The organism is Caulobacter sp. X (assembly GCF_002742635.1).
Lineage (GTDB): Bacteria > Pseudomonadota > Alphaproteobacteria > Caulobacterales > Caulobacteraceae > Caulobacter.
Genome location: NZ_PEGF01000003.1, coordinates 57,672 through 113,485 on the forward strand (window position 1 = coordinate 57,672; position 55,814 = coordinate 113,485).

General features: G+C 65.0%; 50 protein-coding genes and 4 pseudogenes (1 of these 54 only partly in view). 21 read left to right on the forward strand and 33 right to left on the reverse strand.

The genetic code is table 11. From position 1 onward, the window contains the following. Window positions 1–117, reverse strand: partial view of an SMP-30/gluconolactonase/LRE family protein gene (locus tag CSW60_RS22120; RefSeq protein ID WP_099539252.1) — the 5' end (the start) only. The gene continues 936 nt to the left of window position 1, outside the view; the window shows 117 of its 1,053 coding nt (coding positions 1–117); the start codon lies at window positions 115–117; its stop codon lies beyond the left edge, outside the window. Window positions 118–247: 130 nt separating this feature from the next. On the opposite strand from CSW60_RS22120, the gene CSW60_RS22125 reads away from it, so the two are divergent. The 4 genes from CSW60_RS22125 to CSW60_RS22140 are packed head-to-tail and all read left to right on the forward strand — an operon-like array spanning window position 248 to window position 3,516. After that, a complete protein-coding gene (locus tag CSW60_RS22125) occupies window positions 248–1,327 on the forward strand; it encodes a mandelate racemase/muconate lactonizing enzyme family protein (protein ID WP_201723115.1) in 1,080 nt (359 codons plus the stop codon). A 13-nt stretch (window positions 1,328–1,340) separates the two neighbouring features. After that, entirely contained in the window at window positions 1,341–2,360 is a 1,020-nt protein-coding gene (locus CSW60_RS22130) for a zinc-binding dehydrogenase (RefSeq protein ID WP_099539253.1), read from the forward strand. Continuing rightward, on the forward strand, window positions 2,348–3,124 hold the full coding sequence (locus CSW60_RS22135; protein ID WP_369801047.1) for an SDR family NAD(P)-dependent oxidoreductase: 777 nt from the start codon (window positions 2,348–2,350) through the stop codon (window positions 3,122–3,124). The genes CSW60_RS22130 and CSW60_RS22135 overlap by 13 nt, the downstream gene beginning before the upstream one ends. Before the next feature lie 2 nt (window positions 3,125–3,126). After that, window positions 3,127–3,516: a cupin domain-containing protein gene (locus CSW60_RS22140; RefSeq protein WP_099539255.1), complete on the forward strand. Its 390-nt coding sequence runs from the start codon at window positions 3,127–3,129 to the stop codon at window positions 3,514–3,516. 10 nt (window positions 3,517–3,526) lie between these two features. Here CSW60_RS22140 and CSW60_RS22145 read toward each other — a convergent pair whose 3' ends face one another. From CSW60_RS22145 to CSW60_RS22160, 4 genes are read right to left on the reverse strand one after another with little or no spacing between them, the layout of a single operon-like run. Next, a complete protein-coding gene (locus CSW60_RS22145; RefSeq protein ID WP_099539256.1) occupies window positions 3,527–4,546 on the reverse strand; it encodes a zinc-binding dehydrogenase in 1,020 nt (339 codons plus the stop codon). An 11-nt stretch (window positions 4,547–4,557) separates the two neighbouring features. Further along, on the reverse strand, window positions 4,558–5,292 hold the full coding sequence (locus tag CSW60_RS22150; RefSeq protein ID WP_099539257.1) for an SDR family NAD(P)-dependent oxidoreductase: 735 nt from the start codon (window positions 5,290–5,292) through the stop codon (window positions 4,558–4,560). Beyond that, window positions 5,289–6,413: an extracellular solute-binding protein gene (locus CSW60_RS22155; protein ID WP_099539258.1), complete on the reverse strand. Its 1,125-nt coding sequence runs from the start codon at window positions 6,411–6,413 to the stop codon at window positions 5,289–5,291. The genes CSW60_RS22150 and CSW60_RS22155 overlap by 4 nt, the downstream gene beginning before the upstream one ends. Continuing rightward, window positions 6,410–7,579: a CaiB/BaiF CoA-transferase family protein gene (locus CSW60_RS22160; protein WP_099539259.1), complete on the reverse strand. Its 1,170-nt coding sequence runs from the start codon at window positions 7,577–7,579 to the stop codon at window positions 6,410–6,412. Before CSW60_RS22160 ends, CSW60_RS22155 begins: the two co-directional genes overlap by 4 nt. Before the next feature lie 277 nt (window positions 7,580–7,856). Here CSW60_RS22160 and CSW60_RS22165 point away from each other — a divergent pair, with 277 nt between their 5' ends. Together CSW60_RS22165 and CSW60_RS22170 are read left to right on the forward strand one after the other, a co-directional pair. After that, window positions 7,857–8,630, forward strand: a complete 774-nt coding sequence (locus CSW60_RS22165) for an enoyl-CoA hydratase/isomerase family protein (RefSeq protein ID WP_161495675.1) — start codon at window positions 7,857–7,859, stop codon at window positions 8,628–8,630. Beyond that, on the forward strand, window positions 8,608–9,450 hold the full coding sequence (locus tag CSW60_RS22170; RefSeq protein WP_099539261.1) for an IclR family transcriptional regulator: 843 nt from the start codon (window positions 8,608–8,610) through the stop codon (window positions 9,448–9,450). The genes CSW60_RS22165 and CSW60_RS22170 overlap by 23 nt, the downstream gene beginning before the upstream one ends. Here the strand turns inward: CSW60_RS22170 and CSW60_RS22175 are convergent. Both CSW60_RS22175 and CSW60_RS22180 read right to left on the reverse strand, forming a co-directional pair. Then, the gene (locus tag CSW60_RS22175) at window positions 9,434–11,755 is read right to left on the reverse strand and encodes an alkaline phosphatase D family protein (RefSeq protein WP_099539262.1); all 2,322 of its coding nucleotides are present in this window, start codon (window positions 11,753–11,755) and stop codon (window positions 9,434–9,436) included. The genes CSW60_RS22170 and CSW60_RS22175 overlap by 17 nt on opposite strands. After that, entirely contained in the window at window positions 11,752–13,689 is a 1,938-nt protein-coding gene (locus CSW60_RS22180) for a CRTAC1 family protein (protein WP_161495676.1), read from the reverse strand. Before CSW60_RS22180 ends, CSW60_RS22175 begins: the two co-directional genes overlap by 4 nt. Window positions 13,690–13,791: 102 nt before the next feature. On the opposite strand from CSW60_RS22180, the gene CSW60_RS22185 reads away from it, so the two are divergent. Both CSW60_RS22185 and CSW60_RS22190 read left to right on the forward strand, forming a co-directional pair. Then, complete coding sequence (locus CSW60_RS22185; protein WP_099539264.1) at window positions 13,792–14,634, forward strand: SMP-30/gluconolactonase/LRE family protein; 843 nt, start codon at window positions 13,792–13,794, stop codon at window positions 14,632–14,634. Window positions 14,635–14,745: 111 nt separating this feature from the next. Next, a pseudogene (locus tag CSW60_RS22190) lies at window positions 14,746–15,797 on the forward strand (IS3 family transposase); the annotation flags it as partial. A 276-nt stretch (window positions 15,798–16,073) separates the two neighbouring features. Here the strand turns inward: CSW60_RS22190 and CSW60_RS22195 are convergent. The 3 genes and pseudogenes from CSW60_RS22195 to CSW60_RS22205 form a co-directional block, all read right to left on the reverse strand. Further along, the gene (locus CSW60_RS22195; protein ID WP_099539265.1) at window positions 16,074–17,180 is read right to left on the reverse strand and encodes a sugar kinase; all 1,107 of its coding nucleotides are present in this window, start codon (window positions 17,178–17,180) and stop codon (window positions 16,074–16,076) included. Between the two features lie 6 nt (window positions 17,181–17,186). Beyond that, window positions 17,187–17,537, reverse strand: a pseudogene (locus CSW60_RS22200) (bifunctional 4-hydroxy-2-oxoglutarate aldolase/2-dehydro-3-deoxy-phosphogluconate aldolase); the annotation flags it as partial. Between the two features lie 289 nt (window positions 17,538–17,826). Beyond that, window positions 17,827–20,130, reverse strand: a complete 2,304-nt coding sequence (locus tag CSW60_RS22205; protein WP_201723116.1) for a beta-galactosidase — start codon at window positions 20,128–20,130, stop codon at window positions 17,827–17,829. Between the two features lie 129 nt (window positions 20,131–20,259). Between CSW60_RS22205 and CSW60_RS22210 the strand changes: the two genes are divergently transcribed. Continuing rightward, entirely contained in the window at window positions 20,260–20,823 is a 564-nt protein-coding gene (locus CSW60_RS22210) for a hypothetical protein (protein ID WP_143324246.1), read from the forward strand. A 69-nt stretch (window positions 20,824–20,892) separates the two neighbouring features. Continuing rightward, window positions 20,893–22,434 (forward strand): tryptophan halogenase family protein, encoded by a 1,542-nt coding sequence (locus tag CSW60_RS22215; protein WP_201723117.1) that lies wholly within the window; start codon window positions 20,893–20,895, stop codon window positions 22,432–22,434. Here CSW60_RS22215 and CSW60_RS22220 read toward each other — a convergent pair. Then, window positions 22,417–24,051 carry a tryptophan halogenase family protein gene (locus tag CSW60_RS22220; RefSeq protein WP_369801048.1) on the reverse strand — a complete coding sequence of 545 codons (1,635 nt, stop codon included), beginning with the start codon at window positions 24,049–24,051 and terminating at the stop codon, window positions 22,417–22,419. The genes CSW60_RS22215 and CSW60_RS22220 overlap by 18 nt on opposite strands. 96 nt (window positions 24,052–24,147) lie before the next feature. Next, entirely contained in the window at window positions 24,148–27,951 is a 3,804-nt protein-coding gene (locus CSW60_RS22225) for a TonB-dependent receptor (protein ID WP_161495677.1), read from the reverse strand. A gap of 371 nt (window positions 27,952–28,322) precedes the next feature. On the opposite strand from CSW60_RS22225, the pseudogene CSW60_RS22230 reads away from it, so the two are divergent. The 6 genes and pseudogenes from CSW60_RS22230 to CSW60_RS22260 all read left to right on the forward strand — a co-directional run. Continuing rightward, window positions 28,323–28,550 (forward strand): annotated as a pseudogene (locus CSW60_RS22230) (DDE-type integrase/transposase/recombinase); the annotation flags it as partial. Between the two features lie 194 nt (window positions 28,551–28,744). Beyond that, a complete protein-coding gene (locus tag CSW60_RS22235; RefSeq protein WP_143324247.1) occupies window positions 28,745–29,119 on the forward strand; it encodes an AAA family ATPase in 375 nt (124 codons plus the stop codon). Window positions 29,120–29,973: 854 nt separating this feature from the next. After that, the gene (locus CSW60_RS22245) at window positions 29,974–30,324 is read left to right on the forward strand and encodes a transposase (protein ID WP_099539270.1); all 351 of its coding nucleotides are present in this window, start codon (window positions 29,974–29,976) and stop codon (window positions 30,322–30,324) included. Then, entirely contained in the window at window positions 30,321–30,668 is a 348-nt protein-coding gene (gene tnpB, locus CSW60_RS22250) for an IS66 family insertion sequence element accessory protein TnpB (RefSeq protein WP_099539271.1), read from the forward strand. The genes CSW60_RS22245 and tnpB overlap by 4 nt, the downstream gene beginning before the upstream one ends. A 72-nt stretch (window positions 30,669–30,740) precedes the next feature. Continuing rightward, on the forward strand, window positions 30,741–32,384 hold the full coding sequence (locus tag CSW60_RS22255) for an IS66 family transposase (protein ID WP_099539272.1): 1,644 nt from the start codon (window positions 30,741–30,743) through the stop codon (window positions 32,382–32,384). Next, entirely contained in the window at window positions 32,365–33,027 is a 663-nt protein-coding gene (locus tag CSW60_RS22260; RefSeq protein WP_161495678.1) for a UPF0149 family protein, read from the forward strand. Before CSW60_RS22255 ends, CSW60_RS22260 begins: the two co-directional genes overlap by 20 nt. A gap of 394 nt (window positions 33,028–33,421) precedes the next feature. On the opposite strand, the gene CSW60_RS22265 is transcribed toward CSW60_RS22260, so the two are convergent. Both CSW60_RS22265 and CSW60_RS22270 read right to left on the reverse strand, forming a co-directional pair. Continuing rightward, window positions 33,422–33,718 (reverse strand): hypothetical protein, encoded by a 297-nt coding sequence (locus tag CSW60_RS22265; RefSeq protein ID WP_099539274.1) that lies wholly within the window; start codon window positions 33,716–33,718, stop codon window positions 33,422–33,424. Then, a complete protein-coding gene (locus CSW60_RS22270; RefSeq protein ID WP_099539275.1) occupies window positions 33,711–34,298 on the reverse strand; it encodes a hypothetical protein in 588 nt (195 codons plus the stop codon). Before CSW60_RS22270 ends, CSW60_RS22265 begins: the two co-directional genes overlap by 8 nt. A gap of 68 nt (window positions 34,299–34,366) precedes the next feature. On the opposite strand from CSW60_RS22270, the gene CSW60_RS22275 reads away from it, so the two are divergent. Genes CSW60_RS22275 through CSW60_RS22285 form a run of 3 tightly spaced genes read left to right on the forward strand, consistent with a single transcriptional unit; the run spans window position 34,367 to window position 36,884 of the window. Continuing rightward, window positions 34,367–35,635, forward strand: coding sequence for an FAD-binding oxidoreductase (locus CSW60_RS22275; RefSeq protein ID WP_099539276.1), 1,269 nt, complete (start codon window positions 34,367–34,369; stop codon window positions 35,633–35,635). After that, window positions 35,635–36,375 carry an SDR family NAD(P)-dependent oxidoreductase gene (locus CSW60_RS22280; RefSeq protein ID WP_099539277.1) on the forward strand — a complete coding sequence of 247 codons (741 nt, stop codon included), beginning with the start codon at window positions 35,635–35,637 and terminating at the stop codon, window positions 36,373–36,375. The genes CSW60_RS22275 and CSW60_RS22280 overlap by 1 nt, the downstream gene beginning before the upstream one ends. Then, window positions 36,375–36,884 (forward strand): DUF2726 domain-containing protein, encoded by a 510-nt coding sequence (locus tag CSW60_RS22285; protein WP_099539278.1) that lies wholly within the window; start codon window positions 36,375–36,377, stop codon window positions 36,882–36,884. Before CSW60_RS22280 ends, CSW60_RS22285 begins: the two co-directional genes overlap by 1 nt. Here the strand turns inward: CSW60_RS22285 and CSW60_RS22290 are convergent. Beyond that, on the reverse strand, window positions 36,881–37,678 hold the full coding sequence (locus CSW60_RS22290) for a hypothetical protein (protein ID WP_099539279.1): 798 nt from the start codon (window positions 37,676–37,678) through the stop codon (window positions 36,881–36,883). The genes CSW60_RS22285 and CSW60_RS22290 overlap by 4 nt on opposite strands. A gap of 56 nt (window positions 37,679–37,734) precedes the next feature. On the opposite strand from CSW60_RS22290, the gene CSW60_RS22295 reads away from it, so the two are divergent. Continuing rightward, on the forward strand, window positions 37,735–37,989 hold the full coding sequence (locus CSW60_RS22295; RefSeq protein WP_143324248.1) for a hypothetical protein: 255 nt from the start codon (window positions 37,735–37,737) through the stop codon (window positions 37,987–37,989). Between the two features lie 7 nt (window positions 37,990–37,996). Here CSW60_RS22295 and CSW60_RS22300 read toward each other — a convergent pair whose 3' ends face one another. The 18 genes and pseudogenes from CSW60_RS22300 to CSW60_RS23555 form a co-directional block, all read right to left on the reverse strand. Continuing rightward, on the reverse strand, window positions 37,997–38,893 hold the full coding sequence (locus tag CSW60_RS22300) for a UbiA family prenyltransferase (RefSeq protein WP_161495679.1): 897 nt from the start codon (window positions 38,891–38,893) through the stop codon (window positions 37,997–37,999). After that, the gene (locus tag CSW60_RS22305) at window positions 38,890–40,092 is read right to left on the reverse strand and encodes a glycosyltransferase family 87 protein (protein ID WP_099539282.1); all 1,203 of its coding nucleotides are present in this window, start codon (window positions 40,090–40,092) and stop codon (window positions 38,890–38,892) included. The genes CSW60_RS22300 and CSW60_RS22305 overlap by 4 nt, the downstream gene beginning before the upstream one ends. A 27-nt stretch (window positions 40,093–40,119) precedes the next feature. After that, a complete protein-coding gene (locus CSW60_RS22310; protein ID WP_099539283.1) occupies window positions 40,120–40,374 on the reverse strand; it encodes a hypothetical protein in 255 nt (84 codons plus the stop codon). Window positions 40,375–40,489: 115 nt separating this feature from the next. Further along, complete coding sequence (gene mobF / locus CSW60_RS22315; protein WP_099539284.1) at window positions 40,490–43,549, reverse strand: MobF family relaxase; 3,060 nt, start codon at window positions 43,547–43,549, stop codon at window positions 40,490–40,492. Then, window positions 43,546–45,967, reverse strand: a pseudogene (locus CSW60_RS24475) (type IV secretion system DNA-binding domain-containing protein). The gene mobF and the pseudogene CSW60_RS24475 overlap by 4 nt, the downstream one beginning before the upstream one ends. A 70-nt stretch (window positions 45,968–46,037) precedes the next feature. Beyond that, window positions 46,038–46,406 carry a hypothetical protein gene (locus CSW60_RS22330; RefSeq protein WP_099539286.1) on the reverse strand — a complete coding sequence of 123 codons (369 nt, stop codon included), beginning with the start codon at window positions 46,404–46,406 and terminating at the stop codon, window positions 46,038–46,040. Window positions 46,407–47,698: 1,292 nt separating this feature from the next. Further along, entirely contained in the window at window positions 47,699–47,968 is a 270-nt protein-coding gene (locus CSW60_RS22340; protein ID WP_099539288.1) for a hypothetical protein, read from the reverse strand. 387 nt (window positions 47,969–48,355) lie between these two features. After that, window positions 48,356–48,805 carry a hypothetical protein gene (locus tag CSW60_RS22345; RefSeq protein WP_143324250.1) on the reverse strand — a complete coding sequence of 150 codons (450 nt, stop codon included), beginning with the start codon at window positions 48,803–48,805 and terminating at the stop codon, window positions 48,356–48,358. A gap of 582 nt (window positions 48,806–49,387) precedes the next feature. Next, the gene (locus CSW60_RS22350; RefSeq protein WP_143324251.1) at window positions 49,388–49,810 is read right to left on the reverse strand and encodes a hypothetical protein; all 423 of its coding nucleotides are present in this window, start codon (window positions 49,808–49,810) and stop codon (window positions 49,388–49,390) included. A 644-nt stretch (window positions 49,811–50,454) separates the two neighbouring features. Continuing rightward, on the reverse strand, window positions 50,455–50,724 hold the full coding sequence (locus tag CSW60_RS22355) for a hypothetical protein (RefSeq protein WP_099539291.1): 270 nt from the start codon (window positions 50,722–50,724) through the stop codon (window positions 50,455–50,457). A gap of 179 nt (window positions 50,725–50,903) precedes the next feature. Continuing rightward, window positions 50,904–51,380 (reverse strand): hypothetical protein, encoded by a 477-nt coding sequence (locus tag CSW60_RS22360; protein WP_099539292.1) that lies wholly within the window; start codon window positions 51,378–51,380, stop codon window positions 50,904–50,906. 7 nt (window positions 51,381–51,387) lie between these two features. Next, window positions 51,388–51,591, reverse strand: coding sequence for a hypothetical protein (locus CSW60_RS22365; RefSeq protein ID WP_099539293.1), 204 nt, complete (start codon window positions 51,589–51,591; stop codon window positions 51,388–51,390). A gap of 235 nt (window positions 51,592–51,826) precedes the next feature. Beyond that, window positions 51,827–52,018 (reverse strand): hypothetical protein, encoded by a 192-nt coding sequence (locus CSW60_RS22370; protein WP_099539294.1) that lies wholly within the window; start codon window positions 52,016–52,018, stop codon window positions 51,827–51,829. 532 nt (window positions 52,019–52,550) lie between these two features. Then, window positions 52,551–52,751 (reverse strand): hypothetical protein, encoded by a 201-nt coding sequence (locus tag CSW60_RS22375; protein ID WP_143324252.1) that lies wholly within the window; start codon window positions 52,749–52,751, stop codon window positions 52,551–52,553. A gap of 118 nt (window positions 52,752–52,869) precedes the next feature. Beyond that, window positions 52,870–53,034, reverse strand: coding sequence for a hypothetical protein (locus tag CSW60_RS23550; RefSeq protein ID WP_161495682.1), 165 nt, complete (start codon window positions 53,032–53,034; stop codon window positions 52,870–52,872). A 63-nt stretch (window positions 53,035–53,097) separates the two neighbouring features. Then, complete coding sequence (locus tag CSW60_RS22380; protein WP_099539296.1) at window positions 53,098–53,490, reverse strand: single-stranded DNA-binding protein; 393 nt, start codon at window positions 53,488–53,490, stop codon at window positions 53,098–53,100. A gap of 540 nt (window positions 53,491–54,030) precedes the next feature. After that, a complete protein-coding gene (locus CSW60_RS22385; RefSeq protein WP_201723118.1) occupies window positions 54,031–55,062 on the reverse strand; it encodes a hypothetical protein in 1,032 nt (343 codons plus the stop codon). Window positions 55,063–55,122: 60 nt separating this feature from the next. After that, window positions 55,123–55,287: a hypothetical protein gene (locus CSW60_RS23555; RefSeq protein ID WP_161495683.1), complete on the reverse strand. Its 165-nt coding sequence runs from the start codon at window positions 55,285–55,287 to the stop codon at window positions 55,123–55,125. A 248-nt stretch (window positions 55,288–55,535) separates the two neighbouring features. Between CSW60_RS23555 and CSW60_RS22390 the strand changes: the two genes are divergently transcribed. Next, window positions 55,536–55,787, forward strand: a complete 252-nt coding sequence (locus CSW60_RS22390; protein ID WP_099539297.1) for a hypothetical protein — start codon at window positions 55,536–55,538, stop codon at window positions 55,785–55,787. Window positions 55,788–55,814: the final 27 nt, after the last annotated feature.

A 55,814-nucleotide genomic window follows, 5' to 3' on the forward strand; every position in this document is an offset into this window, starting at 1 on the left:
GCCTGCAGTCTGCTCGGCGTGAGGCCGCCCAGCCGCGCCGGCGGACGCCAACAGCGCACCGGCGGCCAACACGGCGCGACGCGAAACACACGCCTCCCAGCGATCTTCCGTCGCCATAAGCTGCCTCCCCACTCTAACGCGACAAGCCTTGACACGATTGTCAACATTCGACAATCAAAAAGGAGGCAGTGGTGAAAGTGTCATGGGGTCCAACGAAAAAATGGTGCAGTCGGGAAATCGCTCGATCATGCTCGTCGCCCCCGCGCTTTACCGCGTGCCGCTGAGCGAGGCGCTGACCGACGCCGGCCACGGGCTTCACACCCATTTCGAACTGGTCACGTGCCGCATCGCCAGCGCCGACGGCGTCGAGGGTGTCGGCTACACCTACACCGGCGGCCGCGGCGGAAGCGCCATCGTCGCGCTGATCCGCGATGCGATCGCGCCGCTGCTGATCGGGCGGGACGCCAACGACATCGAGGAACTGTGGCGCTGGCAGCTGCGCGCGCTCCACTATCTGGGCATGGGCGGCGTGGTCGGCTTCGCCGTCGGCGCGGTCGACATCGCGCTCTGGGACCTAAAGTGCAAGCGCGAGAACACCCCCCTGTGGCGCGCCGCGGGCGGTCAGACCGATCGTGTGGGCTGCTACCGCGGCCTGATCGATCTTGGCTATTCCGACGAACACCTGCTGGACGTCGTCGCCCGGGAGATGAGCAGCGGCCATACCGGCATCAAGCTCAAGGTGGGGCGAACCGAAATCGCCCGCGACGTGGCGCGGGTGAAGGCGGTCCGGGCGCTGATCGGGCCCGACAAGGCGCTGATGGCCGACGCCAACTATTCCTGGGACGCCCAGAGCGCTATCGAGTTCGGGCGCGGCGTCGCCGACTGCGATCTGACCTGGTTCGAAGAGCCGGTCGCGCATGACGATCTGGACGCCTATGCCGAAGTCTCAGAGGCGATCGATATTCCGCTCGCTTCCGGCGAGAACTGGCGCACGGTGCCCGAGTTCGAGAACGCCGTCGCACGGGCGAAGATCGGCTATCTGCAGCCCGACGCCTCGAACCTCGGCGGCATCACGCCTTGGCTGAAAGTAGCCGAACTGGCCCGCAAGGCGAAGCTGCCGGTGGCCTCGCACGGCATGCACGAGTTGCACGTGTCGCTGATGGCGGCCCAGCCGAACGCGGCGCTTCTCGAAGTCCATTCCTTCCCGATCGACGCCTACACCACAACCCCCCTGCAGGTCGTGGACGGCGTGGCTACAGCGCCTTCGACGCCGGGCATCGGGGTCACTTTCGACCACAGTTTGTTGGCGGCCCACCGCGTCGCCTGAAGCGAGAACAGCCATGAAAAGCGCAATCTATGTCGGACAGGGCCGGTTTGAGATCGGTCCTGGTGATCGTCTGCGGCCTGGTCCCGGTGAAGTCACGCTCGAGGTCGGCTATGTCGGCCTGTGCGGCACCGATCTGCACGTCTATCACGGGAACATGGACCATCGCGTCTGTCCGCCCGGCGTGATCGGCCATGAAATGTCCGGCGTGATCACCGATCTGGGCGACAACGTCGACGGCTTCGCCAAGGGCGACCAGGTCGTCGTTCGGCCGCTCGACTATTGCGGCGACTGCCCCGCCTGCCACGCCGGCCATTCGCATGTCTGCCACAAGCTCAAATTCATGGGCATCGACTCGTCGGGCGCGCTGCAGTCGTTCTGGACGGTGAAGGCCCGCACCCTGCACAAGCTGCCGGCGTCGATCGACCTGCGTCGCGGCGCCCTCGTCGAGCCGCTGGCGGTCGCTTGCCACGATGTGGCCCGGGCGCGAGTGCAGGCCGGCGAACGCGTCGTCGTGCTGGGCGGCGGCCCGATCGGTCAGTTGATCGCGTTGGTCGCCAAGGCGCGCGGCGCCGAGGTTCTGATCTCCGAACCGACCGCCGTGCGCCGTCAATACGCGGCCGACGCGGGCTTTGCCGCCTTCGATCCGACCACCGGCGACCTGGCCGCGCATGTGACCGAATGGACCGAGGGCAAGGGCGCGGACGTGGTGTTCGAGGTTGCGGGCGTTCAGGCCACGGTGACAGCCATGACCGACATCGCCGCGACGCGCGGCCGGATCTGCATGGTCGCGATCCACTCCAGCAAGCCGCAGGTCGACCTCTTCAGGTTCTTCTGGCGCGAATTGGAGCTGGTCGGCGCGCGCGTCTATGAAGCCGTCGACTTCGACGCAGCCATCGAGTTGATCGCCAGCGGCGCGGTCGACGTCGACGCCCTGATCACCTCGGTGCGCCCGATCGACGAAATCCAAAAGGCCTTCGAGGCCATGGACAGCGCCGACCCCGGCATGAAAACCCTGTTGGAGTGCAGCCATTGAGCGACAAGATGTTCGACCTGACCGGTAAGGTGGCGCTCGTCACGGGCTGTCGCCGTGGAATCGGCATGGCGATGGCCGTGGCGCTGGCCGAGGCCGGCGCCGACATCATCGGCGTCTCCGCCTCGCTGGATCCGGCCACCGACGAGGTCGCCAAGGCAATCAAGGCGGCCGGGCGCGCATTCGCCGGATACAAATGCGATTTCGCCGATCGCGCCGCGTTCGATGAGACGCTGGCGACCATCCTGCTGGACCATCCGCGGATCGACATCCTGGTCAACAACGCCGGCACGATCATGCGCGCCCCGGCGGCCGAGCATCCCGACGACCTCTGGGACACGGTCATCGAGGTGAACCTCAGCGCCCAGTTCCGGCTGACCCGCGAGGTCGGTAAGCGGATGATCGCTCAGGGCGGCGGCAAGGTGATCTTCACCGCCTCGCTGCTGTCCTACCAGGGCGGGATCAATGTTCCGGGCTATGCGGCCAGCAAGGGCGGCGTCCACCAGCTGACCATGGCCTTCGCCAACGAGTGGGCGGCCAAGGGCGTCAACGTCAACGCCATCGCGCCTGGCTATATCTCGACCGACAACACCGAGGCCCTGCGCGCCGACAAGGCGCGGGCGGACTCGATCCTGGCCCGTATCCCGGCCGGCCGCTGGGGCGAGCCCGACGACTTCAAGGGCCCGGTCGTGTTCCTGGCCTCGCCGGCGTCGAACTATATGCATGGCGCGACACTGTTGATCGACGGCGGCTGGATGGGGCGCTGATCATGGATCTCGCGCTCTACACGATCGAGGACGGCGCGGACCAAGCGCCGCGCGTCACGCAGTCCGCCTTGCCGCCCCTGGAGGTCATCGCCGATCTCCATGTATTCTACGCCCCCTTGCTCTCGATCGAGAGCAAGGGGGTCACCCTGGCGCGCGGACGCGTTGAACCCGGCGTCGAGGTTCCGCCTCATGCCGCCGGGTCGCGCTACATCGCCTTGGTGGTGTCGGGGACCGGCCTGCTGACGCTGATGCGCGCCACGGTCGATGTCCCCGAAACGTCTCTGGCCTACCAGCCGGGGACGTTGATCGACTTCCCGCCCAACGCCCGCCACGGATGGATCAATACCGGGCCCGAGCCGCTCGAGTGGATCGGCCTGGATCTCGGCGCCTGATCGGCAAGGTTCAGATCGAGAACTGAACCTTGCCACCGGCCTGGCCCGACGTGGCCAGGGCGAACGCTTCACGGGCCTCTTCCAGCGGGAAGGTCCGGCCGATCAGCAACGAAAAATCGAACTGACCCGAAGCGATGATCGCCATCGCTTCGCGGAATTCGCGATTGAACTGGAACGCGCCGATGATGCTGAGCTCCTTCAGCATGATCAGGTTCAGATCGACCCCATTGGCGCCCGGCTGCAGCGTCGAGACGACCGCGACCGCACCGCCCTTGCGCGCCGCCTTCATGGCCAGGTTGAACGCCGGGATGGCGCCCGTGGCCTCGACCACGCAGTCATAGCGCAGGGTCGGAACCGGCTCGGAATCGCCACCGATGAGATAGCCGGTCCGGGCGCCGAGCTTGACGGCCTTCTCGACCAGTTCGGGCTTCATGTCGGCGCAGTCGACTGTGGCGCCCTTGGCCAAGGCCCCGATCGCGGCCAGCAGGCCCATCGGCCCACAGCCCATGACCAGCACCTGGCTGCCCGGGCCGACCTCGGCCAGATTGACCGCGTGGAGCGAACAGGCCAGCGGCTCGGTGAAAGCCAGCTCGGCCGGCGTGACCCCCTCGGGGGCCGGGTGGCAGCAGGCGGCCGGGAAGGCGAAGACTTCCTGGAAGAAACCGTCGATATGCGGCACCGTCAAAGCCGAGCCCGGGAATTTCTTGTCGGTGCAGAGGTTCTCCTGACCCGACTGGCAGTATTCGCAGCGACCGCAGCCGATGATCGGATTGACCGCCACCAGCGCCCCCTCGGGTAGGTCGCTGCCGTTGGGATCCAGGACATAAGCGCAAGCCTCGTGACCCAGAGAGACGGGGTTTTGCAGCGGAAAGCCTGCGTTCCCGAAATGCTTGAAATAGTGCATGTCGGTTCCACAGATCCCGGCCCGCGCCAGGTGCAGACGCACCCACCCCTCGGGTAGCGGTCCGGCGGGGTTGGCCTCGCCAACCTCGATCTGGCCGGGGGCAACAAGCTTGGTCGCAACGGGCATGGCGGGCCTTCCTAAAAGCCGATGGAGAAGCCGGCGTCGACCGGAAGGGCCACGCCGTTGATGTAGGCCGAGCGCTCGCCGGCCAGGAACAGGCACGCCTGCGCCACGTCCTGGGCCGTGCCGAACTTTCCAGTCGGGATCCGGCCCTCGATCTTGCGGCGACGGTCGGGATCCTTGGCCAGCACGGCGCGGGTCATGTCGGTTTCGATGAAGCCGGGGCACACCGCGTTGCAGCGCATGCCGAACGCCGCGGCGTCGACTGCGACACTGCGCGTCAAGCCGACCACGGCGGTCTTGGTCGTGACATAGGCGGCGGCGCTGGGCAGGGCGATCAAGCCGGCCATCGACGAGATGTTGACGATGGCGCCCCCGCCGACGTCCTTGCGAAGGCGGATGAAGGCGGCGCTCAGACCGAACATCGCTTTCAGGTTCAGATTAACCACCGCGTCGAACTCATCGGGAGCGACCTCCCAGGCCGGCTTCTTCAGGTGGCGGCCGGCATTGTTGATCAGCACGTCCGGCGCGCCGAACACGCCAGTCGCGCGCGCCATTACCTCGTCGGCGTCGGCCGTGGCCAGATCCGCCTCGCAGAACCTGGCGGCGTCGCCGAACTGGCTCCCAAGCGTCTCAAAGTCGCCGAGCGTACGGCCCACCACCACGACGCGATAGCCGTCCTCGAGGAACAGTTGGGACTGCGCCAGCCCCAAGCCCTTGTTGCCGCCGGTGATCAAAGCAATCTTGGTCATGCGCGCCCTGCCTGGCGATGGTGTTGGTAAAGCGCGTCGAGCGTGTCTGCGAACGTCGACGTCGGGATGTCTTTCAGGAAGAAGTTCGGCATCAGTTCGCAGACATCGTCGACAAAGCCGAGGAACCACTCGTCTCTCGGACGGGTCCAGGCCGCGTCGATCGTCGCGCGCCCGCCTGCAAAAAAGCCCGTCGCCTCGCCCCTCGCCTGGGCGGCGTCCCACGCCCCCGTTGCGGCGGGCTGACCGTTATTGGCCAGGTAGGCTCCGGCCTGGACGCCGACCGAGGCCAGCCAGGCCGCATGGGTGATGGCGGCGTCGCGGTGGGCGCTCGACGCCGAGACCGCGATCCCCGCGCCGCCGAGGATACCGGCGCGCTGGCCGACGCCGGCAAACACCGGCAAGTCGGCGTATTCGAGCAGCCGGGTGCGAAAGCCTTCCCGGGCGTAGTTGACATAGCCAAACAGGCACGGCGACTGGTCGAATTCAGCCTGATCCGACGACAGGATTTCGAGCACGTGGATCGGATTCCAGTCGACCGCCTCCGCCGGCCCAAGCCTGAACATCGCCTTCAGGACCGCCAGTCCCCGCTCGGTGACGCCACGCTCGATAAAGGCCGCGCCGTCCGAAGGCACAGGCGCGCCCAGGCTGGCGGCGAAGGTCAGCAGGGCGTCAAAGGCGTCGACCGGCTTCAGGGGCGTGACGGCGCGAAACCGCTTTGCGTCCTCGCCCAGCAGGTCGTCCCAGGTGCGGATCAACGGCGTCGGCGAACCCGCGCGGCGGGCGTACATCTGGCACGCCGCGTCGATGGCGTAGGCGTAGCGCTGGCCTTCCCAGACATAGCTCTCGGCCGAAGCGCCGACCGTGGGCTCAAGCCGCGGCTCGGGGTCGGGCAAGGCGGTGACCGAGCCGTCACGGGCCAACTGGCCGACGTGTGGGTGGTCGATGACGATCAGGTCGAAGGTCTCGGCTAGGCGCGCGATGGGAACATCGGCGAAGGCCTGCAGCGAGCGCTTCTCCCAGGTGACCTTGACCCCGGTCTGCTCGGCCCAGAGCGCCGCGGTGGCCACCAGCGGATCATAGCCCCGCTCGTGATCCCAGGTAACGCCTCGCAAGGCGGTCACGAGACGGCCTCAAGCGCCAAGCCGAACTCTTGGCTGAGGGCGAGGTTGTTCGCCCCCAGATCTGGCGCCGGCCGGTCGGTCGACGGGCGCTGACCGTCGATCCGCATCGGCGGACGGGTCGTCTGAACGGCCAGCCCCGTGGTGCTCTCGAAGCTGCCGAACTGATCCAGGCGACGCACCGCCGGCTCCTGCAGCATGGCCTCCCAGTCGAGCACGGGCGCGCACCAGATCCCCTCCGGCTCCATGACGCTCAGCCAAGCGGCCGTAGTCCGGGTCGCGACCTGTTCGGCGATCAGCCGCTTGGCGTCGTCGCGCTCCGCCGTGGACAGGCGACGCGGCGGGAAGAACGGCTCCAGGCCCGGCAACTCCAGCACCTCGGCCAGCTTGCGCAACGGGTTCATGGCCAAGGCCAGCCACCCGTCGCGCGTCTGGTAGACCCCGTAAGGCGGCGGCGCATTGACGTTGGCGTTGGCGATGCTGGAGCGCTGCGGCGCCTGGCGGCCGCCATTGAGATACTCGGTGAGCATCTCGAACTGCATGTCGATCATCGATTCCAGCAGGCTGGTTTCGACCAGCGCGCCCATGCCCGTTTGCCCCTTGGCCACCAGCGCGGCCAGCACGGCCTGGGTGGCGTTGGCGCCGGTGTAGATGTCGGCCATCGCCAGACCCGTCGGGACGGGCGGCTGGTCGGCGTTACCGGTCAGCCACATGATGCCCGACCGGGCCTGCGCCAGCAGGTCCTGCCCAGGCAGATGCGCCCACTCGCCCTCCGGCCCGTAGCCGGAGATGCTGGCGTAGACGAGACCCGGATTGATCTTGCACAGGTCTTCGTAGCCCAGGCCAAGCCGTTCGGCGACGCCGGGGCGGAAATTCTGGATCACCACATCGGCCTTGGCGACCAGGGCCAGAAAGGCATCCCGCCCCGCCTTGGCCTTCAAGTCGATCGCCAGGCTTTCCTTGCCACGGTTGATGGCGTGGAACAGCGTCGAGACCGTCTGACCGTCGGTCTTATAGAGGTCGCGACAAGGGTCGCCGCCGTCCGGCCGCTCGATCTTGATGACCCTTGCGCCGAGGTCTTGCAGCCTTAACGCCGCGTAGGGCCCGGCCAGGAAGAGCGCCAAATCCAGGACGAGAAGTCCATCCAGTAGTTTTCGCGGCTTCTGCACAGCTCTCCCCGAGGCCTGGACGCTGGGACGACGTTAGCGTCCGTTTCCAACCTCATGTTCCCCAGATCACTCATTGTCAACAATTGACCGATAAAAGAGCCTGCCAGCTTCCGCAGAAGGATGCTCACTTTCACTGATGGAAGCTTAGGGTCCAAACCTCGCCTCAAATCGCCCCCTAAGCATGGACTTTCCGCCACATATGGAAATTACTCCCACTCAAGAGAACGCGGTGATTTAGCCGGCGGCCTACACGCAACTCGATTCTAGGGAGGAAATCTTGCAGGCTCGCGAAGTCAGCGCCTCGGGCACTGTTGATCTGCAGGTCGAGGCGGGGATCGCTCAGATCGTTCTGAACAGGCCCTCCAAGCACAACGCGTTGACGCTCAGCATGTATGACGACATCGCGCGGATCTGCGGACAGGTGAACCGCGACGACCGCATCCGCGCCGTTGTCATTCGCGGCGCCGGCGAAAAGGCGTTCTGCGCCGGTTCGGACACCGGAAACTTCGCCGACTTCGCGGACTTCATGGCGTGGACCGCGACCGACGACTACACCCATCATCTGCTGTCGATCCAGAAGCCCTGTATCGCCGCCATCAAAGGCTGGGCCTTGGGCGGCGGACTTGAAATCGCGCTCGCCTGCGACATTCGTGTCGCTTCGCAAACCGCGGTGTTCGGCGCGCCCGAAGTGACCCTGGGCTGGACGGGGGCCGGCGGGGCGGCTCAGCACCTGACGCGCCTGGTGGGCTACGGGCAGACCATGCGGATTCTGCTCACCGGCGATCGCGTCGACGCCGAGGAGGCCAAGTCGCTGGGCATCATTGAGTGCCTGGTCGAGGCTGGACGCGAAGTCGACGTCGCCCTGGAGTACGCCGAACGGATCACCGGGTTCGACGCCTTCGCCACCCAGTCTATCAAGTCGGCGGTACGGCACGCCATGAGCCATTCCGTGGCCGAGGGCTTGCGCATAGAGAAGCAACTCATGACGCTGTGCTTCACGCAGCGCGAGTTCGAAAGGCTTTTCGCCAATGCGCAAAACCCCGCCGCATGAGCGCGAGGCCCCGCTAGACACCGGCCTTCCTGAAAGCGCGAGCGCGCCGCCCCCCGAAGGCAAGGCCATGGTCGTGCCGGCCCTGGCCAAGGCCCTGGACATTTTCGAGATCCTGGCCGACGCGTCCCGGGGCCTGACCATCGCGCAGATCGCGCGGGAAGCGGGCCGGACGATCAGCGAAATCTACCGGATCGTCATCTATCTTTCCGAGCGCGGCTATCTGGAAAAAAACCCAGACACGGACCGCTATGTCCTGACGCTAAGGCTTTTCCAGTTGGCCAGCACGAACGCCCCGGCCGGGCAGCTCGTGCGGCGCGCCATGCCGATCCTCGAGTCGATCGCCTACCGCACCGAACAGTCGTGCCATCTGGCGATCCTCTCGGGCCAGAATGTGCTGGTGCTGGCCTCCGAGCCCTCCCCCCGACATGCCGGCTATGCGGTCCGCACCGGCGCGGCCATCCCCGTGCGCGAAACCAGCTCCGGCGTCGTCATTCTCGCCTTCGTCAGCGATGATCGGCGGGAGCGGCAGTTGGGCGGCTTCCTACCGACAGAGCGCAACGACTGGCTTGAACGGATCGAACGCGTTCGACGCCAAGGCCACGAGCTGCGCGACAGCACACTGGTCCAAGGGGTGCGCAACCTCAGCGCCCCGGTATTCGACCACCGCGGTGTCGTGGCGGCTCTGACCATGGGCTATATCGGCCAGAGCCCTCAGCGCGTCGGGATCGAGGAGGCGCTGCGCGAGTTGAAGTTCGGCGCCGAGATGCTGTCGCGCAAGCTCGGCGCGCGCGAGGGCGCGCCGATTACGCCAGGCGATTGACCAGGCCTTTGTTTTCATCCTGCTGAATGATCACCGGCCAACCTGGGAATTGCTGCCCGGCTGACGGTTCACGCAGGTCGGCCAGGAACCGGTAGGCGTGGACCGCATAGCGCTTGGCGGCGGCGTCGAATTCGACGAAGCCGAACCCGCTGCCCTTCTGATGGGCCTTGAGATAGCGGTTCGAGTCCGTGCCGATGTCGGGATTCCCCACGGCGTAGACGTAGATGGGGTTGCCGAAGCTGTCGCGATATTCGCCCGTGTCGGCCAGGTGATGGCTGGGGCGGTTGCCGACCGGCAGCCCGGCGCGATCCGGGTTCCACCACCGCGGCCAGCCAGCGGCGATCGCCGGCGTGCAGAACGCCCAGTTGGCGTCGCGTTGCCGATCGACGCCGTACTGCGACAGGCTGCCCAGGTGGGTGTCTCCGCAGATGTGCAGCGCGGCGGCCGAGCGCATCAGCCGCACGGCCCGGTCGCGTCCGCTGCGCGGCCAGCCGCTGCTGTCGAAATCGTATTTCAGATAGTTGTCGGGCGTCGGCTGGTGCGTGGCGATGCCGGCAAACACGGTCTGACTGAGCACCGCCTTCAGCGCATGGCCGCGCCAGTCCTCGGCCCATTGCGCCAGGAAGCGCTCCTGCCGGTCGCCGAGAAGCTGCAGATCAGCGCGATCGAGGGCCGGGTTGACGAAGGTCGGCGTCTCGTCCTTGCCGGTCTCCCCCACGACGATCCCCAGGCGTTCTGGACCGGACTTCCACATCCGGTCGGCCAGGATGGCGAAGCTCACGCCGCCGAACAGCAGCTCGGTGTGATAGGTGCTGATCCCCTGCAAAACCGGGACGGGGTCGACGGGATCGGGCAGGTGCGAGACGTTGGTTCGATGGATCGCGTTCACCACCCTGGCCGGCTCGATATAGCCGCCCGCCATGTCGCTGCGGCCAGTCGCGACCGCGGCGGCGGACATCTGCGCCCCGGCCTCACCCCAGATGTTGCCCTGCAGGACGTCGTGGTCGTCCGGCAGGCAGATCGTGGGCCGGTCGCGCATCGCATCCCGGAACGCCCAGCCGAACTGGTAGAACTTGCGCAGGTAGTTGTGGATCGCCCGATCGTCCGGGCTCCGCACCAGGCCAAAGCCGCCGTGGTTCTCGTAAATCTGATCGCCCGAGAACAGCACGAGGTCCGGGTCCAGCTTGACGACATTGTCGGCGACCGGCGCGTAGGGAAAGGCGTAGTCGTTCTGACAGGTAAGCGCGGCCATGCGCAGCGGCCGGCCGCGGGGCTCGGCACGCACTATGCCGGTGAACCGGTCCACGCGCTCACCGCCGGACCGCAGTCTCTCACGATAGGTCAGCCGGAACGGCGCCGCCGACCCGGCATCCCAGTCGGGCAGCCGGAATGTCGCCACCCAGGCCTCGCGGTCCAAGGTCGCCGCGCCCATCGGCAGCCAGCGGCCGTCGCGCAGGACCTCGAGTTCGACCTCGGGGCTATCGGCCTCGCCCATCGGACCGGTGATCACGCTGAGTTTGAGGACACTGCCCTCCTCGCCCCGAGTCTGACCCAGCGTGTACATGGCCCATAGAATGGGGCCGAACCGGCGCTTGGGATTGAGGTCGAGCCCCGCTATCGTCCAGTCGGAAAAAGCGTACAGCGAGTTCGCGTCGCCCCCTATGCCGTCGGACGTCACCGAGAAGTTGCTGACCAGCGCCACATTGCCGGCGATCCGTTCGAGCTCGACCACATCCTCCAACGCGCCGAGGATCTTGCCGCTGGCCGCGGACTTGACGACGAAGCTAATCGCCAGCCGGCCGGCCCGGGGCTTGGCGGTGAGCAGGAAGTCGCAAGGCGTCGCGGTCGCCGCCGGATCGACGGGCAGCGACAGTCCCCCCAGCACCATACAGTCGGCGAGCACCCCGGCGTCGTAGCCATGCTCGACAAAGCAGTTGCTGCGATAGTCGCCGATGTCGCTGCGCGCGCCGAGCCGGATCGCCGCGCCGCCGACTTTTGCGCCGCCTGTCCTCACTACGCGCGCTCGGATCTCGAACTCGCCGACCTGGCGGTCGATCTGGTGCACGAGCGAATGGACGCTGCGATTGCCTCCGGACGAGCCACAGCACGCCATGCCGTCCTCGATCCGCCAGTCCTCCATCGGATTGGCCCAGACGTCGCCGCCCAGCCAGACGCGATCAAACCGATCCGCCCAGGGGGCCCGCCACTGCCCCCGCACAGACGCCTGCGCGCGGCTGGCCGCACCGACCCCGAGGCCGGAAAGGGTCAACTTAAGGCCGTCTCGACGAGTCAGACCACGGCTCATGGCCGGCTCTTCGATCGAAAGTCATTTCCGGCGAGGTGGTCGGGGCGCGCCGCAACGCCCACCGTCAAGATGGAACCGGGCCTGACCGCCCGCAGCACCTGGGTCGAGCCGTCACGCCAGGTGACGGTGACGCGCTCGATCTTGGTGGCCGCGCCAAGTCCGAAATGCACCGGATTTAGGATCGACTGGGTATGGACCTCGCCCGACGACGCGACGCGCCGGCGCTGCTGACCCAGCGGGGTCTTCAGCACGACGAGCGCGCCCTGCGCATCGATCCCGCTGACCGGAGAGCGCAGAACTTTGATCTCGCTCCAGTTCCGCGCTGACGGGCCCGAGCCCAGATTGCGATAGAGCCGCCAGTGGCCGTTGTCGTCGTCGCCGGTGAGGACATCGAGCCAGCCGTCCCCGTTCTGATCGAAGGCTGCGCTCATGTCGCCGTGGCTGTCGCCCGTGTCGGTGGTGGCGGAAGGCACGGGAACGTTCTCGAAGCGCCCCCCACCCAGATTGCGGAAGAGCAGGTCGGGAATGCGTTGGCGTAGTTCGCCGAAGCGGTTGACGAAGAAATCGATACGGCCATCATTGTCGAAATCGCCACTGGCGACGCCCCAATTGTTGTCGGACGCCCCGGCCGGCAGCTGGGTCGAAATGTCGGTGAACTTGCCTCCGTCGTTGCGCAGCAGGATGTCGCGCACACCCAGCACATTGGGCGTCCAGCGCGGCTGGATCGCGCTCAGACCCGTCACCGAGGCGCGCAAGTCCCAGGCCAGATCCCCCGAAAGATTCCAGGCGAGGCGCCAGCGCCCCTCTCCTAGATAGCTGAGGAACCAACCGTCCTTGTCGAGCGCGGTGGGTAAACCCTCGGCCTGCCTTGGGGCGACGCTCAGCGGCTCAACCGGCGTGTCGACCCTGACCATGCCAGCGCCCAGATAGACGGGGAGCACGGTGTTGGGGGCTCTTGGGAAGTGCCAGAAATCCCGCAACACGACGTCGCCCGGCGCGGTGAATTCGATCCAGTCCTGGCTCTTGTTGCCCTCGTCGCGCAGATCCAGCCGCCCCGTTATCGGGGAGAAGGAAACGGCGTTGTTGGCGATCTCATAATAGACTTTGCCGCGCGCCAAATAGATGTCGAAGTCGCCATCGCCGTCGATGTCGGCTTCGCTCGCGGCGGTGACGAACGGCGCATGCTGCAAGCCGGCTGGCAGAACCTCGGCGGACACATCGCGAAACTGGAAATTCCCTAGGTTCTTCCAGACAGACAGGGGCGAGAACGTGATGAAGTCGGGGCGACCGTCGCCATCGATGTCGGTCTGCAGCGCCCTTTCGGCGTCATTGATTTCGAACGCGTCAGACGTCTTGTGGTAGGCGAACCGGCCATCGCCTAGATTTTCGAAGAAGAAGCTTCTGGGCCCGGTCTCTCCGGGCAATTGGATCGCGTTGATCGACAGGATATCCAGGTCGCCATCGCCATCCACGTCGACCCAACGGACCGAGCGCCCACGCGCGCCCACGCCCTTTAGGCCAGCTTCCGCCGTCACGTCGGTAAACCGCCGCCCTTCCTGCCGCAGCAGCACGGGCGGCCGGGGCGACTTGCCATTGCCGCCGCCCACGGCGACCAGCAGGTCGAGGTCGCCGTCGTTGTCGAAATCGGCGGCGGCCAGGCCATGGACGTCAGGATAGATGGCCGGGAACTCTCCCTTGACGAACTTGCCGTCCGTGGTTCCCCAAAACAGCATTGTCGGTTGCCGATCGTGATTGCCAAGCACCAGATCAAGGTTTCCGTCCTGATCCAGGTCGGCGACCAGCGGCCCGCCATACTTCCATGAGCTGGGACTGGAGAGCCCGACCTCGCCCGTGACGTCCTTGAAGCGCGGTGCTGTTTGAGCCTTGGCCTCCCCCGCCTCAGCCCCGGTCGCGGCGAGGCAAGCGGCGGACATAATCAGCGTCGTGAGCCTACGGTATCTCATGAGAAGCCCTTTGCGCTCCAACCCAGTCGATCATATTGTTGATTGTCGACATTGATAGCAGGCTAACTCTTGATGACAATCCGCGTTTTCGACGATCGCCGCTGCGCCCTTGGCGAGTCTCCGGTCTGGCATCCGGTTCTGAATACGCTGTTCTGGGTTGATATTCTGCAGAACACCCTGCTTTGGCGCGGCGGGCTTGGCGCAGGCGAACACCGTTTCGAGCGGCCCGTCGCGGCCCTGGCCTGCACCGCCGAGGGGTTGTTGGCCGCGGACTCTCAATCGCTGTTTCTGTTCGATCCTCGGACTCGCGCCCGCTCGCATGTGGCCGCGTTGGAACCCGACATTCCGGACAATCGGGCTAATGACGGCCGGAGCGACCCCTGGGGCGGCTTCTGGATCGGCACCATGGGTGTTGAAGCCCAGGGCCCTTGCGGCGCCATCTATCGCTGGCGGGACGGGGAGTTGCGACAACTGGTTCCCGGGATCACCATCCCCAACGCCCTCTGTTTCGACGCGGCGCGCCATAGAGCCTATTTCACCGATACGCTGACCCACCAGATCATGCGCCTGGATTGCGACGCCGACGGCTGGCCGACAGGCCCCACCACGGTGCATTGCGACCTGTCGGCGGAAGGCCTGCTCGTTGACGGCGCGGTGACCGATCGAGCGGGCATGATCCGAGCGGCCTGCTGGGATGCCGGCGCGGTCATCCGGGTGAGCCCGGACGGCGACCTCGTCGACCGCCTGCACCTGCCGACCCTGCGCCCCACCTGCGTTGCGTTCGGCGGACACGATCTGACGGACCTCTACGTGACTTCGGCCGCCTTCGGATTGGACGAAGATCTAGGCGCGGGCGCCACGTATTTATACGCCGACAAGGTCGGTGGCCCTCACACGCCGCTGCTCAAGGTTTAAGCCCGTCGGGTGATCGAGTTACAGGCTGAGCTGGTTGGGCGCATCGAACATGACCTGCCCCCTTCCTGATCCCGCGTTTTGATTGAGAGTCCGTCACCCAAGGAGACGGACGTGAAGAAGAGCAGGTTTAACGAGACGCAGATCATCGGCGTGCTGCGCGAGCATGAGGCCGGAAGCCCGACAGGGGAGGTTTGTCGCCGGCACGGGATCAGCGAGCAGACCTTTTATCGGTGGAAGGCCAAGTACGGCGGGATGCAGGTGTCGGAGGCACAGAAGCTGAGGACGCTGGAGGACGAGAACCGGCGGCTGAAGAAGCTGCTGGCGGAGTCGATGTTGGATGTCGCGGCCCTGAAAGACCTTTTGGGAAAAAACTGATCGGGCCCGCGGCTCGCCGGGAGGCCGCGCTTCGTCTGATGGCGCAGCGCGGCTACTCCCAAAGGCGGGCCTGCGGGCTGGTCGAGGTCGATCCGAAAACGGTGCGCCGCCAGCCCGATCCGGGGGATGCGGACGTACGCGAGCGGCTGCGGGGCCTGGCGGCGGAACGACGCCGCTTCGGCTATCGGCGGCTGGGCATCCTGCTTGAGCGCGAGGGCGTCAGCATGAACAAGAAGAGGCTCTTCCGGCTCTACCGCGAAGAGGGTCTGGCGGTGCGCCGTCGGCGGGGCCGTAAACGGGCCACCGGCACACGCGCGCCTATGGCGCTGCCGGATGGACCCAACCAGCGCTGGAGTCTGGATTTTGTTGCCGATGCCCTGTCTTGGGGTCGGCGCTTCCGGATCTTGTGCGTCGTCGACGACTTTACACGCGAGGCCCTGGCCTTGGTGGTCGACACCTCGATCGGCGGTCATCGCCTGGCCCGCGAGTTGGATGTGCTGATCGGAAAGCAAGGCAGGCCCAAAACCATCGTCAGCGACAACGGCACGGAGATGACCAGCCGGGCGATGCTGGAATGGACCAATCGCACCGGCGTCGACTGGCATTACATCGCGCCCGGCAAGCCGCAACAGAACGGCTTCGTCGAGAGCTTCAACGGCAAGCTGCGCGACGAGTGCCTGAACGAGGAGGTCTTCGCCACCTTGGCCGAGGCTCGCGTCGTCATCGAGCGCTGGCGACACGACTACAACCACATCCGGCCGCACTCGGCCCACGGCGGCCTCACGCCTGAGACGGTGCGCCTGAACCACGCGGCCGGACGGCTGCGCAACCTGAGCGGCTCCGCCGCCCGTCCGCTACCGCCAGCGACGGAGATGAGCTACCAAACCCAAGGACTCTCAATCAAAACGCGGGATCAGGAAGGGGGCAGGTCACCCCCCTGGGGCAAGGTCCGCCAAACCGGTCATCGGCCTGCCGAAGGCCATGGCCACAAGGTGGCGGCTGGCGGCAAGCGATCGTCTAGAGTGCATACAGCCCCGGCGTTGCCCAGCCGATGAAGCCGAAGACTAGCGGATGACCCGCGCGCCCTTGCCCTTCATCACGGCCTCGACCTCGGCCTGGCGCACCATCGAGGTGTCGCCCGGGGTGGTCATGGCCAGGGCGCCGTGAGCCGCGCCGTACTCGACGGCGGCCTGCGGACCCTTGCCTTCCATGAAGCCGAAGGCCAGGCCCGAGGCGAAGCCGTCGCCGCCGCCGACGCGGTCGTAGATCTCGAGGTTCTCACGCATCATCGAGGCGTAGAACTCGCCGCCGGCGTACAGGATCGCCGACCAGTCGTTGACCGAGGCGGTCTTGGCGTTGCGCAGGGTGGTCGCGGCGACCTTGAAGTTCGGGAACTGCTTCACGGCAGTCTCGATCATCTTCTTGAAGTTGGCCGGATCGATCGAGCTGATGTGCTCGTCCAGGCCTTCGACTTCAAAGCCCAGGCAGGCGGTGAAGTCTTCTTCGTTGCCGATCATCACGTCCACGTACTGGGCGATGTGACGGTTGACCTTCTGAGCGCCTTCCTTGCCGCCCTGCGACTTCCACAGCGAGGCGCGGTAGTTCAGGTCGTAGGAGATGACGGTGCCGTACTTGCGGGCGACCTCAACGGCTTCGATCACGGCTTCGGCCGTGTTCGAGGCCAGGGCCGCGAAGATGCCGCCGGTGTGGAACCAGCGCACGCCTTCTTCGCCGAACAGCTTTTCCCAGTTCACTTCACCGGGGCGGATCTGCGAGGCGGCCGAGTGACCACGGTCCGAGCAGCCCAGAGCCGGACGAACGCCGAAGCCCTTTTCCGTGAAGTTCAGGCCGACGCGGGTGTTGCGGCCCAGGCCGTCGAAGTCGCGCCAGATGACGTGCGAGGTGTCGACGCCACCCTGCATCATCAGGTCCTCGACCAGCCAGCCCAGGTCGTTGACCGGCAGGGCGGTCACGGCCGTCGAGCGCTTGCCCCAGCACTTCTTGAAAGCGCGGGCGACGTTGTATTCGCCGCCGCCTTCCCAGACGTTGAACTGGCGAGCGTTGCGGACCCGGCCAAAGCCCGGGTCGAAGCGCAGCATCACTTCACCGAAGGAAGCGCAGTCCCACTTCGTTTCCGAAGCCGGGCGGATGTTGAGGATCTGATCGGTCATTGGTCTTTAGGCCTTCCCACGAACCTTTTTGATGAGGTCGACAGTTTCGCGGACCTTCTTGGTGATGCCCGCGTAATCCTTGGCGTCCAGCAGCTCTTGCGTGATCAGCTTGGAGCCCATGCCGGCAGCGACGATGCCCGCGCCGAACCACTTCTTGACCGAGGCTTCGTCCGGATCGACGCCGCCCGTCGGCATGATGCGGGTCCAGGGCATCGGGCCCAGCACCGCCTTGACGAAATCGGGGCCGCCGACCGACGAGCCCGGGAGCACCTTGACGATCTCGCAGCCCAACTCTTCGGCGTACGAGATTTCCGAGGCCGAACCGCAGCCCGGCGAATACGGGATCTTGCGGCGTGAGCGGTCATTGGTGCCAGCGCCCAATGCCGACCGAACAAGGTCGGGAATCCGCGCCAGGTCGAACGGCCGTTCCCGACCCTTCTCGGGCGTGAGCGGGGGCAGCTTCCGAAGCGGCGCTGCGCCAGATTCGGTTGCAAGGCTGTGCGGTGACGACGACTGAACCGCTGCGTTATGTGGAACCTCCGCGGCTCGGTCGTCACACTTCATGGAGTCGATGATTGGCGACCGCTGCTGCCGTGCCCTAGCTACGAGCGGCGTTTTGGCTGGCCATATGCATCTAGAGCGCGGGTCAATCGCCATCCGTCGCGCCAATACGCTTTGTGTAAAGTGAGCGGTTGATTTCGCGGGCGGCGTCTACAAGCGGCTGATAGGGAATGTCGGCGTTGGTTACGAAACCGACGTTATAGTTTTCACCGTCGTAGGTGCGACCGGTCAGCGGGGAATCTGTATATTGGAACCAATGAGCGCCGACCCAAAAATCATTGGCGATTACGGCGTCCATATATTGTTTGTATTGTCGAGCCCGGTCCTTCTGGTCCGCCGAGAACACCAGACCAGGGTGGAAAGTCCCCGCATCGACCGCACCCATGTGGAATTCACCAATAATACTGGGCTTATCGACCTCAGCCAAAATCTGCCAACTCGCCTTGTGGGGCACCTCGCGGTACTCGTTGTAGCTCATGACATCGACATATTTCGCGGCGGCTTTGCGAACTTCGGGCGTCATGCCCCAAGTGGCGAAACGCGCGCCCATATAGAGGTGATTGGGCAGAACCTCTTTAAGCGAGGCTTTGACGACCTTGAAATACTCACTGACATAGACGTCCATAAGAACGGCGTAGTCGGCTTGTTTCCTCATATTGTGGTCCGTCAATGTAACGCCGCTCTGTAGGGCGCCCCACGACTTGATGTCGGTCCCCCAAGCCACATTCAGCTTTTCAATGGCGCCAAATTTGGAGCGCAGGATTTTGGACCAGACGGCCTTTGTCGGGCTGTCCTTGTCGCTCCGCTTCATCGTGTTGATGACGATGCCGAACTGCTGCTCTATCGATTCCGGGCGACCCCAGCTTTTTTCGTTGTCGATAAAGACCCCGACGCACCACGGACTGCCCATGACCTCGGTCGCGATTTGTCTGGCCGTGACGCGCGCGCGGTCCGCGAAGACGGGATCGAAGGGATCGGGCAGTCGGCCCCAATAGTCGTCGCCGCTGCTCACGGTCTTGAACGGGCCGATGATCCAGCCATTGGCGAAATAGGGGATCTTGGGCTCGGCGTAGAACGACGGGTCGAGCCAGTTGCCATAGCTCGTGAAACCCCAGTCGACCATGCGCGCCTTAGTGACGGCTCGCCAATCATCGAGATAGCTGGCATTGCCCTTGTCGCCATACTTGCGCTCAAGGTTCGCACTGTAAAAGCTGAAAGCCTCGCCCGATTTCTGCGGGCCAGAATGGAGTTCGTGAACGTAGCTATAGTGATCGCCCAAGGGGTCATCGTAGCGCGGCAACCAAGTGAACATCTTGCTGCGAAGTTCACTCGTCACGAAACGGCCCGCCAGGTTCACATCCGAGGCGCGCTTGGGCGCCAGGGAATCCGACGGCGTCGTATCGTTGTTTTCACGCGCCGGACTGGTCCCCGGCCGAAAATCGTAACCGGTGAGGGTCGTGGTATTGGCCAGTCGAATATTGGCGATCCCGGTTGCGAAGAACAGATAGCCGTCCGGATCTACGAGCCACCATTTGCGGCCCACTTTCTCTGTCCGGAAGTAACCGGTCGCCTTCAAGCGGGGACCATCCTTCCATCCCTGCCACTTCGAACGCCCTGGCAAGAAGCTGTTCCTGAGGGTGTCAAGCTCGGTGACAGCCCTTTGCTGGAGGTCTACCTCGCTCGTGACCTTTTCAGCGAAGTCGCGATTCACCGCTTGGCCAAAGGGGTCGATGATCCCCGACAAATAGGCCTCATTCCTGGGAGGATCGGAAATCACGCGAATATTGTCGATGAGCAGTCGCCGGTCGCGAGGCATGCTGGTGGTGACGACAGTCAACTCTGCGATAGTCTTGCGGTCGAGCTTCCGCTCGCCCCACATCCAGGTCATTTTCGTCGCCGGGATCCGCCAATCTTGGGGCGTGTCGCGAAGACCGGTGTCGATTGAGACATCGGGGCCCGCGACTTCGTAATAGTAGGAACCGCCGCCGCGCGCGGGGATAAGGGCTGAGCGCGTCGCGACCCGCCCATGGACGTCAGACAAATTCACGCTCACCTGAATCGATTCATCGCCGGGATTGAACATATCCAGGATGAGTCCGGCGACCTGCCCCTGAGAAAGGTCGATCGGGCTTGAAGGTTTGTAGCGCGCGCTCGCATAGACGTGGTCCGCGCCCTCAAGGTCAATTTGAAGGGCCGTGCCTCCCTTCCAGGGCGTAAGCGAAAGGCGCGCGTTTACGCCGGACATCGATCCGGGCACATCCGGCTCATCAAAGGTCTGGAGAAACCGGGCCGTCCCGCTCGCCGCGGCCTGGGCGAAGGCGGACATCGGCTGGGTAAGCAAGGGGGCCGCCAAAACGCCCCCGATCACGCCTCTACGGGTGTTGGTCATTGCCGCGATCACTCCCCAACCTCGAAAATTTTCTTGGGCTAGCCCGTTTATTGCCAACTGTCGACAATTTACTATGGTGACAACGAAGCGGCTCGGCGGTGACCAGGGCGGCTCGTAGGGAGGATGGTTATGGGGCTATTGCGGACGCTAGTGACATTGGTTTTGGCGGGATGCGCTGGCGTCGCTGCCGCGCAAGAGACCGTCATAAGCGATATGGAAAAGCCGAACTGGGACTTTTACGGCGGCGTGAAGCTGAAGAAGGTTCCCGCCGAAGGCGTTCCTGGCGGGACGATGATCGAGGCGGACGTCCTGAAGAAGGGTAGCAATTTCTGGGACGCCGCGGCCGTCAGCCAACCGATCAAGGCGATCGGGAAGGGAAAGATCGTCACGCTCGGCTTTTTCGCGCGAGCGGCCTCGGATGACGGCCCCGTCTGGCTCAATGCAAACGTCGGTCGCATCGAGGCGCCGTACGACACGGCGATCATCGCGCGGGTGAAGCTTGATCAGGAGGCGCGATTTTACTGCGTCGAGGGCGTCTCCAAGATCGATCTGGCCAACAAGGCGGGGAAAGTGACTCTGCACTTGGCCGGCGAGAAACAGAAGATCGACCTGGGGCCGTTCCTGGTGACGGTGCGTGACGAGCAAGACGGACCAGGTCAATTGCCCTGCGCCGTGCGCCTTGGTTCGTGGTGATCCGATGCAGTTCGCGCTCTGCGCCCAAGGCCTGACCGCTTTGAGACGATATGGGACGGGGGGACTGTGATGGGGCCTCGCGCTAAGAGGATCATCATACTCGGCGGCGGAACGGCCGGATGGGTTTGCGGATCGATCCTGGCCCGAAATGCTCGGTCGCTCGGGCTCGATGTCGTCGTTGTCGACACCGCCGAGATACCCACGATCGGCGTCGGTGAGGCCAGCATACCCACGATCTACGATCTGTTGCGTCATGTCGGCATTGACGATCGCGAGCTTGTCTCCAGAGCCGGCGCGACCTTCAAGTATGGGATCGAGTTCGAAGGCTGGTCCGTGCCGGGCGATCGCTACATGCATGGCTTCGGCTCGATGGGCGCGCCGCTTGGTGAACTCGAGTTCTTCAACGCCTGGGCGGCGGCGGCCAACTACTTCACGAGCCGGGATTTGGGGCCGTTCGTTCCAGCGGTGGCCGCGGCGCGCAAGGGTCGCTTCGGCCGGGTGAGATCACGACCGGCCGACGCGCTGGACCATCAATACTTCCCTCTGTGCGAGCTGAGCTACGCGCTCCATTTCGACGCATCGCTGCTGGCCCGCCTGCTCCGCGAAAAGGCGATGGCCGATGGCGCTCGACATCTCTCGTTGCAAGTGGCGGGCGTCGAAACCGATGAGACCGGAATTGTGGCCCTGACGACGAGCGACAGCGGTCGACTTGACGCTGATCTGTTTGTCGATTGTTCGGGTCTCTACGGATTTCTCAGCCGCAAAGCCCTAGGCGGCCGCTTCGATGACTGGCGCGCCTATTTACCTTGCGACCGGGCCATCGCCGTTCAAAGCCGTCGGCACACCGAGCCGCGGCCCTACACCCGCTCTGTCGCGCATCGCGCCGGTTGGCGGTGGGAAATCCAGCTCCAGGACAGAACCGGCAACGGCAATGTCTACTGTTCGGACTTCATGAATGACGATCAGGCCGAAACGCTTTTGCGCGATCAGGTCGAAGGCGAACTCATCGGCCAGCCACGCAAGATCGAATTTGCGACGGGCCGGCTGTCCGCCCCATGGCACGCCAATTGTATTGCGATAGGCCTGTCGGCGGGATTCCTGGAACCCCTGGAATCGACCAGTATTCACCTGATCTACAAGTACGCCTTACGCCTGGAAGAGGCCCTGAGGGGCGGCGAGCTCAGCCCCGTTGTTCGCGAACGCTTCAATGCGGCCTGGCGGGCCGAAACGGAGGAAATCCGCGATTTCCTCATGGCGCATTACGTGGTCAATCAGCGAAGCGAAGACGGCTTCTGGTCGTCCATGCGCGCGGCGCGCCGGCCGACCACGCTCGAAGACAAGCTAGAGTCTTTTGCGCGGACCGGCTGGATCGCGCTGCCAGACGAGGCCCTCTTCGGGCACGACAGCTGGTTTCAGGTGCTGATCGGTCAGAAGTTTCAGGTTGACTACAAAGGTTTGGCGACCTCGCCGCAGCGAGCGTCAAGCTTGCTCCAGTTTCTCGAGAACGTCGGGCGGGCCGTTGATATCGAGACCAGCAGCCTGCCGCACAGTCACGGCCAATACCTTCAGCAGCTGCGCCTTCAGACGGATCCGTCACCGGTGGCCGGATGACGCAAAGCCAAGGCCCAGCAACGACGCCATGGCCTCGGCTTGGGTCATGCCGCCCGCCATGCCCGCCATCGGCGGCTGACCCGCGGCCAGGTTCTCAAGGGCTCTGGCCTGCTCGACATGATTGAGGCTGCAGCACTCAAAGAAGCCGCGAATACTGTCCAGGGGCACGGCCTGCAACTCTTCTGCGCGAGGCGGCCGCAAGCTTTCGTGCGGCGGATAGACGCCCATGCCCGAGAGGATGTAGAGCCAGGAATTGAGCTTGTAGTGCCGATCCAGCCCGACGGCGTTCAAGGTTTCGGCGAGATCGCCGCCGGCGAACCAAGTTTCCAGAACCGCCCGCAGGCGCGGCGAAACCGCGGCTCCGTTCGCGGCGCAGTCGCGCCAGTAGGGGGTATCCCGCCGATCTGAGGTGATGAAGTGGGTGTGGATGTAGTCCTTCACCCCGTCAAACGCCGCGGCGATCTCTTGATTGAACAGATGAGCCTGAGCGTTGGCGCCGCCCCCCTCGCCAAACGCTTTCACGAACCGGACCAAGGTGAGTTGAACCAAGGCAAGGGCCGTGGCTTCCAACGGCTCTAGAAAGCCCTGTGAAAGGCCCACCGCCAGCGTATTGCGGTTCCAGAACGTCTCCAGTCGCCCGGACTTGAACGGCACCGTGCGCGCTTCCCCGTCCTCTGGGCCTAGACCAAGGTGCGCGCGAAGTTCTCGCTCGGCGTCCTCGGGCGAACAGTATTTCGAACTGAAGACATAACCGTTGCCGACCCGATCCTGTTGGGGGATGCGCCAGGCCCACCCATGCCGCAAGGCCGTCGAGGTCGTCTGGCTGGAAAGGATCGGTTCACGGGGCGTTGCGATGGTGACGGCCGTGTCGTTGAAGAGGGCGTCGCCGTAGGAGCGCCACCCTGCGCCCAATGCCTTCTTGGCGATGACCGAAGCAAAGCCGCTGCAATCGACAAAGAAGTCGGCCGCCAAGACCTGGCCGTCGTTTGTCGTGACGTGGGTGACGTCGCCGTCGGCGTCCTGGTCGACACTGGAAATCCGCGCATCGTGGCAAACCACTCCGCGCGCCAGCGCCACCTCCCTGAGGTAGGCGGCAAGCAGACCCGCGCTGAAGTGATAGCCGTACTGTACGGAAAACGGGAAGGAGCGCGGTGTGGCGGGACAAAGCCTGCGGTCGGCCAAATAATAGGAGTAGCAAAAGAGATCAGGGTGGGCATGAACATCCACCCCAGCGCGACGAAGCTTTGAGTTGTGCTCCAGCGCCTTGATGTGATCGCGATCGAAGTGAGTCAGAAAGGGGTGGAAGTAACCCTCAAAGCCGGGCGCTCCTGACCATCCGGTGAAACGGATGCCCGACTTGTAGGTCGCGTTGCAGCGCGGCATCCAGTCGGCCTCGGAAATTCCCAGGGCGCCGAAGAAGGCCTTGAGGGCCGGCGTTGAGCCCTCCCCCACACCGATTGTGCCGACTTCCGAGGACTCCACCAGCGTTATCTGGCTCCCCGGAAACGCCCGCTCGAATAGGAGGGCGGCCATCCACCCAGCCGTTCCACCGCCCAGAATGAGGAAATGTTCGGGCCTCACGTGGGAATGACCTCCGCGTTTAAGGACGCTAATCACGTCACGACGCTGCGGCGCCGCTAATAAGCAGCAACGCGCCGCAAATCACTGAGGATCTGCGGCGCGCGGCCATCAAGTAGATCAGGATCGCAACCGTCAGAAGCTCAGACGCACACCAGCGCGGAAGTTCGTTCCGGTGTTGTACTTCTGGATCGTCCTGCTCTTGGTCGCACCGTCGAAAATCGTGCCTTCGTCGAAGTTTACGAAGGCGCCGGTGGCGTCGGGGAGGCGGATAATCCGGCTCGTGAAGTAGCTCCGCACCGGAGAGTCGGTGATGTTCTGGGCATCGAACGTGAAGCTCATTCGCCGCGTGATCTGGAAGGAGGCCGAGAAGTCGAGAACGTCACGGCCCTCCTGCCAGAGCGCGCCACCCGCAAACGAGCGCTGCAGCAGCGAGTCGCTATTACCCGAATAGGCCAGGCGCAACTGGTTGCCGCCTTTCTGCCAATAACCCGTAGCGTTATAGGAGTGGCGAGGCGTACCGGCGATCGGGAAGCGCGAGTCCTCATACTCCCCCTTCTGATAGGTGTAGTTCGCCGCAACGCCCAGGTACTGCAGGATTCCCGGCAACGAGCGGAAATTGTGAATGAACTGAAGTTCCACGCCACGAACCGTGGCCTTGCCGGCGTTGACGCGACGGGTGACGTTGTACTCATCGCAGAGTAGGCGGCCGTCGTTACTGAACAGCCAGCTTTCCGCAGTGACGATCGTGCCTTCGCCCTGAATGCGCCGGGGCATACAGCTGTTGATGTCCGGCTGGGCCTGACCACCCGAATTCGTCAGTAGCAAGGGTACGCTCGTTCCTGTCGAGTCGACGAGATTGACGCCGTCGAAGCTGGCCTTGGCCGGGTCGGCCGCGATGTTTCGAAGATCGCCGATGTACCAACGGCTATCGGCGGTTTCGATCAGGTTATTGATATTCTTGTAGAAAACGTTGATCGACACAAGGGATTCGGGCTTGAAGTACCACTCGAACGCGACATCGAAGTTGTCAGCCACGAGCGGCTTGACCTTGGCCGAGTAGAGATTGACCGTCGAGCCTGGCCGGAAGGCCGTCGTGCCTTCGAAGATATTGCCCTCGGTGGCTCGGAAGCCTGCCCTCAGGTCGTCGATCGGCGGACGGGACATGGTCCGATAAGCGGAAGCCCGCGCGACCATCTCGTTGTTTACGATGAAGCTCAGATTGAGGTTCGGAAGCCAGACATTGTACTTGTATTCGTCCGTTGCAGCGATCGACGCGCGGCTGTGGTCAGCAAGACCTGAGAAGAATTGCGTGCCGAACTGTTCGGTTGAGATGTCGCTGTAGCGAACCAGATAGCGCTCGCGGAACGTATTGGGCAGGGCTCCGGGCTGCAGAAGGGGATCATAGCAAACACCGCCCGGCACGGCCGCCGACCGACCAAGTCCATCCACGCGGGCCTCACGGTTGCGCTGCTGGTAGGCCGTCAGATTGTAGTTGCGGGCGTCGTTGGCATTACCGTCGCCAAGTGCGTTCGTCCAAAACTGCGACGAAGGACCAAGGCCGACCGGAGAGGGTGTCTCAGACAGCACCGGACACGGATTGTTGGGATTGGCGTTTCGAATATTCGCCAAAGCGATCGGATCGATGACGCGACCGGCGCCTTGCGTATCAAAGGCGAAGATCGCCCCAGCAAACCCGGAGGTGTTCACCTTGGTTCGCACGTGGCGCACGCCGATGTCGCCGCGCAGTCGGTCGTCAAAATAGGAAAAGTTGAATTTGAGATAGCCTGAGAAGTTCGCGAAATCGGCGCCCCGTGTCTGGGTGCGGTCCAGTGTAAAATCACGACTACCCTGGGCGACGGCCGCCAAGGCCTTCACCGGGTCGAAGGTCTGCCAGCCGTCCGTAATATTGTCGCGCGGAAGGCCGATGCCCTCGCCAAAGCTATTGGTCGGCAACGGCCCTTGTGAAAACACCGAGGCTGAAATCAGGTTGAGCGCTTGAGGATCCAGGACGATCGTCTGGCCGGTGAAGGGGCTGATGACCTGAATGAATTCTTTACTGGCGCGCGGCGTCCCCGTCTGCTGGTCCACGAACTTGCTGCGCTTGGTGTACTTTCCACCAAACTCAATGCTTCTGATGCCCGCGAAATCGGTGTCCCAATCGAAGTCGGCGAAAGCCACTTTCTGCTCGTCCGCGACCTTGGTGAAGCCCGTCGAGATGTAGCTCAGCGTGTGAGACGGAAGGTCATCCGGATTGAAGCCGGTCCGACCAATATTGTCCCAAAGGTCATCCTGGCTGGCGACGGGGTCGATCACCTTGCCGAGGAACGGCGTGGTCGCCCCGCCGACCAGCGCACAGGCCCCAGAGGAACAATCGTAACCCGCCGGGACAAGCGCGTCGGCGGGAACCTGGTGCAGGTTCCAAGGGCCGACCGTTCGCACCCGGTTGGCGATCATGTAGATTTGATCCTTGGGGTCTTGCTTAGACTTGGCGTAAGAGGCCCCCGCAACAAAGCGAAGTTTGTCGGTGAGCCGCGACTCGAATTCGCCGCTGAACAGAAGGTTGGTCGAGTCGTAGTTGTTGATCGATTCTCGTGTGCCGCCGGTTTCGAAGCGATTCCGGTACTGCGTAAAGGTCCGCGTTTTGGTGTCGAGTGTGACCCACTTTTGAACCGGGTCGGTCCACATCAGGGAATCGTTCAGCGTCGGATTGGTGACGGGATCACCAAAGTTTTGGACAGTGCCACCATAGCTGATCGGTGAGGCGTCATAGGCGATCGTGCGATCACGGAAGGGCGCGCCCAACCCGAGATTGGGATGGTCGACATTGTCGATCACCCCTGGGAAGCGCTGGGTGCTGACGAAGACGGCGCTGTTCCGGCTGCGGAACTTCTGCTTGTTGTATGTGCCCGAAAGCGTCAGTCGGTTGCGCGGCGTAAACTCAAATTGCACCGAGCCATCCACGCCTGTGCGCGTGTAGTTGTTCTGCAAATACTCGTAGGCCGCCGTTTCTGGCGCCAGGCCGTAGGCGATCGGGCGATAGACGCAGGGCGTGGCGTTGGTCGCGAAGGTGGCGCACGCGCCGGTGTCGACCGACTGGGCTCCTGCGAAGGCGTTGGCGCGATTGTGAAGCAGCGCGTTCTGGGCGTCCTTCTGGAAGGCCCAGTTGTTCACGTAGGCTTTGCCGTTCTGATCGGTATAAGCATTGGTTTGGAAGACGTTGTAGTTTTCAAAGCTCTGCTGTTCGCGCTGAACCTTGTTGGCTTCGTCGTACACGGTGAAGAGTACGCCGAACCTGTCGTCGAATAATTTCTGCGAGAAAGTTCCAGTTAGACGGTGATCGAAGTCCTTGGAGAGGGCGTTATAGCGCCCCTGGGCCGAGAACGTACGGATGTTCTCCTTTACGTCGAGCGGCTTGCGCGTGATCAGGTTGACCACCGCAGCCAGGGACCCTTCTTCGTCGTCGGCGGAGGGGGTCTTGACGACCTCGACCTTGGACAGAATGGCTGCCGAGTAGGCCGACAGGTCCACGCCCTGCGAAAATCCGGTCGACCCTAGGGTTACGCCGTTCATGGTGACGACGGTCTGGTCGGCATTCGCGCCGCGCACCGATACGAAACTGCCCTGACCGTCGTTGGTGCTGGTGCTAACGCCCGATATGCGATTCAGCGCATCGGCGATATTTTGGTCCGTCGTCTTGCCGATATCTTCGGCGTTCACGGTGTCGACGATCTTACCCGATTTGCGCTTGTCGTTGATTGACTTGACGATGCTGCCACGAATGCCGGTCACGACGATTTCGTCGACGACGGTATCGCCAGCGTTGTCTTTCGTCTGGCTTGGCTGAGCCGTTTGCGCCGACGCCGCCCCCGAAAGCAGACAGGCGCCGATCGCGACGAGCGCGGTCGAGCAAAACAGCCGCTTAGTGTTCCTTGCCACTTCCCGTTTCTCCCCTCTTTGATCCGGTATGCCGGACTTGATGGCACAGCGCGCTACTGGGCCAAAAAGCCTCGCTCGGCACGGCCCGCATCGACGCGTAGTCAATTGTTGACAATCGGTAGTCACATGCGAGTTCACTGTCAACACTTGGCAACTTGCTATGCGTGCGAGCTTCGTTTTGCGGCTGGGTGCGTTCAGGCAAAGGGTAAAACGTCTCTTCGGTGTCGCCGGACTGAACCGCGCCGGGTTTGCCGCAGGCCCCAACTCCCGAGAGATAGAGGCCATTATGAGCGTCAAGACGACGAACAAGTTTTCGCCTGAGGTGCGCGAGCGCGCGGTGCGGACGGTGCTGGACCACGAGGGCGATCGCCTACCTCGCCACCTGGGCGAGCTTCGTCTACCTGGCCTTCGACATCGACGCCTACGCCCGGCGCATCGTCGGCTGGCGCGTCAGCCGCACCGCCCGAGCCAGCTTCTCGACGCCCTGGAGGAGGCCCTGCATGAGCGGCGCCCGCGGCATCACGTCGGCCTGGCGCATTCCTCCGACCACGGCTCGCAATACGTCAGCAATCAAGTACACAGAGCGGCTGGCCGAAGCCGCCTACTATGCCGCGCTCACGCCGTCCGCTATGGCGGCGTGACTAAAACCATCCGGCCTCCGGCAAACCCGGCGCGGTTCAGTTCATCTGTCGGGAGTGGCGCGGGATCGCTGGGTTAGCGCCAGTCTACCGTTCGAGCGTACGGCGGCGTCTTCCGGCCATGACCGGCCGATGGCATCGATGAGGCCGTCGCCATGATCGGTGGGCGACCGATCTTCATCTGGCGCGCCGCCGTCATCGGGTCGGGCAAGACGGTGCTATCGCGCCGGCTGCGGGCCGATCTCGAACGCGAAGGGCGTGTGATCGTCTCCCGCTCCCTGACGGTCGACAAGGTCAAGATTACCGTACCGCTCCTGATCTCGGCCTTGTTTTACGATCTGTCGTCCGACAAGGGCGTGGTGATCTCGCGCCAGAGCGAGCGGCGTGAACGTGATCTCCAGGAGCTGTTTCGCAAGGCCAAGAAGCCGGTGGCGCTGTTCATCGACGACGCCCACGGCCTGCATCCCAAAACCTTGACCGCGCTCAAGCGCCTGAACGACCCGGCTGACCGGCTCTACCGCGCCGCATAGGTCGTGATCATGGTTCGTACTTTTAAGCGCCTTTTAGCGCACAAACCTTGAGGTGAGCCCCAGGACAGAAGCGTGGTTATGACGACCGTCTGTTTCAGACAGCGCGTTAGGCCTTCTGCGTGGACGGAGACGCGCCAGGCACCGCCCGCGAAACCTTCGCGCTCACGTCAGCCAACGTCGCCGTTAGGCGGTTGAGTTGCGACAGCGATGGCCCCATCCCCGTGTCATATCTGGTGACCAGGTACTCGCGACGATCGGACAGGTCGCGCAGATGCTTCGACGTCCCTCTGCGTAGGGCTAGACCGCTGCTCGTCGCCAACTCGGCGCGTGCCCCCAGGTCATGCTGGAAGCTTCTGACTCGGCTTGGCGCGTGGCCGCATTGTAGCAGCCAAGCGTTCAAGTAGAGCTCAATCGCGTGGATCGCGACCAGGCGAAACGGAGCGCGGGAGAAATGATCTCCTCGCCTTCCAGTCGCTGCGAGCGCACTGGCAGCATCGCGGTAAGCGTGGGCCAGACGCACCAATTCCGTCGGCCGTGCTAGTCCGCCCGGATAAGCCGGAGCATCCGGCGCCACGCCCTTGAGCTCCGGTCCTGAGCGATATTCGCACGCGCCCATCGTCAAGCGGACTTGCTGGCCCCGGCTGAGCGCTTTTGCGGCAAGAAGTGTATGGTCGTGATCAACGCCGCAGCTCCACCGCAGATCCACGGCATAGACCGGAGAAGGTCGTTTCGCATGTTCGATATTTCTCCCTGAACCCGGGTACCCCTCCGGTGAGGACCGCCTTGGCTGATGGGCTGGGTGTCGGGATGCTGTGCTCGTAAGGAGACCTTATGAGCGCTCATAGCTGTGCAGCATGGCTCGGATGACGTTGATGTCGGGGCCGGAGCGTCGGCGTCGCTGGCGGGCTGATGAGCGTCGGGAGATCCTAATCGATGCGTTTTCTCCTGGCGCCGTGGTGGCCGATGTGGCGCGTCGGTACGACGTCTCCACCAGCCTGATCTACAAGTGGCGACGCGAGGTGCTGGCGGCTCGAGACGAGAACGGGTTTGTCCCGGCGGTTGTCGTTGATGGCGCCGGGGTCGCGCGGCCGGCGGTTGCCCGTGACCCGGCCATCGTCGTTGAGCTACCGCACGGCGCCCGTGTGACGATCAGCGCGGACGCGGCCGCCGCCCTGGTCACCGCGACGCTGCGGGCGCTGCGGTGATCCCGGTTCCGTCGGGCGTCCGGGTCTGGATCGCCACCGGCCACACAGACATGCGCAAGGGGATGCTGGGTCTGGCCCTGCTGGTCCAGGAACAGCTGAAGCGCGATCCTCACGCCGGCGATCTGTTCGTGTTCCGTGGGCGTGGCGGCGCCTTGATCAAGATCCTCTGGCATGACGGCCTTGGCATGTCGCTCTACGCCAAGCGCCTGGATCGCGGACGGTTCGTCTGGCCGGCGGCGGAGGGCGGCGCGGTGGCCCTGACGTCCGCCCAGCTGGGCTACATGCTGGAGGGTATCGACTGGCGTAACCCCCAGCACACCTGGCGTCCGACCAGCGCCGGATAGGCGCTGCATTTTCTGGGTCGGGCCTGCATTTAGGGGCGCCACAAACGGTCAGATCTGTGATTCCATCCTCATATGGACACCGCCTTGGAGGCCCTGCCGGACGACGTCGAAGCGCTCAAGGCGGCGCTCCTGATCCTGCGTCAGGAGTTGGATGTGGCCCGGGCCGACGCCGCAGCGGCCAAGGCCAAGGTCTCCGACGACCAGGCGCTGATCGCCCATCTGAAGCTGCAAATCGCCAAGCTCAAGCGCGAGCGGTTCGGGGTGTCCTCCGAGCGGACCAGCCGGCTGCTTGATCAGTTGGAGCTGCAGCTGGAGGAGCTGGAAGCCTCCGCCACCGAGGATGAGCTCGCCGCTGAGAAGGCCGCTGCCCGGGCCACGACGCCGGTCAGGGCGTTCACCCGCGCCAAGCCCTCTCGTCAGCCCTTTCCCGAGCACCTGCCCCGCGAGCGCGTGGTGATAGAGGCGCCCAAGACCTGCGCCTGCTGCGGCGGCGAACGCCTGCGCAAGCTGGGCGAGGACGTCACCGAGACCCTGGAGGTGATCCCGCGCCAGTGGAAGGTCATCCAGACCGTTCGCGAGAAGGTCTCATGCCGCGATTGCGAGGCCATCGCCCAGGCCCCCGCGCCGTTCCATGTCCTGCCGCGCGGCTGGGCGGGTCCTGGCCTGCTGGCCATGATCGTCTTCGAGAAGTTCGGCCAGCACCAACCGCTCAATCGCCAGGCCGAGCGCTACGCCCGCGAGGGCGTGCCGCTCAGCCTGTCGACCCTGGCCGACCAGGTGGGCGGGGTGACCACGGCCCTGGCGCCCTTGGTCGCGCGGATCACCGACCATGTGCTCCGCGCCGAGCGCCTGCACGGCGATGACACGACCGTCCCCGTCCTGGCCAAGGGCCAGACCGACGTCGGTCGATTATGGACCTATGTGCGTGATGACGCGCCCTTCGGAGGATCATCGCCGCCGGCGGCTATCTTCCACTACTCGCGTGACCGCAAGGGCGTGCATCCCCAGACCCATCTGGCCGCGTGGCGCGGGATCCTCCAGGCCGACGCCTATGGCGGCTACGCCGAACTCTACAAGCCAGACCGACTGCCAGGACCGATCCTTGAGTCAGGCTGCTGGGCGCACGGCCGCCGCAAGTTCTTCGAGCTGGCCGATATCGAGACCGCCGAGCGCAAGAAGGCCAGAGGCGAGAAGCCCAGGTGCGTCTACCCCAAGGCCCTGGAGGCGGTGCGCCTGATCGACGGCCTGTTCGCCGTCGAGCGGCGGATCAATGGCGCGAGCCCTGACGAGCGCCTGGCGGTCCGCCGCCAGCAAAGCGCCCCGATCCTCGCCGAACTGGAAGCCTGGATGGACGGAACCCGTCAGCAGCTCACCAGCAGCCACCACATCGTCAAGGCGATCAACTATCTCCAGCGCCGTTGGCCCGCGTTCACCCGCTTCCTGGATGACGGCCGGGTCTGCCTCAGCAACAACGCCGCCGAGCGGGCCTTGCGCGGCGTCGCCCTGGGACGCAAGTCCTGGCTGTTCGCCGGCTCCGACCGCGGCGGCCAACGGGCGGCGGCCATGTACAGCCTCATCGTCACCGCCAAGCTCAACAACGTCGATCCCCAGGCCTGGCTCGCCGACGTCCTGGCTCGCATCAACGACCTGCCCGCCAGCCGCCTTGATGAGCTGCTGCCGTGGAACTGGAGGACGAATGACCCTGTCGGCGGATAACCTCGGCGAGGATCTCGAACGTCTCGACGCCTTCCTGATGTCCGACCAGCTTCCAGACGAGGCCTTGATGCTCAGTGAGGTCGACGGGTTCCTCACCGGGATCGCGCTGGGCCCCGAAGCGATCATGCCCAGCGAATGGCTGCCGGTCGTCTGGGGTGGGGAGGAGCCGGTCTTCGACGGCCTCGACCAGGCGCGGTTGATCATGCAGGCCCTGATGAACCGCTACAATGAGATCGTGCGCCGGCTGCAGGTGGGCGAGCTCGACCCGGTGTTCCTGGTCGGCCCTGGCGGCGAGGTGATCGCCGCCGACTGGGCGCAGGGCTTCCTTCTGGCGATCCAGCTGCGCGAGCCGGCTTGGGCCGCGCTGACCAACTCCGAAGAGGATGGTCACCTGATGCTACCCATCCTGGCCCTATGTTGCGACCAGAACGGCGAAGCGCTGATCGAGCTGCCGGGGGAAATCGAGGACGAACTGCTCAAGAACGCCGGCGAGATCATCCCCGAGTGCGTCCTGCAAATCGCCGCCTTCTGGAAGGCCCGGCGCCGCACCCCCCAGTCCCGCTCAGGACGCCCCAAGGCCGGGCGCAACGACCTCTGCCCTTGCGGTTCCGGCCGCAAGTTCAAAAAGTGCTGCGCTAACTGACAGCCAGACTCCCTGAGGCGGGACAAGACGAGCTACCAAGCCTGCCTTTGTCCCTGCGGCCCTCACCGGATGGGTACGAACCCGGTCGATCGGATCGAGAGTGGACACATCGACAGTCGCGGGGAGAGTGGTGAACGAGCCGGTTTCCAGCGAAGCGAACGCATGTCCACCCCAGTAGGCTACGCAGCCGAAGACCACGAACATCGCCGCCATGAACAGGAGCGGCGCGTTGTCCCGCGCCCAGAGAATGAAGACAGCCGCCCCGACGACACAAGCGAGTGCGCCAGCCAGGCCCAAGATGCAGACAACAATGGCGAACATTGGAGATCCTTCCGTGATGCAGGGCCGATCTGGGGTTTGAGAGCTTGGTGCCTGTCTAACCGAGCTGGGTGATCTACTGTGGTTCCGCCTTGCTGCGCGCCGACGCGACGATCTGTTCGAGGTCCTCATGGAACTTCGCTCTGAAGTCTTGATGTTGTCGCCAGCGCAGCAAGAGGGCGTGGTAGGTCGGGGCGAGAAGTGCTTCGCGAAGGCTTCCGGCAGGCAGGCGCATTCTCGCCAGGATCCAGAACAACACCGCCAGCCATCCCTGAAAGATCCGAGCGCTTTCAGCGAGGGTGGGGGGCCATTCTGGCTGAAGCGGAGCGCCCCAGGGGCTGCGCTTCGGGCAGCGCTGTTCTTCGTCAGTCATTGGTGCTGAAATCCCCGGTCGCCCCGCCACCGCCGAACGAACCGCCATCGCCCGTAAACGCCGGCTCGGGGGCTGGGACAGGATCTGATTGCGAAAGTGCCTCGATGGCCGCGACGGCAAGCAGCGTGTTTGTCATGGGCTGCAGCTGATCGTTCGTGTCCTCGACGCGCGTGGCGGACGAGATAGGCGTGCGCGACCGGTCATCGCGCTGTGCGCCTGGTGCGCTGGCTTGTTGCCCTCGTCGCCGCTTGGCGAGTTCAAGCGCCAAGGTGTTTCTGAGCGACGACTGCATGGCGTAGAGGGTGTCGAGGCGGGCCGAGGCTCTGAGCGTGGTCAACACGCCGGCCGCCAAGATGATGAAGAACGCGGTGAACGCGACACCTCCGATCCCGCCGTGCGCGTTGGCCTGTGCCCGGATCATGGCGTGATCCAGCTCCGGACCGGGTACGCCTGCAAACAGCCAGGAGATCCCGCCGGCTCCCATCAAGCCTATGGCCCCAAGGCCAATCCCTATCTCTTGCCGTGCGAGCTGTCCCGCGATCGTCGTGTCGAGCGCGCTGAGGTCGTCCGCGACTGTCATGATGGAGGCTCCCGTTGCTCCCGCCTTAAGTGCAAGGTACCTTGCACTTTCACCCGAGGGAACCGTCTATGGCGAGCATCCGGAATTGGACGGGCGAACGGGTCCAGGCACGGCAAGCGGTGCTTCCACGCGAAGACGTCGACGTCCGCGCGCTCACGGCGAGCGGAGCGACGTTTTCGAACGCGGGCGCGCGCCGTTCGTATTCGGATATATGCCTCCCAGGCACAGGCCTGGCCATCGACCACGTCGAGCGTGTGGGACTGGTCTCAGCCGACTGGAGAACCGGGCGGATATGCGTCGAGGCCGGGGTGCGGCTAACCGACCTTTGCAGACTGACCTCGGAGCATGGGTGGATGCCGTTCGTCCTTCCGGGGACCGGTGAGGCGACCGTGGGCGGCTGTGTCGCTAACGACGTGCATGGCAAGAACCATCCGAGCGCCGGCGCTTTTGGGGATCACGTCGAAGCGATCCGGCTATCGCGATCGACGAGCGACCGGGACTTTGTGGTCAGGCGTGGTGATCCATTATTCGGCGCCACAATCGGCGGGCTTGGGCTGACGGGCGCCATCTTGGATGTGAGTTTGCGCCTCGTGGCCGTCCAGTCGGCCTATCTTCACGTCCAGACGGTCCCGATGGGGAGCGCGAGCGAGTATGTGGCGCTCGAAGCGCAGGCTCCCCAAGGCCCGTTTCGCGCCGCGTGGGTAGATCTGACCGACCCTCGGCTTGGCGGCTACTACATATCGGCGGCTTGGGCTGAAGACGGAGATTATTCCGCCCCACGGTCGCGTGCGGTGGCGGTGCCGTTCAGCCCGCCGTTCAGCCTAGTTTCGCGGCCGGCGACGGCGGCCTTCAGCTGGTTCTATCGAACGCAGTTCAAGCGAGCGCGGTCGCAGCGCCTTCACTACAGCCAAGCGCTTTGGCCCCTGGACGCAATTCGAAACTGGAATCGTCTCTATGGACCGCGCGGCTTTCTTCAGTACCAGGTCGTCACGCCAACGCTCGACGCTGTCCTGCGGATCTGCGCGATCGCAGGTCGAAGCGGACTTGCGACACCTCTGACCGTCCTAAAGACATTCGGGGACCGACCAGCGGCCGGGTGGCTGAGCTTCGCCCGACGCGGCTACACGCTGGCCGTCGATTTCCGGCCGTCCAAGGCGCTGCCCTCGGTGCTCGAGGCGATGGACGAGGTCGTGCGCGACGCGGGCGGCGCCTGGTACCCGGCCAAGTACCGCGCCCTGAAGCGCGAAGACTTTCTGCAGGCCTTTCCGAGGTGGCCCGAACTTCTCGCCGCCCGCGACCCGGCCGCCACCTCGGCTTTCTACGAAAGGATGCGCTGATGAAACGCGCGCTGATCCTCGGATCGAACTCGGCCATCGCAAAGGCGACGATTGCCCATCTGGCCAATGAGGGATGGGCTTTCACCTTGGTGGCGCGCGACAAGGTCGCCCTGAGCCAGCATGTCGCCGAGCTTGCGGCGATCGGGAGCGAAGCGCGCGGCGAGTCCATGGATCTGACCAACCGCTGGGCGGCCGAGAGGATCCAGGAGCTGGTGGTTCAAGAAAGCCCGGATCTTGTGCTGGTGGCCTTCGGCCTGTGGGCCGAAAACACCACGGCCGAGGACAACGCCGCAGCGTCGGGCGCCCTGATCGAGACGAACTTCGTCGCGCCCGCGCGCATCTGCCTGGGCGTCGCCCAGGCCCTCGAACAGCGCGGCCAAGGCACGCTCGTGGTGATCGGATCCGTAGCGGGCGATCGCGGGCGGCAGAGCAACTACGTCTATGGCGCGGCCAAGGCTGGCCTCGGCGTGCTCGTCGAAGGCCTGGCCCATCGCCTGGCCCGCCGCGGCGCCGGGGGCGCTCGCGCGATCCTCGTGAAGCCGGGTCTCGTCCGGACGCCTATGACCGCGGGCTTTGACCGCTCAGGCTGGCTTTGGTCGTCTCCCGACGACGTGGGCTGCCGGATAGCACGTCTGGTTCGCGCCAGGTCGACCGTCCACTACACGCCGGGGTTCTGGCGTTGGATCATGATGGCGGTGCGCGCCCTCCCCGACCCCATCTTTCACCGGACGGCGCTCTGATGGACACGACCAAGATCGCCATCGGCTTGGTGTTCGGCCTGATCGCTTTCGTCTGCCTGGTCAAGGCGGGCGTGATCAAGATCGAAGATCTGCGCGCGTTCATGGCGCCGCCGTATCAGGCCTGCACGATCCTCACGGACAACGAGATCCATTTCGCCGGTCTGCTTCGCCAGGCGGTTCCCGAGTACCAGGTGCTACCGCAGGTCAGCTTCGGCGCGTTCCTGCGGGTGAAGTCAGGCCTTGGTCCCTCCGGTTCGACCACGGCGTTCAACAAGATCTCCAGCAAGCGGGCGGATTTTGTTGTGTGCGATCACCGATACAGGGTCCTCTGCATCGTCGAACTGGACGACCGCACACATGACCCGGACAAGGACGCCAAACGCGACAGCTATACGGCGGCGGCGGGCCTCCAGACGCTGCGGTTTCAAAGTCGTTCCAAGCCATCGGTCGAAGCTCTTCGCCGCGCCATCACCGATGCGGTCGAACGCGCCAAGCTCAAGCGCGCCTAATAGTCGATGGCGCCCATAGTGCAGTTGCCCCAGAGGCTCTCCGTGCATCGGCGGGCATATCGCCGACTGTCCTCGATCGCAAAGCCGGACCGTAAGATCATACCGTATAGGCCATTGCCGACCACGGTCGTCGTTCGCAGCAGACGATCTACTTGGGCGAGGCGGAGGCTGACTGGATCGAGCGCCAGGTTGTGGGCGATGTTCCGGTCGCGGAAGCCGGCGACCGCCAGCCGATCCTTCGCGTTCATCGTTCTGATGCCGAGAGCAAGGCCGTCTCGCATGTCCCTATGAAAGCCTGTTCGAGTGGTGTGTCGGGCTTCACGCGGCGCGCGGACGACGAACGCTCGCGCGGCCCCTTCCTCTAGATCGTCAGCCAGCTTCGCTTCCTCAATGCGGCGCGAGAGGAAGCGCCGCCTATAGAGCGCTTTCAGGACTGGCCGATCGGCGACAATGGCGATGATCGTGGGGATGCTCAGCCTGTCGGCGCGCGGACCGTCCCACAGCGCCGCAAGCCGAATAATCTCGTAATGGAGCAGGCCACGTTGGAGGTTCTTGAGCGCGTGGGCGGCATGTGAGGCCGGAACCTGGCCTGCCAATCTATCGCTGCGGCTGATGACTCGGTTGTTCTCATGGGTCTTACAAACGTCGATTATGTAATCCCAAAGTCCCCTCACCTTCTGTTCGGCCAGGTCAATACGCTCATCGACGGGACGCCGCCGGAGTTGTTCGACGTAATTTTGCTCAGCGCGCGAGAACACGGCTTCCTTGCTCTTGTCATGGACCGGGGCGATCATAGACGCGACACGGCCGCCAGGCCCAGCTTGGTTGGCCGAACCTCTAGGTGATCAGGATGACCGAACCCGCCAACGACAATCGCCTCGGGCTGCACTTCTCGGCCCTCAAGATCGCCGCGCGCGAGGCCGTCGAAAAAGCGGAAGACTATGTGCGCTCGGTCAGAGAGCTGCACGATGTGGAGGATGGTCCGAGCGCGCGGGCGCTCGTGGAGTCGGCGGAATCAACGCTCGCTAACGCCCAGGCTGCGCTCGCCAGTCTCCTGGCCGCCGAACAGATCGTATTGAGTGAAGCGCCGCACGCGGTTCTTTAGGCGCGGCCTAGAGTGATGCGGCTAGGAATCCAGCCGCGATCAGACCGAGCACACGGCTCATGGGATCGCGAAACGCCCAGACGATCGGGTCATAATCGAGCTCGCCGCGCTGGGCGGTAAACCACAGCCGGAAGATCCACACCGACATGACCGCGCCGATCGCCCACAGGCCCCACGCGGCGTGCGTGCGGGCCGCGAAGCCGCCATTCAAGGCCACGTAGAGCAAGAACACCACGACCGCGCCCATGCCCGCGCCTAAGCCGGCGGAAAGGGTGAAGGGCCAGTCCGAGGGCCGATAGCCCCTGCCCGGCGTCTCTCCCTGGTCGAGCTGCTTTCGTAGCTCGGTGTGCCGCTTGGCTAGCGCTAAGGACAGGAAGAAGAGGCCGCTGAACGCGAGGAACCACGGGCTGAGAGGCGCGCCCGTCGCCGCCCCGCCGGCGGCCAGGCGCAGCATGTAGAGCGCGCCCAACACGAAGACGTCCAGGACCGGCTCGCGCTTGAATCCCGAGGTGTAGGCTGTGGTGCCGACGATATAGACGACGACCATTAAGCCAAGATTCAGCGACCAGGCGCCCGCGCCGCCCGCGCCCAGGACGATGAGACCTGCTGCGACGACGCCGCCGGCGATAGGATCCAGCGCTCCACTCGCGAACGGGCGATGGCGCTTCACAGGGTGGTCCGCATCCGAGTGTCGATCACGAATGTCGTTGACCAGATAGCCTGCGCTCGCCACGGCCGACAGCGCTCCAAACGCCACCAACGCCCCCAGCCAAGCGTGTGCCTGAAGGTATTGGCCCGCCAGGATGAGCGGCGCGAAGACCAGGAGATTCTTCACCCAATGGGTCGGGCGAACGGCCTTCAGCCAGGTCCAGGGCGCCAAGGTCGCACTGCCAAGGTCGCTCATGTGGCGCTGGCCCCGACGAGGATGGGGGCTCGACGCGGCAGGACCTCGGCCGAAACGAGGGCGAGCACAGTCATCGGGGCGAGCCATCCCAGCTGCAGGCCATAGACGAAAGCTAGTCCGGACGCGGGCAGCGGCGCGAACCAAGCGAGGGTCAACCAGCCGTAAGGCGGGTGATGGAAGGCCGCTGACCGGTTCGCGGCCGCGACGGCCGCGATCGCCAGGGTGGTGATCGTGGTGTCGTAGGCGAAGGTGTAGGGCGAGATGAGCGCGCAGGCGGCGAGCGCGGCCGCCGTGCGGAGCGAAGGTGAAGAACTCCTCCACCAGACCGCTGATGACAACGCGATCGCGCACACAGCGGTCACGCCCTGCGCCGCCCAACAGACCGGGAGCGGCGCGCCCAGCAGCTGCAGAGCCACGAAGATCGAAGGCATGAGGGACTTAAGCTGTCCGGCGCCTTCGAGCTGAGGCCTAGCCTCGCCGGCGGTCTCGAGGAAGGCCCGCCAAGGTTCGGGACCGAGGATCATGACGCTGAGCGCGCAGAGACCAAGCACCGTGGCGGCGGCCGCCGCGAAGGCGCGCCAGCGCCGTCCGGCCGCCAAGACGAACGGGCCCGCGATCGCCAGATGGGGTTTCAAGATCATCGCGCCGATCATCGCGCCGCCGCGGAGCGGCCGCGACGACGCCTCATAGAAGCCGAGTGCCAGAAGGGCGGCGCTTATTGAGCCGAGCTGATGATGCCAGACGTCCCAGAACAGCGCCGGCGAGGCGAGCGCCACCAGAAGCGTGAGCCGGTGGGGGAACAGCCTGTAGGCGGCGAAGCAAAAGAGCGCCACTCCGCCCAGCGTCCAGACCATCATCGCTAAGCCGTAGGGCATGTAGGCCAGAGGTGCGATCGCCAGGGAGGTCACGGGCGTGTAGTGCCAGACGTAGGTCGCCGTCGCGCCGGGATGCTGCTGAGCCAGCAGAGCGTTGAAGCTTGCCAGCGGATAGACGTCGGCCGACCGCCCCTGACGCACGAAGGTCGAGGCCGCGTAAAAGTTGCTGAAGTCCTGGCCGGCGGGGTCGCCCGTGGGCATGACGCCGTTGCGAGTCGACAACGCGCCGCCAATGAACAGCGCCACATAGAGCGCGATCAGTGTCGCGCTGGCGGCCAGGACGAAGCGCCGGCTAGGCGGGGCGTTGAAAGAGCGGTCAGACATGGGCGCCTCGCGGGGCGCCGACGGCGCCTAGAGCGACGTAATGACGATCGTGCTGACGATGACGAAGGCCAGCATCATCGGAACCTGCTTGGCGTAAGCCAGCTCGTGGCGCTTCAGATAGCTCAACGCCTTGCGCCAGGTCGAAGGCAGCGCCGCGCCCTGCATTCCCGCCCAGGCCTCGCGCGCGCTGTGAACATGGCTCGAGGCCACGACGATGAAGGTCATCGTAAACAGCGTCACGACCTTCCAGGTCGGCAGTCCGTATTGCGCCAGGTGGTCCATCGTCGTCTCCCGGGCCGCCAAAGGCGCGCCCTGTCACGACGAGTACAACGCAAGGCCTGAAATACGGTTGAGGGACGTGGTTGCCGAGTGGCTGACGAAGAAGGTTTCCCATCGGCTAAAGCCCCAGGTTCTGTTGCTGCTGGATCTGCGTGTCCCGCTCCTTGGTGCGGGTTTTCGGTCGGTCTGACCCGGCGCCGCCGGAGCTCGACATGCCCTTGTCCATGGACTTCGAGAACTCCTTGTCCTTGTCGGACGCGGTCGCTCCGGTCTTGGTGTCGTCCTTGCGAAGCTCCGCCTCCGCCCTTCGGATCTCGTCCAGGGCGACAAGCTTCTGGCCGTCCTGGCGGAGGATCAGCTGGGCTGTCCGAGACAGATCGTCGGTGATCATCTTGGCGTCCTCGGCGAGGCGCGAGCTCATCACGTAGAGGCGGGCCATGTTCGCCGCCTCGCCCAGCTTGGACGACATCTCGAACACCACGCCCTTGAAGGTCGAGCCCTGGGCCCGGTCGGCGGTCATGGCGTAGCCGTAGCCGGAGAACCGCAGCGCCTCGTCGGTGGCTGAGAGTTTTTCGACCTTGCCCGCCATGGCGCCCTGGCCCTCGTGGCGGATCGTCACGGCCTTACTGTCCATCGCCACGATGCTGAAGGCGCCGCCGCGCTCATAGCCGCGGTCCGAGAAACGCGCCTCCCAGACCATCCGGTCGCCGGCGGCGATCGGGTGGGCGCGCTCGGTGAAGGTGGAGAACGTCGGGTTGCGGCGCGTGGCCTCGTCGTTGAGGTCGACCATCCGCTCGCGGCCCTTGTCGCTGCGGACCTTGAGCATGTTGTTTTCGCGATCGACCCCAACAATGGTCTCGACCATGTGGCGGGGGGTGGCCGCGCCCGCGAAGGCGTCGTTGGACACGATCTTGTCGCCAAGCGCATAGGAACGCGCATCGACCTGTTCGGCTCGGGACAGATTCTTGGCGTAGAGGCGGTCGACCTCGCGCTCGTTCCGCGAGAGCGCTCCACTATCCTGCAGCTGGTTGCGCAGCCTGGCCGAGACGAGTCCGCGCATGGCGTTGGTGGCGACAACGATCTGCGTGTCGCGTTGGGCCTGCATCTCGAGATAGGCGGACACCACCCGATCGGCGATGGCGGCCTGGTCGGCGTCGCGGCCCACGCTTTCGATGTTGGGGCGGAGAAGGGCCAACCCCTCCTTGAACTTCCCCTCCCCCATGCGCTGGACCGCATCGCGCAGGTGCGTCGGCGCTTGCGACTGGCGAAGGATCTCGTCCATCATCACCCGGTCGGCCTTACGCTCGATGATCGCCTTGAAGGGGTTGCCCGCGCCGGGCCCGCCGAGCTGGCCCCGGTCGCCCTGGAAGCGAACAGCTGGGATGCGCAAGCCGTCGACCACGTTGACCAGGCGATACATCGTGTCGTTCGTGAGCGTCGAGGACTCGTCGACCATCAGGATCGTCTTGGCGAAGTTGGCGCGTAGTCGCTCGAGCCTTTGGCCGCCGACTTCCATCGCCCGTTCCGCCTTGCGAAGGAAGCTCTCGACCGTCGTCGCCCCGACCCCGGCCTTACGGATCTCCTCGGCGAAGCGGTGTTGGCTGGCGATGCCGAAGATGTGCAGGCCGTGGCGCTCTGCGACATCGTTCGTGACGCGCAGCGCCGTGGTCTTGCCGACGCCCGCCAGGCCCTCGACCACGGCGTAGCGGTCCGGGGACTGAAGCATGTGGCGCGCGCCGGCCGCCTGCCCCTTTGTGAGCGTGAGACCCGTGCGCTCCTTGACCGCTTCCGGCTGCATTGCGTTCTTGAGCGCCGGGGCCGGGATCAGCTCGGGCGCCGCGCCTCGCCCGCGCTCGATCGCACCGACGATGGCGGTTTCGCGCGCGAGTGTGCGGGCCGTTGTCACGCCCGCCATTCGCGTCCGATCGGCCTCGACGATGTGACCGGCTTTGGCCAAGCGGTCGAACGACGCCTCCAGACGATCGTAAGTGACGCCGGCGTCTGAAGCTAAGAGCGCCTTCTGCAGGATGAGATGCTTGCTCACCACGGCGTCGCGCTCCTCGGCCGACCGCAGCCCAAGCGACACGAGGGCCTGGGTCTCTTTGTCGGGATCGTTGGCGCTGGGCGCGTAAACATCGGTACGGGCGTTCGCGCCAGTGTGGTCGCGAACCATCTTTCGCAGCTTGGCGATGGCGGGATTGATGGCGCCGATAACCTTGGCGGTAACATCCTGCCCGCGCTCGAGCGTGCGGGCCGCGACCTGTCGTGCGAGCGCGCCGGGATCGACCTTCTCGGCGCGTTCCGACCACTCCTTCTGCAGGACCTCGCGCACGACATCGCCCTTGGTCTTGCGGGTCTGCTTCTGGATCATCGTGCGCTGTTCGTCGGAGACCGATGAGACGCCGCGTTCGGCGGCCAGGGCCTCGGCGCCGGCGTTGATCTCGCGACTGCGGCTGCTGAACTCCTGGATGAGCTTCGTGCTCGTCCCGGCGATTTCCCATGCCAGTTCGCCCTTGCGTTCGATGCTGTAGCCTTCGGCCATCAGCCGCGATTGCAGCTCGCGCGCGCCCACGAGGGATGTGTTCTTCTGCCACTTGTACATGTGACGTGTTTCGAGCGCGCCGAACTTCCCGGTTTCAGGGTTCTTGGTGACATTGGCGATGGGGTTGTGGACGTGCAGGTGCGGATCCCCGCCGCGCGTCGTGACGTGCATCACGGAGCCATAGACAAGGTTCTTCGTCTGAACCTCCCGCACCGCCCCCTGCTCGTCGCGAACCCGGGTGACGGCGTGGTTGGCCTCGAGGTAGGACATCATCGCCTTATTGGCCGCCATGACGTGGCCCTTCAGGCGGTCGGCCAGCTCGGGGTCATGCCTCTCGGCGGCGATCACCAGAAGGGTGACGGACTTGGGCACCGCGAAGGTGAAATCCCACCCGGCGTGGTGTTTGGCCTTGTTCTCGCTGTCTGTGAGCGCGGGCCCGTTCGGGTCGGGATTTCGACCATCCAGGATGGCGCGCAGTTCCTTGGCGTCGACCTTGCCCTTGAGCCCAAGTTCGGCCGCGCCCTGGCCGCCCCATTCGAGGTTCGGCGCCCCCGCCTCGCCCTCGATGTAATAGTCATCCTTGGCGTAGTAATCGGCCGCGCCGGCCGCGCTGCGGATCCGCGAAGGCGTCATCATGACTGCGGCGTCCAGAAGCTGTCTGAGCCGTCGGGTTCGTCACGATCGCCAGTGCGGTCCTTGGATACGAAAGGCCATGCGTCGGCCGGTCCTTTGCGCTGTCCTTCGCGCCCCTTCCAAACCGCGATCCCGTTGAGCGGGTTGGCCTGCTCCATGTCGCGGCGCACGCGGTCATAGAGCTGCATGAAGGCGCGCTGATGCTCCTGTTGGTCGAGCCTCGACCGGTAGGCGTCGACCGCGAGTTTGCTGGTGCGATCGAGGTTCCCACTGGCGGCTAATTCGGGCAGGACGGGCTCGTTCGCGCTCACCGGGTCAGCGGATTTTCCATCGCCTGGATTACGCTCGTCGGGGGTGGCCATGCGCGGCCCGCCCTCGTCATTGGCCGCGACGCTCTCCGCCGGCGGTGCGGCCGCCTGGGGCTCAGCGGCTTCGGGCTCGGGAGCGTCCGGCTCGAAGATCTCTCCGGTCTTGGGATCGAACATCGGGCGGACGACAAAGATCTCGCCCGTCTTGGGGTCGTACATCGGCCGAACGACATTGTCGGCGGTCTCCTCCAGGGCTGGCGGCCCCTCCCCCGCTTCCCGCTCCATTTCAGCTTGGCGGATGAGTTCGCTGCTCTCCTGCAGCGCCTCCAGGAAGAGCTCCGTCGGGGTCGGTCCCGGGCGCTCTTCCATCCCCTCAGCGATCTTCGGGCGGGGCTTGTACCGGAACTTCAGGGTGGCGGCCGGGAACGCCTCGCCTTCCCGCGCCGAGGCCACCTTGATGAAGCCCTGCATGGCGGGCTGGTTCATCAGGTCTTCGGGCAGGGCGACGGGTTCTAGCTCCTCACGCGCGTTGATGTTCACGCCATCGCGCTGGGAGTTCGCCCCGAACGAAATGCTCTCGTCCACTCGACGCATCTGGGCGCGGCCGAGCTGGTCGCTCATGAACTTGGCGGTGTCGGGATCCTGGCAACGCAGGATCAGTTTGTGCGCGCACTGGCCGATGATCGTGGTGGCCGTCTCGTGGCCGTAGATGTCCTGGAGCTGGCTGAATTGTTGGAGGCCAAGCACCATGGCGCCGTTGTACTTGCGCAGGCGCACCGGGCCCGTCGCCAGGCTGTCGATCTGGCCGAGCGAGGAAAACTCGTCGAGCATCACCCACGTCTCGGGCCGGTTGTCCTCGGGTCGGCTGAGCAAGGCGCCGACCACCAATTCGACCCAGAACGACAACAGGGGACGCAGGCTGTCGATGTGCGTTTCGGGCGCCGAGAGGAAGAGGAAGCCTCCCTCCCCTTTCGGGGCGTTGACCCATTCGCGGATGGAGAAAGTCGAGCGGTCGCCGACCAGGTGCGTGAGGCTGTTGAGGCCGGTCATCAGCACGCTTTTGATCGCGCCGGACGCGCGCGCCGCCGCCGGCCATGTGCGCGGCGGCGGGCGTGCCGCGAACCAGCCACTCAAGCAGTTCGACCGGCCCGAAGAACATCTGCAGGAGGTCCTGCAGTGTCGCGTGGGGGAAGAGCTTCTTGAAGCGGTAGGTCGCCCAGACGAAAGTCTGCCGCGAGGTCTCCGACCAGTACGGATCGCCGCTTTTCGGATCCTTCCAGAGACACGCCGCGAGCTTGGCCAGCTCGTTCATTTCGGTGGCGTCGTTGAACGGCGACCACTGCACGGATCGCGCGTCGTAGGGGTTCAGGATGAGGTCGGTCTTAGGGTTGTAGTGGGCGCGAATGTAGTCGAGCTCGGGGTCGTAGATGATCGCCCTGTCGCCACGCTCGCGGGCCGACTCGATGAGGGTGTGAATGGCCTGCGACTTGCCCGATCCGGGCGCCCCGGCGGCGAAGACATGCTGGCTTTCGGTGCGGTACGGAAGCGGGACCCCTACGATCTTGGCCGGGACATGCTCGGGGTCCTTCCGCTCGACCCTCATCTCGTCGTTGAACTTATAGATCTCGCGCATCAAGTCGCCGACAGGGACGACCTTCTGGCCGCGGATCTGGCGGGCCTTGAGCTTCTCCTCGCCGGAGTAGACGAACCACGCCGTGGCGATCGTGAAGATCGCGAAGACGCCAAGCCCCCACATGAGGAGCGCTTTGCGGAGCTTTCGGTAGTAGGACTGGGCGTAGGGCTGAAGCCACTTCAGCTTCGGCACCTCGGTGTTCTTGTAGGTGCGCTCGACCCCGTCGAGACCCTTGATAGAGAGCTTGTCGGGAAGCGGGTGACCGAGCTTTTCGAACAGGGCCGCTTGGGCGCCTTGGAGGCCGTATTCCTGCTCCAGGTCGGACGACGTGTTGTTGCCCAGCCAGAGGCACACCATGCCCCACACCAGGGACAGGATCACCAGGCGCCCGAGCACCTCCATGACCATGTCGATATTGTGGGAGAAGGTCTGGCCGCCGCGAAGCCAAGCCTCGCCCTTGCCGCGATGGATTCGAGCCATGATCGAACGTCCCTGAGCGAGAGGAGCTCAAGGGGCGTTCGGGCGCAGTCACAGGTCTGTTCTACCCGTCCTAGAAGGCCTCGAAAAGAGCCGTCAGACGGGGGTCGAGATCGTCAGGGTCCTCGCCGATCTCTGGGGGGCGTTCTGGCGGCTGACCAAACAGTGTGGCGGCGGCCTGATAGACGAACTTCTGAGCCGCCGCGAGCTCGTCCTTGGACATCGCCTTGCGGGAAAGATGGATCACCAGGGCGGCGCTAACGAACGACTGGAACGCGGCCTGCTGGGCGAAATACTGGTAGTTCTTCACGCCGCGCCGGTGGATCAGCATCTCGATGTACTCGGCCATCGGTACGCCAATTTTCTCCGCGTCGAGACGGGCGCGGTCGATGGTTTCAGGATTGACGCGGATCGTGAGCGGGACCTTCCCGTTCTTTCGCACACTTGTCGCCAAGACCACCCTCCTACGTCACACGGTATGCCATGGCATACCACCTAAGCCATTGATCTGCAATGTAATCCGCTTGTGTGGTATGCCATGGCATACCACACCGCGCAAAATTTTTACGCGCGAAAACAATAACTTAGAAAAGGCGCAGCTGTGCGTGACGTGCCCCTCTCTCCTCCCTACCCGGAGAGAGGCTGCTGGATTTGGGGATGATCTGGGTTTCCGGGTATCCGCCTTCGCCTTTAGGCGCTTGGGAATGACAGCGCGTGTCGGCGTGGAATGGGCAAACAATTTGGACGTGGCAGTGTTGGGTGACCGCCATCGGCTCGACATCGTGGACGCGCGAGCGACGAACAAGACGCGTGATCTGGCGACCAGGCGCACAGTCCCCATGTGCTGAACCTGGGCTGACGCGACCGCGACCAAGACCCTGCTCGGCCCCCAGGACGACGGGTCGCGTGGAGCTGGGAGCGCACGCCTGATGGATCAGTCGGAGATGCTTGGCGCCGTCGCTTGTCGACGGCTTGGCCAAGCCCTCCGCAGCCATCGCCGGACGCGACCGCGACCGAAGATCCGAGGGTGCGTGAGCGCCCCGGATCGAGGGGAGCCGGGAGCGAGCTGCGCACTTCAGTCGGCGTCACCTCGGCCATGGCCTCAAGCCATGGCGAACGAGGTCCGCCGACAGCCGCGATCGACGACGCGACCGCGACCAAGACCCTGCTCGGCCGACAGGACGACGGGTCGCGTGGAGCCGGGAGCGCACGCCTGATAGGTCAGTCGGAGACGCTTGGCGCCGTCGCTTGTCGACGGCCTGGCCAAGCCCTCCGCCGCCATCGCCAGACGCGACCGCGACCGAAGATCCGAGGGTGCGTCAGCGCCCCGGATCGAGGGGAGCCGGGAGCGAGCTGCGCACTTCAGTCGGCGTCACCTCGGCCATGGCCTCAAGCCATGGCGAACGAGGTCCGCCGACAGCCGCGATCGACGATGCGACCGCGACCAAGACCCTGCTCGGCCGCCAGGACGACGGGTCGCGTGGAGCCGGGAGCGTACGCCTGATGGATCAGTCGGAGATGCTTGGCGCCGTCGCTTGTCGACGGCTTGGCCAAGCCCTCCGCAGCCATCGCCGGACGCGACCGCGACCGAAGATCCGAGGGTGCGTCAGCGCCCAGGATCGAGGGGAGCCGGGAGCGAGCTGCGCGCGTCAGTAGAGGGTGCGTCGGCTTCGCCTGACGCCCCTCGCCGCGCCTCGACACCGCGCACGAAAAAGGGGGACAAGCCCCCCTCGGCTAGAACGCCGGCTCGAGATCCAGGTACGCTTCGAGGTTGGTCGCGGTGTTATCGAATGACGCCTCGATCGCGTCCGCCGCCATGTCTTCGTCCAGGTCCGCGTCGGTGATGTATTCGCCAGCCTGGTAGAGTGGGGCCAGGACTTCGTACAGCGGGTGATGACCAGCATCCCCCGCGTCCAGGGCATCGAAGAAAGAAGCCCAGATGACCGCCTTCTCGGCGTTCGACATCGCGGTGAACTCGGTGCTGCTGTTGATGGCCATGAACATGATGAAGCTCCTGTGCTGACCGCTCTCCGCGAGCGGCGTTGTAGCCTCCGGGCACAGGGGGTCCCGCTCCGTCACCGGAGCGGTTGGGCCGTAGGTCCGGCCGCGTAGGGAAACCCGCGCCAGCGGGTTGACGGAGTGGGTGGCTTTTGCCGAAGGCAAAAGCGGCCTGTGACAGGATGCGAAGACGACGTGCGCGCTACGGCCTTTCCGGTCTCGCGCCCGCCCGACGCGACCGCGACCGACGATCCGAGGGTGCGTTAGCGCCCAGGATCGAGGGGAGCCGGGAGCGCGCGCCACACGTCAGTCCTCGATGCGCCGGCGAAGCCTGGCGCCCGAGGCCGCGAACCAGCCTTCCCGGCACAAATAAGGGGGCCGAAGCCCCCGCCGTTACACCGCCTTGTGCAGGGCCGAGACCACATCTGCGCGACCGTCGACCATGATGATCGTCTTCAGAAGCGCCAGCGTGTGCGTGTTCATGTCGTCAGTCTGTCTTGCGGCCAGGTCAACCTCGACGGCGGCGAGATGGCGTTGCGCTTCGGCGATGTCCTGGAGCATCAACGCGTGCTGCTCAGCGGCCGTACTTGCGACGCTGCTCGACGCAATGGCTTCCGCCTCGGCGGCGAATGCATGGTGGGCGTTGTGATAGGTGACGTCTTCGCTGACGTCGCTCACCAGCTCGGCCATGCAGTCGACCGCGATCAAAAGGTCCCTGACCTTCTCCCGGAAACTGGCCAGGGTCATGTTGCCAACGCTGCTCGCCACATCGACGAGAGCTTCACCGACGTCGGCGAGGCTTGCGGTCAGGTCGGCGTGTTCACGGTTGCTCAAAGTCGACATGATCGTGATCTCCTCGTGGTCGCTCCCAATGAGCGCCTCGAGGCCCCGCCTCATGTCAGCAGCGCCCAGTCACCGGAGCGGGCGGACCGAAGGACCGATCGCGCAGGGAAACCCGCGCCAGCGGGTTGACGGGGTGTCTGACATGATACCCTTGGACGAGGTGCCCCCAGGCTCAGTAGGACAGGCTACGCCGTCGCAAGTCGACGGCGGCGAGATCTCGTGGAGATCTCGTCAGCCTGGCCGGCCCCTCCCGCCAGACGCGACGGCGCCGGACCTGTCTCGCCAGCCAACGGCTAGGCGACCAGGTCCTGAAGCCGAGCGAGCTGAGCCCATCATTCGGCGTCGCCTCGGCCATGGTCCTGGACCATGGCGCGCGAGGCCCTGCCGGCATCAACGATCGCCAACGCGACCGCGACCGATGATCCGAAGGTGCGTCAGCGCCCAGGATCGAGGGGAGCCGTGAGCGAGCTGCGCACCACAGTCCTCGGCGCGACGGCGAAGCCAGACGCCCGAGGCCGCGCCTTGCCCAGTCAGGCACAAAAAAGGGGGAGCCTCCTGGCCTAGGGCCAGGAGGCGACGAGCTTAGTAGCAGCGCGGAAGTTGAGACGCGTAGGCTGCTTGGGCTGCGGTGGCCGGCGTGATCGTACGATGCTCCGCGAAGGCGATCTGGGCGATCCGCCATTCGGGCGTGTCGTCCATCCGCTCGGCTATCACCCGGCGTCCGCGGTTCGTCGTCCGCTGCCGCGTATACCAGCCGAGCTCGCGGATGAAGCCGTAGATCAAGCGGTTCGGATAGCCGGTCAGAAAGTCGATCGTAACTGGCTCTTCAACTAGGCGATCGGTGACACCCGCCAGTGTGATCGTCTTATCATTCGCAAGCTCGGCGTAGGCGATGGAAGCATCGGCCCAAACGTCCGTTGAACGGACTTCGCAGGCCTCGCCCGCCCGCATCGCGTGGACGATGTAGCGGCCAAGATGGGTTTCGCTGCTTAGCCGGATGGTCATGATCGTGATCTCCTCGCGGTCGCTCCCAATGAGCGCCTCGAGGCCCCGCCTCATGTCAGCAGCGCCCAGTCACCGGAGCGGTCGACCATCTGGGCGATCGCGAAGGGGAACCCGCGCCAGCGGGTTGACGGGGTGTCTGACATGATACCCTTGGACGAGGTGCCCCCAGGCTCAGTAGGACAGGCTACGCCGTCGCAAGTCGACGGCGGCGAGATCTCGTGGAGATCTCGTCAGCCTGGCCGGCCCCACCAGCTGAACGCCACGGCGCCGGACCTGCCTCGCCAGCCAAAGGCTAGGCGACCAGGTCCCGAAGCCGAGCGGTCTCAGACCGTCAGTCGGCGTCGCCTCGGCCATGGCCCCAAGCCATGGCGTACGAGGCCCGCCGCCAGCCACGGTCGCCGACGCGACCGCGACCAAGACCCTGCTCGGCCGACAGGACGACGGGTCGCGTGGAGCCGGGAGCGAGCTGCGCGTTTCACTCGGAGATCCTTCGCGCCGCGCGCGGCGCTGAAGGCCTCCGCCCCTCACCCGCCGCCCGGCGCGCTCCTTACGGGCGGCCTTCCTGCCCGCGTGCAAACGGAAAACCCCGCCAGGCGGCGGGCCTGACGGGGTTCTGGCGATCCATCAATGGGGGCGAGGATCGCTCAGCCGGTGAGCTTAATGATCGTGGTGGCGATCGCGACGATGCCGGCGACGCAGCCCACGAACCACTTCGTCTGCTCGATGATCGTGGCGCGGATCGACGAGGTTTGCTCGGTGATCGCGGCGCGAAGTTCAGCGTTGGTCACGAGGTGCTCCTGCGAGAGGGCGAGGCCTCTACGATGCGCCTGGGCGACGGCTTTTTCAACACCGACTTCGGTGAGGAGCGCCTCGTACTCGGCGCTGTCGAACTTCGGGAGAGGCTGGGCTGACATCGGGTGGCTCCTTGGCTATGCGGCGCGCCGCGTTCGGGGCCGCCATGCCTGGAAAGCGAGTTCAAGGGGCAAGGCCGGGTCCGCTTGCGGACCCGCCTCGTCAGAGGTCGCCTTGCGCCGGCGAGCCCAGGCTAGAGGCCTGAACCCGCGCGGCGGCCGCGCCATAAGGGTGCCAACTGTCAGAACGGCGTGTCATCCGAGGCGCAAGCGTAGCTACGTCGCGAATAAACTCCGGACGGGGTTAGACAAAGCTCGTGCACGGCCTCGTGGTCATGGTCGAGCCGCAGTGAGCGGCGGCGCCGAATGGCCTGAGCTTCACCGAGCGTGCGCGCCGGCCAGATGCAGACCCGCCGCTGGCCGACTTCACGGTCATCGAGCCAGCTTCGCTCGATCTGGTAGAGACCCACGGCATAGGCCGGAGCGCCCAAGGTCTCGCCGACGCGAACGATGCGGAAGTCGTCGGCGCCGAGCGTGAACACGGCCTGCGGGTTCGCGATCGGGATCAAGGCCTTGAGGCAAGCGGCCTGGTGGGGGTCGGCGGCCCGATCATCGCCGCCGCCGGCGTGATCGAGGTGCCAGGCGAGCCAGAAGCGCGCGTCGGCCAGATCGGTGACACCTGTCGTGACAGCGACGTCATTGCGGTGGATCTCGTACATGGCGACCTCAAGCGGCGTAGTGAAAGGGTTGGGCGAAGTTGCCGATGACGCGCTCGAAGCGGTGCAGATGGCCCCGGCCGTTGCGCTGGGCGGCGCGAAACGAGGCGACCTGGGCGAGCTGCTGAAGGCGCGAGAGGGCGTTCCAGGCCTCTTGCGCGTCGCGGTCGGCTTTGGCCTGGGCGGCGATGGCGTCGGGATATTGGCGGTGCATGTCGGTCTCCGGGTCAAGGTCGCGGCCGCGCCGCGATCACGACCCCGCTCGCCCGGAACCGTCGGGATGGGCGCAAGGCCGCGGCTTGCCGCGCCTCGTGAGAGGTCGCCTTGCGCGCGAGCGACCCGGGCATGGTCGTGGTCGATCAAGGCGCGCGCGTCGTTTGACCGGCGGACCTTAGTCGCCAGGATCCGGCTCCGTTCGGAAAGCCCCGCCGGACGTCGCCGGCGGGACCTCAAAAGCGTCCGACGGCCTCGGTGGCGTCGAACGTGACCATGCCGCTGCTGTCGATCATGGTCGGGCTGTCGCTGACGCCGAACACGAAGGCCGCGGCGGGACGATCGTCCAGGTCCGACAGCTCCTCCAGGAAGGCGACCAGCATGGCGCGCAGCAGGCGCAGCAGCGTGGTGAACATCAGGGTCAACATCGTAGGTCCTCCAGGCTCGACATGAGCCAGGCCCCCCACCAGCGCGACCACGGCTCTGGATCACCGCCGCCGGCGGGGAAGGCGCCAGCCTTGATCCTGGGCCTGGGCGCGCTAAAGGCGGGAGCGGCCGGCCATGCCAGCCGGGAGTGGAATGCGGACCGACCCCGGTTCCCCCTGCGACCGCGCAGACGCGTCAGCATGGCGTCGAGGAGGATCTGAGGATCATCGCCATCCGCTGATCGCGGACAGGTCCGATGATTGACACGCGCCTGACCGTCACGCCGAGCCGGAAGAGACCTTGGGCTCTGCAGGCGTCTTGCGGCGCGGAGACCCGAGAGGGGCTCCGGGAGGAGCGGAGCTCCGACTAGGGCGGGTTCCGCCGAAGGCGGCGCGCATTACGCCCTTCTCTTCCTGAATGACGAAACCTCCGCCGACCCCAACCAGGCTCGAACACCAACGACGTCATCGGCGAGACCTTCATCTCAGCCGCGTGAACTGTTGAGATCCGTTTGGCGATCGACGTTCGGAGGCCTCAGTGGATCTGCAGCCGGTGCTCCGACGCCATTGTGAGCCAGTAGGAGGCCAGCAACATCAAAACGCCCAACGCGACGCCGATGAACGCCCGAAATCGCGTCCCCATGCCCAAATGCGCGAGGGGATGAACGAGGCAGACGGTCGCGACCCCGATTAGTCCCAGGGCGAACAAGCCGAGCAGACCCGAAAACAGTTGCAACGCCACATCCCGACACGACCCAAGGTTGCTCCTTAAGCGCCACCATCCACGGTCGCAAGTTACGGCCAGTTCATGATGGTCGTCGGTCGGACAAAACTAAGGGGTCCGTAAGGACCCCTTAGTCTTCGTCCGATTGGTAGCGGAAGCATCCGTGGCGCTGGCGCTCGAAGTCCCGCTGCAGGACACGTTCGGTTTCGAAGAGCCCCAGCGTCAGATCCTCGTCGAAGTCGCGCAGGATGGTCTGCAGGGCGGGGCTGATGTCCTCATGGTGCGAAAACAGCATCGTCAGGTCCTCTGAAAGGAGAAACCCTCCCGGCGAGGCCGGGAGGGTCTGTGCGGCGGGCGATCAGAAGGGGATGGGATCGTCTTCCGCCTGATGCTGTTCGGTTTGCTGGTCTTCGCGCTCGACCCGGTCCAGCAGAGTGATCTGGCTGATGCGGATCTCGGTCGTGTACTTGGTCTCGCCGTTCTGGGTGTAGGACTTGTTGTCCAGGGTGCCGACGATCTGGACGTAGCGGCCCTTGAAGAGGTTGCGTTCGATGAAGGCGACGGTGGCCGGCGACCAGGTGAAGAGGCGGAACCACTGGGGCTTCTGCTTCCATTCGCCCGTGTTGCGGTCCTTGTAGCTCTCGTTGACGCAGAGGCGCAGGTTGGCCACGCGGTCGCCGTTACCCATGCTGCGGATTTCCGGGTCAGCGCCCAGGTTGCCGATCATGATGACTTGTTGGAACGATTGCATCTGACTGTCTCCACCTTGACGCCGGGGAGTGTTCCCCGGCGCTCGCGGACTTTCCCGCGATCACGGCGACCCCAAGGGCGACGGCACAGAGCGACGTTGAAGGCCAAGCGTTGGGAGGAACCGGTCTGCAGGCCGAAGGCCGAAGACTGGAGGGGCCCATAAGCGCGCCTGCTTGCAGGTCGCCTTCGACGGCGGTCGCCGAGCCCTAAGTCGTCCGCTGATCGATCGCGGGTGTCCGAACGAGCGCGGGAATACTTTCCGTCTTCCACAGGAGACAGGCTTCAATCGGTCCTCCAGTCATCTCAGCGGCAATCCGCGCTGACCCGTCTGTCCGCGACGTGGCGGCGGCCGCCGTGGCCACCTTCCCCACGGCGACGAGACAAAGGATCGCGACCGAGCGTGGAAGCCCCCAGTTAGGCCGCCTCTTCTGGTCGCCGCGACAGCCGCCTTGAGATCAACCGCTCGCCGCTACGCAGATCGTCTGGGGCCTGGTGTGTCCAACGCCGAGACGTCGAGACCACACGACCAGATCCGCGCCGATCACAGCTGGATTGGTGTCGATCGCGCGCGCACACCGACAGCCTGGTGGGAGATGAGGGTCGTCCAGCCTTCGCGGCCGCCGTACAGAGGCCTCTCGCCCGGGCCGCGGACTTCCTCGTCAGAGGCGAAGACCGCCAGCCATTGCGCCATGGTGGGACGCAGGGCCTCGGGTATGTCGCCCGCCACGTCCCGAAAGCGGATCAGATCGAGCGGGGCGTTCGCTTCGATATCGTCAATCTCGGCGGCGGGCAGCAGACCCTCGGCGCGGATGTAGTCGGTCATCCGTCCAGGACGGGCGGGCTTGCCACGCGCCCCTTTGGTGGTGGTTCGCCATAGACCCTCGACCGTTCGAAGCCGAGGGCGAGCCCGCGCTTCGATCAAAACGATCATCCGCAGCTCACGCCGCGTATAGGCATGAAGCTCCTGTGGAGCAACCGCTACGCAGAATGCGCAGCTCGACTTTTTGGGCTGCGGAAGGCCGGCGGCGGCGATCCGCTCGACGCACATTTCGCGCGTCCAGCCCCATTCCACGAGCGGCGTGCGGATCTCGTACCGGGGATCCTCGAGGTCTTTCTGATCGGCGTAGCGCTTCAAGTCGCGAGGCGACGCGCTGTAGCCGATCAGCTTGGTGACCTTCGCGCCCCGCGACCAGGCCGCGATGGCCGGAGGCCAGCCGCGCATCCACTTGTCTTGGGGCGCGACCTTCCATTTGAGCGCGCAGGTCGAGCCTCGCCCGAAGGTGATGCTGGGCAGGGTGGCGTTGGTGAGCAGGTTTTCACCCAACGACTGGTATGGCGGGTGATTTTTAAAGCGCGTGGGCTGGTAGCGGACGATCTCGCACGGCACGCCGCGTTGGCGTAGCCAGTCCATGAACACCGGGATGAACGCGCGCGTGTGCGAGCGCTCGTCGCCGGTGTCGGCGTGCAGAACGTAGTCGAGGCGCTGGCCGCTTTCGACCATCTCGATGATGAGCGCGGTGCTATCCGTGCCGGCGCCCCAGGCGGCGACAACAGGCTGATCGGGCAAAGGCATGACGAGCTCCTGAGCGGCACGGAAAGAGGGCCGCCCGAAAGCAGCCCTCCCTCTGGCCTTTCAGAAGCCGGGGTTTTCGCGCGCCGCCTCGGCCATGCGGGTGCTGAGGCCGTGCAGGTAGGCCGCCGCGCGGCTGTCGGCGTTTCGGGTCTCAAGCGACACCGCCACGCGGTGGATCAGGGCGACCAAGGCCGCGTTCAACTTCAAGCGCAGGGAAGAGATCATCTTAAGGCTCCGTTGCGGTCCACGCCGCGTCACGTCCCCTTGCGAGGCGGTAAGCGAGACCCGGTCACCCGTAGGGCCGAAACGTCAGTGGAGGACGGCGCAGCCGTTGACCTGGGCGAGCGCTCGCCCGCCCTGGACGTGACATTGCTGGCGTGCGCGGCAACGGCGCCGATGTCCTCAGAACAGTAGAGCTTAAGGTTGCGCACGCTTGATCGTTGAGTCATCGGTTCGTCGAGAATCGAGACGCCATGAACGATGACAGCCAAGACGATGCGCTAAACCGCGTGAAGCCCGCGGGGCCGGTCAGCGAATACAGACGCTCGCGGCTCTGGGTCGCGGCGCTGGTCGGCGGGCTTGGCCTGGCGATCGCGGCGGCGGCGGTCTTCCGGGTCGCCGCGTTCGACGCGCGTGTGGCGCTGGTGGTGCTCGTGCTGGCCCTGGCGGCGATCGGATGGTCGCTGCGCGAGCTGGTGCGGTTTTGGCGGCAGGCTCGCCGGTGATGGCGTCCGGCTAGGCCATGGGTTAAG

What these genes read in the sequence shown, in the direction of transcription:
- CSW60_RS22365 (WP_099539293.1), bottom strand. Translation starts at nt 51,591, where the DNA reads ATGCACCGCCAATATCCCGACGCCATCGCCGCCCAGGCCAAAGCCGAC.
- CSW60_RS23555 (WP_161495683.1), bottom strand. Translation starts at nt 55,287, where the DNA reads ATGATCTCTTCCCTGCGCTTGAAGTTGAACGCGGCCTTGGTCGCCCTG.
- CSW60_RS22270 (WP_099539275.1), bottom strand. Translation starts at nt 34,298, where the DNA reads ATGACAGTCGCGGACGACCTCAGCGCGCTCGACACGACGATCGCGGGA.
- CSW60_RS22125 (WP_201723115.1), top strand. Translation starts at nt 248, where the DNA reads ATGCTCGTCGCCCCCGCGCTTTACCGCGTGCCGCTGAGCGAGGCGCTG.
- mobF (WP_099539284.1), bottom strand. Translation starts at nt 43,549, where the DNA reads ATGATGACGCCTTCGCGGATCCGCAGCGCGGCCGGCGCGGCCGATTAC.
- CSW60_RS22180 (WP_161495676.1), bottom strand. Translation starts at nt 13,689, where the DNA reads ATGTCCGCCGCTTGCCTCGCCGCGACCGGGGCTGAGGCGGGGGAGGCC.
- CSW60_RS22350 (WP_143324251.1), bottom strand. Translation starts at nt 49,810, where the DNA reads ATGACCATCCGGCTAAGCAGCGAAACCCATCTTGGCCGCTACATCGTC.
- CSW60_RS22345 (WP_143324250.1), bottom strand. Translation starts at nt 48,805, where the DNA reads ATGTCGACTTTGAGCAACCGTGAACACGCCGACCTGACCGCAAGCCTC.
- CSW60_RS22175 (WP_099539262.1), bottom strand. Translation starts at nt 11,755, where the DNA reads ATGAGCCGTGGTCTGACTCGTCGAGACGGCCTTAAGTTGACCCTTTCC.
- CSW60_RS22130 (WP_099539253.1), top strand. Translation starts at nt 1,341, where the DNA reads ATGAAAAGCGCAATCTATGTCGGACAGGGCCGGTTTGAGATCGGTCCT.
- CSW60_RS22360 (WP_099539292.1), bottom strand. Translation starts at nt 51,380, where the DNA reads ATGTACGAGATCCACCGCAATGACGTCGCTGTCACGACAGGTGTCACC.
- CSW60_RS22255 (WP_099539272.1), top strand. Translation starts at nt 30,741, where the DNA reads ATGGACACCGCCTTGGAGGCCCTGCCGGACGACGTCGAAGCGCTCAAG.
- CSW60_RS22370 (WP_099539294.1), bottom strand. Translation starts at nt 52,018, where the DNA reads ATGTTGACCCTGATGTTCACCACGCTGCTGCGCCTGCTGCGCGCCATG.
- CSW60_RS22185 (WP_099539264.1), top strand. Translation starts at nt 13,792, where the DNA reads ATGACAATCCGCGTTTTCGACGATCGCCGCTGCGCCCTTGGCGAGTCT.
- CSW60_RS22235 (WP_143324247.1), top strand. Translation starts at nt 28,745, where the DNA reads ATGATCGGTGGGCGACCGATCTTCATCTGGCGCGCCGCCGTCATCGGG.
- CSW60_RS22275 (WP_099539276.1), top strand. Translation starts at nt 34,367, where the DNA reads ATGGCGAGCATCCGGAATTGGACGGGCGAACGGGTCCAGGCACGGCAA.
- CSW60_RS22390 (WP_099539297.1), top strand. Translation starts at nt 55,536, where the DNA reads ATGAACGATGACAGCCAAGACGATGCGCTAAACCGCGTGAAGCCCGCG.
- CSW60_RS22265 (WP_099539274.1), bottom strand. Translation starts at nt 33,718, where the DNA reads ATGACTGACGAAGAACAGCGCTGCCCGAAGCGCAGCCCCTGGGGCGCT.
- CSW60_RS22310 (WP_099539283.1), bottom strand. Translation starts at nt 40,374, where the DNA reads ATGGACCACCTGGCGCAATACGGACTGCCGACCTGGAAGGTCGTGACG.
- CSW60_RS22355 (WP_099539291.1), bottom strand. Translation starts at nt 50,724, where the DNA reads ATGTCAGCCCAGCCTCTCCCGAAGTTCGACAGCGCCGAGTACGAGGCG.
- CSW60_RS22140 (WP_099539255.1), top strand. Translation starts at nt 3,127, where the DNA reads ATGGATCTCGCGCTCTACACGATCGAGGACGGCGCGGACCAAGCGCCG.
- CSW60_RS23550 (WP_161495682.1), bottom strand. Translation starts at nt 53,034, where the DNA reads ATGCTGTTTTCGCACCATGAGGACATCAGCCCCGCCCTGCAGACCATC.
- CSW60_RS22215 (WP_201723117.1), top strand. Translation starts at nt 20,893, where the DNA reads ATGGGGCCTCGCGCTAAGAGGATCATCATACTCGGCGGCGGAACGGCC.
- CSW60_RS22305 (WP_099539282.1), bottom strand. Translation starts at nt 40,092, where the DNA reads ATGTCTGACCGCTCTTTCAACGCCCCGCCTAGCCGGCGCTTCGTCCTG.
- CSW60_RS22195 (WP_099539265.1), bottom strand. Translation starts at nt 17,180, where the DNA reads ATGACCGATCAGATCCTCAACATCCGCCCGGCTTCGGAAACGAAGTGG.
- CSW60_RS22295 (WP_143324248.1), top strand. Translation starts at nt 37,735, where the DNA reads ATGACCGAACCCGCCAACGACAATCGCCTCGGGCTGCACTTCTCGGCC.
- CSW60_RS22380 (WP_099539296.1), bottom strand. Translation starts at nt 53,490, where the DNA reads ATGCAATCGTTCCAACAAGTCATCATGATCGGCAACCTGGGCGCTGAC.
- CSW60_RS22290 (WP_099539279.1), bottom strand. Translation starts at nt 37,678, where the DNA reads ATGATCGCCCCGGTCCATGACAAGAGCAAGGAAGCCGTGTTCTCGCGC.
- CSW60_RS22245 (WP_099539270.1), top strand. Translation starts at nt 29,974, where the DNA reads ATGGCTCGGATGACGTTGATGTCGGGGCCGGAGCGTCGGCGTCGCTGG.
- CSW60_RS22280 (WP_099539277.1), top strand. Translation starts at nt 35,635, where the DNA reads ATGAAACGCGCGCTGATCCTCGGATCGAACTCGGCCATCGCAAAGGCG.
- CSW60_RS22260 (WP_161495678.1), top strand. Translation starts at nt 32,365, where the DNA reads ATGACCCTGTCGGCGGATAACCTCGGCGAGGATCTCGAACGTCTCGAC.
- CSW60_RS22170 (WP_099539261.1), top strand. Translation starts at nt 8,608, where the DNA reads ATGCGCAAAACCCCGCCGCATGAGCGCGAGGCCCCGCTAGACACCGGC.
- CSW60_RS22145 (WP_099539256.1), bottom strand. Translation starts at nt 4,546, where the DNA reads ATGCCCGTTGCGACCAAGCTTGTTGCCCCCGGCCAGATCGAGGTTGGC.
- CSW60_RS22205 (WP_201723116.1), bottom strand. Translation starts at nt 20,130, where the DNA reads ATGACCAACACCCGTAGAGGCGTGATCGGGGGCGTTTTGGCGGCCCCC.
- CSW60_RS22285 (WP_099539278.1), top strand. Translation starts at nt 36,375, where the DNA reads ATGGACACGACCAAGATCGCCATCGGCTTGGTGTTCGGCCTGATCGCT.
- CSW60_RS22300 (WP_161495679.1), bottom strand. Translation starts at nt 38,893, where the DNA reads ATGAGCGACCTTGGCAGTGCGACCTTGGCGCCCTGGACCTGGCTGAAG.
- CSW60_RS22385 (WP_201723118.1), bottom strand. Translation starts at nt 55,062, where the DNA reads ATGCCTTTGCCCGATCAGCCTGTTGTCGCCGCCTGGGGCGCCGGCACG.
- CSW60_RS22150 (WP_099539257.1), bottom strand. Translation starts at nt 5,292, where the DNA reads ATGACCAAGATTGCTTTGATCACCGGCGGCAACAAGGGCTTGGGGCTG.
- CSW60_RS22210 (WP_143324246.1), top strand. Translation starts at nt 20,260, where the DNA reads ATGGGGCTATTGCGGACGCTAGTGACATTGGTTTTGGCGGGATGCGCT.
- CSW60_RS22340 (WP_099539288.1), bottom strand. Translation starts at nt 47,968, where the DNA reads ATGTTCATGGCCATCAACAGCAGCACCGAGTTCACCGCGATGTCGAAC.